Raw genomic sequence first — 57,671 nt, 5'->3', positions numbered from 1 at the left:
GACGTAGTCATCTCAAGAACTTCAGAATTAAAATTAGTAGATGCTAAAACAGGAATTGTTTTAAGTACTAACAATATACCATATGGTTCATTCATTAATGTGAAGCCAGGTGATAAACTGAAAAAAGGTGATGTTGTTTGTCAGTGGGATCCTTACAACGGTGTAATTATTTCTGAATTTGCTGGTCAAGTTCGTTATGAAAACATCGAGCAAGGGGTTACTTATCAAGTAGAAATTGATGAACAAACAGGTTTCCAAGAGAAAGTAATTTCAGAATCAAGAAATAAGAAGTTAATTCCTACCTTATTGATTGAAGATAAGAATGGTGAGACTATTCGTTCTTATAACTTACCTGTTGGCGCCCATATTATGGTCGACGATAGTGAGAAAGTTGATATCGGTAAGATTTTAGTTAAGATTCCTCGTAAATCTGCTAAGTCTGGTGATATTACTGGTGGTCTTCCACGTGTAACGGAATTATTCGAAGCACGTAACCCTTCTAATCCAGCTGTAGTTAGTGAGATTGATGGTGTGGTATCTTTCGGAAAAATCAAACGTGGTAACCGTGAAATTATCGTTGAGTCTAAGTTAGGTGAGGTTAAGAAATACTTAGTGAAGCTGTCTAATCAGATTCTTGTTCAAGAAAATGATTTCGTTAAAGCTGGTATGCCATTATCTGACGGTTCTATTACTCCTAATGATATCTTAAATATTAAAGGCCCTTCTGCGGTTCAGCAATATTTGGTGAACGAAGTACAAGAAGTATATCGTTTACAAGGTGTAAAGATTAACGATAAGCATTTCGAAGTAGTGGTAAGACAGATGATGCGTAAAGTTAGAATTATTGATTCTGGTGATACCATTTTCTTAGAAAACCAATTAGTTCATAAATCAGATTTCATCGAAGAAAACGATAAGATTTTCGGAATGAAGGTTGTTGAAGATCCAGGAGATTCTCAAAACTTGAAACCAGGTCAAATTGTATCTGTAAGAACATTAAGAGACGAAAACTCAAGTTTAAGAAGAGAAGATAAGAATCTTGTAACTGCAAGAGATGCTAGTTCTGCAACTGCAACTCCAATATTACAAGGTATTACTAGAGCTTCATTACAAACAAAATCGTTTATATCTGCGGCATCGTTCCAGGAAACTACAAAGGTTCTTAACGAAGCAGCTGTAAATGGTAAGATTGATACTCTTGAAGGACTTAAAGAAAATGTAATTGTAGGACATAGAATACCAGCAGGTACAGGTGTTAGAGAATACGAAAACATTATTGTAGGTTCTAAGCAAGAATTCAATGAAATGATGAAAGCTAAAGAAGAAATGAACTTTAATTAAATGAGACAAAGGTTTCATAAGCCGAAGGTGAAGTGAAAACCAGTAGTCAAATTTATCCTGAATTCTTTAGGATCTCAATAACTTGAGAATTATTATAGTATTAAAAAGCCTTCAAGCATTAATTTGCATGAAGGCTTTTTTAATTTAAAAATGGTCAAGGTTTTTTTTACCTTGCATGTAAATAAAAGTATTAATTATACTTCTTGATATGTAGAAGTTTAAACAACATTAAAATGTCAGACGAAAAAAAGAATCCTAAAAAAGGACAAATCAACATAGAATTAGATGAGAAAATTGCGGAAGGAACTTATTCAAACCTTGCAATTATTAATCATTCGGTTTCCGAGTTCGTGGTAGATTTTGTAAGTATTATGCCAGGAACACCAAAGAGCAAAGTAAAGTCTAGAATAATTCTAACACCACAACATGCTAAGCGTTTGTTAAAAGCCTTAGGCGATAATGTGAGTCGTTTTGAACAGGCACATGGAGAAATTAAAGATTACGAACAACCTCCAATTCCGTTAAATTTCGGTCCAACAGGACAAGCCTAATTTTATTTTTTGGGACTTAAATTAGTCGGGACGTAAAGGGTAGACTTTTTCATACCACTTCCAAAACGTCTCGATTATAATGGAAATAAAAAAAGCCTTTGAATTAATATTCAAAGGCTTTTTTTATGCTTTGCACGTAACATGCTAAGCAACATCTCTCTGATTCCTATGGTACTTTAAAGCACCTGAAGGACATTTTTTAATTTGATTAATAATCGCATCAGTTTGAGCACCTTCTAAATCTATCCAAGGAATCACTGAGCTTCTAAACACGTTTGACAATTGTTTTGCACAAAGTTCTGCATTACAACATCTGCGAGGTTCGTAGGTAACCGTAATTTCAGCATTGCTGAAAACATTAGCATTTATTTCCATAATAAGCAGATTAGTTTGGGGTTAATCGTATTTTGAAATTAGCGAATGGGTCTATTAAAAGAACGAATTCATCGTTAAAGTACGTAAAATACCGATTAAAATAACGCGTTACTCAGGTTTTTCGATGAAATGCTATGTCGATTTATTCAAACTCAGAAGTCATATGAAAGGTAATACTAGGATATTTTTGTTGAGACATTTGTAATGAAAACATAGAATCAGCTAAAAACACGAGTTGATTTCGTTTGTCTCTTGCTAAATAACGTTGCTTCACTCTTAAGAATTCTTTAAACTCTTCACTCTTTTCATCGTCTGTTTGAATCCAACAGGCTTTATGAACATTTAAATTTTCATAGGTACATTTCGCACCATATTCGTGTTCTAATCTATACTGAATCACTTCATACTGTAAAGCACCAACCGTACCGATTACTTTTCTGCCGTTAAAATCGAGCGTAAACAATTGTGCAACCCCTTCATCCATTAATTGATCAATACCTTTATAAAGTTGTTTAGACTTCATTGGATCAGCATTATTAATATATCTAAAGTGTTCCGGAGAGAAACTTGGGATGCCTTTGTAGTGGATTTTTTCTCCTTCAGTTAACGTATCACCTATTTTGAAATTTCCTGTGTCGTGCAGTCCTACAATGTCTCCAGGATATGAAATATCTACAATTTGCTTCTTTTCCGCAAAGAATGCATTTGGACTAGAAAATTTCATTTTTTTATTGTGTCTAACATGAAGATAGGGTGTGTTACGCTTAAATTCACCTGAAACAATTTTTATAAATGCTAAACGGTCCCTATGATTTGGATCCATATTAGCGTGAATTTTAAATACAAAACCGGTAAAGTCTTTCTCTTCAGGCTTCACTAATCGTTCCTCACTTTGTTTTGGTCTTGGTTTTGGAGCAATTTCAACGAAACAATCTAGAAGTTCTCTAACTCCGAAGTTGTTTAATGCAGATCCAAAAAATACAGGCTGTAATTTACCTGTTAAATAATCGTCTCTATCAAATGTTGGATAAATACCATTAACCAATTCTATTTCTTCACGTAAATTATCTGCAGCTTTATCACCAACTAATTTTGTCAGCACGTCGGAGTCTAAATCCTGAATTTCGGTGGTTTCTTCGATATTCTTACGGCTGTCACCACTGAAAAGGTTAACGTTCTTTTCCCAGATATTATAAATTCCTTTAAAATCATATCCCATTCCAATAGGGAAACTTAAAGGACATACGGTTAAACCAAGTTTTTGTTCAATTTCATCTAATAAATCAAAAGCATCCTTACCTTCTCTATCTAACTTGTTTACAAAAACAATCATGGGTATGTTACGCATTCTACATACCTCTACTAGTTTTTCAGTTTGCTCTTCAACACCTTTTGCAACGTCAACTACAACGATAACACTATCAACAGCCGTTAAAGTTCTATAGGTGTCTTCAGCAAAATCCTTATGACCAGGTGTATCAAGAATATTAATTTTTATCCCATTATATTCAAACGCAAGTACAGACGTAGCTACAGAAATTCCACGCTGACGTTCAATTTCCATAAAGTCACTCGTAGCTCCTTTTTTTATTTTATTGCTCTTTACAGCACCTGCTTCTTGGATGGCGCCACCATATAGAAGTAATTTTTCAGTTAAAGTGGTTTTTCCCGCATCGGGATGGGCAATAATACCAAAAGTACGACGTCTATTAATTTCTTTTAAAAAGCTCATAAGGTTGTATTGAAATCGAGTGCAAATATAGGAGTATATATAGAAAAAACAGGTGACCTCAATGATTATAAATGAGTAAGAGCCAGAAAAAGGGTGAGATTTTTAATGTAAATGACTAAAAAAATGAGGATTATATGTGGGATTAAGTTGGCATTCATCTCCTGAGTCAGTGAAAGCCTAATTTTTATGAATTCCTTCACTTTTATGTCATAATTAGATGTTAATTTAGCGCTATGACAGAAGAACTAGTCATCTTAGTAGATGGAAACGATAATAAGGTTGGTTTAATGCCAAAAATGGAGGCTCACGAAAAAGCATTATTGCATCGTGCGTTTTCTGTATTTGTATTTAATGATAAAAATGAGCTTATGCTTCAACAACGTGCGGAGCATAAATATCATACACCAGGTTTATGGACCAATACCTGTTGTAGTCACCAACGCGATGGAGAAACTAACCTACAAGCTGGAAAAAGACGATTACTGGAAGAAATGGGCTTTGTTACGGATTTAGAAGAAAAAACGTCTTTTATATATAAAGCACCATTTGATAATGGATTGACAGAGCATGAGTTCGATCATATCATGGTGGGGTATTATGATGCTGAACCAAATATTAATCCAGATGAAGTAGCCAATTGGAAGTGGATGTCCCTTGAAGATATAAAATCTGATATGGCCATAAATCCAGATATTTACACAGCTTGGTTTAAAATTATCTTTGAAAAGTTTTATGAATTTATAAACGTTAATCAATAATGAAGGTTACGGTACATAGAAAAGCACATTTTAATGCGGCTCACAGACTTCATAGAAAGGATTGGTCTGCTGAAAAAAATGAGGCTGTTTTTGGTTTGTGCAATAATCCAAATTATCATGGTCATAATTATGAATTGATAGCAAGTGTTACTGGTGAAATTGATCCGGAAACAGGTTATGTTATAGATATTAAAACTTTGAAAGACCTTATCAAATTAGAAGTTGAAGACGCTTTTGATCACAAGAATTTAAACCTTGAGGTTCCAGAATTTGAAAATTTGAACCCTACAGCAGAAAATATTGCAGTAATTATCTATAATAAATTAAAACCTAAACTAAAACCAGAATTTCAACTTGAAATCACACTTTACGAAACACCTCGTAATTTTGTAACCTATTCTGGCGATTAAATCTATGAATAATTCGTTGTATCCATTAAAGTTTGAGCCTATTCTAAAAGATAAAATTTGGGGTGGAGAGAAACTACATCAATTATTTAATAAAGCTTCTAAGTCTAAGAAGTTGGGAGAAAGTTGGGAAATTAGCGCTGTACCTGACAATATTTCGGTAGTTTCTAATGGTATATTAAAAGGGCAATCACTTCAAGATTTAGTTCTTAGATTTAAATCAAAATTATTAGGCGAAAAAAATTGGAAGCAATTTGGTGAAGAGTTTCCACTTCTCATAAAATTTATTGATGCTAAGGAGAATTTAAGTATTCAATTACATCCTAACGATGCTTTAGCAAAAGAAAGACATAATGCCTCTGGTAAGACAGAGATGTGGTACGTTATGCAAGCCGATGATGAGGCTAAAATAATTGTAGGTTTTAAAGAAAAAGTAGATAGAGAAATCTACTTAAGACATTTAGAAGATAAGACACTTACTGATATATTAAACGTAGATGACGTTAAGGAAGGCGATGCCTATTTTATTGAGTCGGGTAGAGTACATGCTATTGGAGCTGGTGTATTGTTAGCAGAAATACAACAGACCAGTGATGTGACCTATCGTGTCTACGATTGGGATCGGGTAGATTCTAATGGAAATAAACGTGAGTTGCATAATGATATTGCAATTGATGCTTTTGATTTTGAAATGGACGATAATTTCAGAATTTGCTATCATACGAACAAAAACCGAACTAATGAGATGGTCATTTGTCCATTTTTCACCACTAATTATATAGATTTAGATTCCGAAATAAAAAAACAGAACTCTTATGATTCTTTTATAATTTATATGTGCGTGGATGGTGATGTAGAAATCATTACTAATACGTCTAATGATATTATTGTTGTAGGAGAGACCATCTTAATTCCTGCAAGTATTAAAGAATTTACACTAAAATCTACAGGAGGAAAGTTACTAGAAGTGTACGTATAAAACTTAAATTAAAATTGAGCTAAATACTAAAAGGATTTAGTACTTTTGCAGTTATTAAAAACATAATATATTATGGCAAATAAAAGAGATTTAAAAAAGGATATTAACTACGTATTAGGAGATATTATTGAAGCAGTATATGTTTGGGAATTATCTCACTCTGAGAAACCAACAAAAGAAAGTAACGCTATTATTGATGAAGCTATTGCTACGTTTGATGGATTAATTGCTCGTGTTAACGACAGAAGTGCAGAAGATAAAAAAGCACATTTTAAAGCGATTAACAACGACCTTGAAACTAAAGGAAGAGAATTAATCGAAAAAATCAATAATTTAAAATAAATTGATTTGCAAATTTAAAAATCTATTTTAAATTTGCGCCTGTCTTTCGTCAAAGGAAGATAAGCTTACCAAAAAGGTAAGCGTTTTGCCGATGTAGCTCAGCTGGCTAGAGCAGCTGATTTGTAATCAGCAGGTCGTGGGTTCGAGTCCCTCCATCGGCTCTTAATTGAAGCTTCAAGCACTGTAAGGTGTTTGGAGCTTTTTTCTTTTATACAATGAATGGGAGAGAGTAGAATTTATGTTGAGTGGAGTCGTTGTAAGCCCTTACAGCGGTTTGTAGTTGTACTTTCAAGTTCTGTATGGTATATTAAGTTTTTATATTAAAATTCCTCCTGTTTTTAATAGTTCAAATTGAAACAACGTTGTTTTCTCTAATAAAAAAAATCCCAATCATTATTATGAATGGGATTTTTAGTTCAATAATATATTTCTAAAGTATGATTAGAAATTATAATTAGTCTTTAAGAACTTATTCTTCAGAGTTTCTATTAGCAATTAACTCACCAAGTTTTTTGCCATAAAGTGAATTCTTTATTTCGGGACTAAGTCCATTGTAAATAGAGTCGATATAGACAGGATTAGCATTTCTTACTTCATATAAAGCTAAATACGGGGCGATCTCGCTATCTCTATGATTCATTGCATATTGAATTGTGAAGGCGTATTTGCGTTTAATTAACTGGTTTGCAATTTGGTTCAACGAATCTATAGCTACACTATCTTTTTCTTGTTGAGCAATAAAGCTCGCTTCTATAACATCAAGATTTTTACCATTAAATTGCCCCATTATTTTTAAATACTCATCTAAAAGCTCTTGTTGTTTAGAGCCTTTTATTTTAGAGTCGAAATTAAAATTCTTTAATGTTGTATTTATTTCAGTAACGCCTTGATCAGCGAAAAATGGAATATAATGCTCAATACCATCATTCTTAAAAAGCTTCAAATATAGAATTTCAGGTTCCTTTAGATTTGTATGTAAGGTGAATTCTGGTTGACCAGTAATTACCATAGAATCTAAGTTTATGATATTAGAATTGTCCTCTTCTTTCTGAAGGTAGACAACTCCTTTTTTTAAACCTTTAATTGATCCTTTTAAAGTGAAGTTGGAATCATTGGATTTGCCACATGAGACTACAAGTACCGCAATAAATATGAGGCTTAGAGCTTTGTTTAATTTTGTCATGGTTTACTAAATAATTAGGTGCACAAATATCTTATAATAGTTTTAATATTACTAACTAACAGCTGCTAATTCCATTAAAATTGTACATCCAATAGCTGCGATAGTACCAACGGCGTAACCAAATACCGCGAGTAAAACGCCAACTGTAGCTAATGAAGGATGAAATGCGGAAGCAACAATAGGAGCAGAGGCAGCGCCACCAACATTGGCTTGACTTCCCACGGCTAAGAAGAAGTAAGGAGCTTTAATAAGTTTAGCAACTAAGATTAAAAGAATAGCATGAATAGTCATCCATACAATTCCGATAGCAATAAGTCCAACATTGTCAAATATCATGGTTAAATCCATTTTCATTCCGATACTTGCCACTAGGATGTAAATGAAAACACTTCCAAACTTACTAGCACCTGCACCTTCAAAGTTTTTAGCTTTTGTAAAGGATAATATTATGGCAATTAAAGTGGCAACACTTATCATCCAAAAGAATTTAGACCCTAAGAAGGTGAACATATTACGCGTAGTAGGGGATTCAATTTCGGCAACAACACCTTCAAAAAATGGAGCTAAATAGTTAGCTCCTAAATGAGCCATACTTACAGAGCCAAATGCAATTGCGCAAATTATCATTATATCAGAAAGAGAAGGATTACGCTTAACTTTTTCAGAAAAGGAAGATACTTTTTCTTTTAGTTCTTCAATAGAAGAGGTGTCAGCTTTCAACCATTTATTAATGCGGTCTCTTTTGCCAATACCTATAAGAATTATTGCCATCCAAATATTAGCGACTACAATATCTACGAATACCATTCCTCCATATAGCGCTTGATTATAGCCATATATTTCTAACATAGCAGTTTGGTTGGCTCCACCACCAATCCAGCTTCCTGCTAAGGTGGATAATCCTCTCCATACCGCATCAGCTCCGACCCCTCCAACAGTTTCTGGAGATACACTAGCAATCAATAAAATAGCGATTGGCCCACCAATTACAATTCCGATTGTTCCTGTAAAGAACATGACTAAAGCTTTCCATCCTAAGTTAAAAACCGCTTTTAAATCTATACTCAAAGTCATAAGAACTAATGCAGCAGGAAGTAAATATCTACTAGAAACGTAATATAAGTTCGTGCTATGTTCTGTAACTACACCTGTATCTGATACAGTCGTCCATTCTGGAGCAATTAAGCCTGTTGTCGTTAAAACCGCTGGTAGCATATAAGCCATAAATAAGCCTGGTACTATTTTGTAGAATTTAGGCCAAAAACCAGTTTTTATAGATTCTGTTACAAACACAAAACCTAAGGCAAGCATTAATAGTCCAAATATTATAGTATCATCAGTAAAAATAGGTGTGTTATCCATCTGTTGTTTAGTTTAGAGCGTGCAAAATACAAAAATTTAAAACTAAAAAAAGTGACCGTTTCGGATCACTTTTTATCTTTAAGGTTATCTTTTTTTCTGGGATGTCTATTATGTTCTTTTAAATACTGCATTAACATCCATTCTATCTGACCATTAGTACTCCGGAATTCATCCGAAGCCCATTTCTCAATAGCTTTTAGCATATCTTCATTAACTCGTAATGCAAAGGCTTTTTTCTTAGACATTGATTAATTTATTTTATCAGTTCTTATCTCGCTCAAATACAACCGAAGTCCAATTCACAGCGATTGATTTAACGGTCCAACCTTCACGAGCATACTGATTAAGTATATCTTCGAAGTTTTGAACACGATTTCTTAAACCTAATTTTGGTGTTACGACCTTATATTCTTTCATTTTATTAATGATTTAAAGTTCCTGCATTCAACACTGGTGAAGCATCTTTATCACCACAAAGCACAACCATAAGATTACTCACCATTGCTGCTTTTCGCTCGTCATCTAAATCGACAACTTGTTTTTTACTTAGTTGATCAATAGCCATTTCTACCATACTCACAGCACCTTCTACAATTTTATGTCTAGCAGCAACAATGGCTGTTGCTTGTTGACGTTTTAACATGGCATTTGCGATTTCCTGTGCATAGGCCAAGTAACCAATGCGAGCTTCTAAAACCTCAATGCCGGCAATTGACAATCGTTCATCGATTTCTTTCTCTAAAGCATTACTCACTTCATTAACGCTTGAACGTAAGGTGATATCTTCATCTACACCTTCATCTGCAAAATTATCATAAGGATACATACTTGCCAATTTACGAACGGCAGCATCGGTTTGAACGCGGACAAAATTTTCATAATTATCTACATCGAAAGCCGCTTTGTACGTGTTTTGAACTCGCCATACCAGGATAGTACTAATCATTATAGGGTTTCCTAGTTTATCATTTACTTTTAATCGTTCACTATCAAAATTACTGGCTCTAAGTGAAATCTTCTTTTTAGTATAAAAAGGATTTACCCAATAGAAGCCATTCTTTTTTACGGTTCCTACATATTTACCAAATAAGAGTAATACACGTGAGCCATTAGGTTGTACCATTAAAAATCCAACGGCTATAAATAAAGAAACTATAATACCAATTATAGCCCATCCCGTTTCAGTGATGAATATAGTGGCAATACTACCAAATAATAATACTACAAATAATAAGAGCATTAGGTAACCATTTGTAGGAATGATGATTTTTTCTTCTTTCATAAGTCTAAAGTTTAATTGATTGATTAATCGTTTATTCAATATGATATTATATTGATATCATAAAGATATGTAAAAAATAATTAATGCATAATATTAACTTTGGCACAAGAATTGTATAAGGTTGAATGTAATGAATATTATAGTTGCCATTTTGGTAACATTACTACAAATTAGTTTCATTATATTTGGTTGGTTAGTTAGAAAATGGCACCTCGTGGTTGGGGTGCTTTTTCATTTTAAATAATTCAAAAAAAGAAGCATCCGAACTAAAGAAGAAGTTGGGATGCCTATATAAAATTTAAGAATGCTGAGTTATTACTTTTGTTGATTAATAAATTCAGTAACACTACTAATCAACATTGGCGAAATTTCACGAAAGGATTCGTTATAAGATTTTGAATTTTCTAAATCGTCACCTTCTATTTCAAATAGAACATGGTTCATGTTTTCAATAATAACCAATTCAGCTTTATCATTCGCCTTCTTCAGCAACTCGGCTTCATTTACAGAAACTTGTAAGTCTTTAGTTCCATTAATAATAAGAACAGGCATATTTAGTTCTGTAATAAGTTCAGAAGGGTAGTATGACATCCAATTAATCATAAATGGTTGAAGATCTGTACTAAATATTGAACCTAGAGCCATAGGATATTCTGTTGTTGTTTTACCTTCTTTTAAATTAGCTATAACACGCTCTGTATCTTCAGAAAACATTGGTGCTGTTTTTCCAATTTGTTCTATTATTACATCTCCAATATTGTTTCCAGCGCCTGCTAAGGAAATAAATCCATTTACCTGATCTTTTGCAGCAAGCATACCAACCAAACTACCTTGACTATGACCAATTACATAAATGTTATTATAATTACTATTAGTTTTAAAGTAGTCCACGACATCTTTTGCATCTTGAACAAAGTCGTCGAACATGATGTCTTTGGATACGTTGTTTTGTAGAATTTGCTTTACTATACGTTTATCATAACGAAAAGTAGCAATTCCGTTGTTGGTTAGTCCTTCCGCTAATTTCTTTAACGAGTTATTTTTTAAAAAATTTTGATTTCCATTACGATTTGTTGGACCAGATCCGGCTATTATGATTGCTAAATTTGGCCGTTCATTATTATTCGGACTGAGTAAAGTTCCATCAATCCATTTACTAACAGAAACTTCTTCCTCCGTATAGGCTTTATCTTGGCTAAAACCAATAGAAAAGAACAAACTAAGAATTATGAACACATACATTTTCATGACACTAAAATTTTAGGTGTATAAAGTTAAATTTTAATTTAATGAATCTTAGCATTTAACTTATAATTAATATGATGTTCATATAATTACCTAATGTTTTTAGAGATGTAGTTTGTCTATTAAAAGCGATATTTCACCTACAATTGTTAAATTTTTATGCATTTTATCGATTAAATATGTTTTTCAACGCTATAAATAAAAATGAGTTATATATTTGAAGTGTACTAAAATTTTGGTTTTAGTTCAATGGATTAATTAATTAATATTTGCATTATGTTTTGTTGACTTAGAAATCCTGAATCTACTAACATATTTAAAAGCAAATTAGAAAAACCGAGATTGAGGGATCTCGGTTTTTTATTTTTATAATAATCCCAAAAATAAACTTCACCTTAATTGCTTTCGTTAATTAGCGTTCTAAATGTAAGATTGATTCTACTCTCAACAGTTTTTTTTGTTTTTGCAATTTGATGCTTCCAGTAATGTTGCATTTCACCTTTCATTATAAGTAAACTTCCGTGTTCTAAATTTATTTTGTGTCGTTCGTTTTTTAGTTGTTGATGTTTAAAATGAAATAGTCGTTCTGCTCCAAAACTGACAGAAGCTATAAAACGATTAATTCCTAATTCCTTTTCATTGTCGGCGTGCCAGCTATTACTATCGTTGCCATCTCTATATAAATTGATTAATACCGAATTAAATTCGTGGTTTGATATAGACTCAACACGATTCTTTATCTCTAGCAAAGTAGGACTGAACGGTAAAGCATCCATTGTAATATTTGAATATTTGTAAGACATCGTAGATGTAGCAAATAGCGCTGTTAATCGGGGTTGCTTATACGTTTTACCAAAAATGGTGATGTCATCGTGTTGCCAATTGGTTTCAGATTTAATACATTTGAAGAAAGCATCAGACTCTTGTTTAGAGAACAGGCGCGGAATGTAAATTAATTCTGCATTAGGAAGTTTTAAATGTCGTTTGTCTGTGAAAAACAAATCCATAGTCTATTTTTTATCTAAATTAGTACATTGATATGAATTATAAAATACTCCTATTTATTGGAAGCATAATGCTTTTAACAGTTGGATTTAAGCCAAAACAAGAACTGCCTGAGGGATTTGTTTATGCAAAATCAGTGATACCTGATTTAGATGTTGAGCTGCGTTATTTTTCTCAAAATAATTTTGTTGGAGATACAATCGATGGTTATAAAGCCAATCGATTAATTGTAACCAAAGGCACAGCGGAAAAGTTGAAATTAGTTCAAGAAGAACTTCAATCACAAAACTTATGTTTAAAAGTTTATGATGGTTATAGACCACAACGTGCTGTAAATCATTTTATACGTTGGGCTCGTGTGCTTGATGATACGCTTCAGAAGTCTGAGTTTTACCCAAGGGTGGAGAAGAAAAACTTGTTCAAATCGGGATATATAGCGTCTCGATCCGGGCATAGTAGAGGAAGCACGGTAGATTTAACCATTATTGATGGCCAAACAGGAGAAGCATTAGATATGGGAAGTCCTTATGATTTTTTTGGAAAAGAATCTTGGATTGAGCATGATGGTTTAACCGAAGAACAAAAACAGAACAGACAATTACTTCAAAAAGTAATGCTGAAACATAATTTTAGAAATTATCCAAAAGAGTGGTGGCACTTTACTTTACGTTGGGAACCATTTCCTAAGACCTATTTTGATTTCGAGGTGGAGTAATTTAAAAACTTTAATTCTAACCAACTTATATATACATCCAGGCCCAATACATCAATCCAAATTGTAAAGGCAAGCGTAAAATTAAAATCCATTTTGGTATTCCTGCCGAGGCTTTTTCCCCAGAAAGCATATAAAAGTGAACCAATAGGAATACGGAAAGCATGGCAATAATGCCATAAATTGATAGTGTTTTTAAAACAGGTATACATAAACCAATACCCAAAAGTATTTCAGCTAAGCCACTTAAATAGACGAGAGCTTTATGATTAGGTAAATACTTAGGCATAATTCGCATATACATTTTCGGTTTTATAAAATGTATGAGTCCTGCAACCATATACATTCCTGCCATGAGGTAAAGTCCAATGGGTTCATTCATCTTTATAAGTTTTATATACTAAGCCAATACCATAATTAAATAGATTTTTGTCTAACAAGCTCGACTTGAATTGATTTCCTCTGTCAAATTTTACCCAATTATTTCCGTTGATAAAAACTCGTTTTACAAAAGTGTTCTTGGTTTCAATTTCATCTGTAAATGGGAGTAGTGGTCTAAAGTTTGTTGGAATCTTTACAACCTCACCATTTCTAGATGTAATCTCTTTATATTTTTTATTAGGAAGCAATTTTCCCGCTTTGTTGGTATAGCCTAAAACTTGTAATGATACAAAAAAGCCCTCATCTGGTATGTAAATATCATAATCATCCACATTTAATTCATAAGCATCACCATCTTTTTCTGTGGCTCTAAAAACAATAGTTTCGTAGGTTAAAACTTTACCTGGCACTCCATTGTTATTTTGATAAAAATTGACTTTAAATAGGGTTGAGAATTTCTTTTTCTCGCTATTAGAACGTTTGCGTTTTTCCCAATCTTTCGATTCTAACGCAATAGGAAAAATCACAGATTTTAATTCTTGATCTTTTGAAGTAGTTTTAGGAAAGTAAACGGCAATTTCAGATTCTATAGTAGGTAGCCAAGATTTATAATAATCGTCGTCTAAGTATGGTTTAAGTTTTTCTTCTTTATATTTTCTTGTTGTACTTATTTTAATAAGCACCTCATCTAATTCTGAAACTTCAGGTGTCATGAGTAATTGATTCGGTAGATTTTTTGTAGCCATACGAAGGTCTTTAAATCCTAAAGCCGAAATATAGAGTGAATCAATATCTGGATATAGTTTTTTAGTGAAAAAGAACTTGCCTTCATCATCGGCAAAAATCCCGTTCCCGTTGCCAAATGAAATAGTGGCGTAACTTACAGGGTAGCTAGTTATACTATCTTTAATTGTGATTTGAGCAAAAGCAATCTGCCCAAGGAACAGAAATATGATTAAAATTTTAGACATGATAAAATCTGTGTTTAAAGAACTAAAGTCAACTTAGCGTCTTTTTAAAGACCTAAAAATAGATGTACTACACCATTTTCAGACATTAAAGATGATGAATTAAATACTTGGTCACAAAATATTATGCTTTTTATTTTCTTAAGACCAATAATCAATAAAAAAGCACTTGAGTTTATCAAGTGCTTTTTTTATTATCTAACGTCTAAAGCCTAACAACTGTACTAATACCATCGTTTCTTCTTCTTTTTAGAAGCTTCACTTTTACGACCTTTCTTATATTTACTACCTTTTTTCTTATGAACTATAGGTTTTGCTTTGGGATCTAAAGGGTAAGGGTGTTCAGTGGCAACAGGAATAGATACATTTATATAGTTCTCAATAGCTTTTACATAGCTTTTTTCGTCTGCCGAACACATAGAATAGGACTTTCCTGTATGGCCAGCACGTCCTGTTCTGCCAATTCTATGAACATAAGTTTCTGGAACATTAGGCATATCAAAATTAAGAACGTTATCTAATTCATTAATGTCAATTCCACGAGCAGCAACATCTGTGGCAATAAGCACTTTTACATAACCACTTTTAAATTTGTTTAGGGCCGTTTGTCGTTCACTCTGAGCTTTGTCACCATGAATGCTATTTACAGAGAATCCATTTTTAAGAAGCGTCTCTTCAAGCTTGTTGACACCAAATTTAGTACGTCTAAAAATTAGAACATTTCCTTCAATAGTGTTACGAATTAAATGTAAACACAATTCAATTTTATTGCGTTTGGGAACATAATACAAGAGTTGATCTACGTCTTTAGCTACAGATTTTGTTGGTGTAACATCTATACGTTCAGGATTTGTAAGAATGCTATTGGCTAATTCTTCAATCTTATTTGGAATGGTAGCCGAGAATAAAAGGGTTTGTTTATTTTCTGGGCAAAGGCGTTCTACCTTTTTAATGTCATCAATAAAGCCCATATCTAACATTAAATCGGCTTCATCTAATACAAAAGTTTCAACATAATCTAGATTGATATAATCTTGCTTATGTAAATCGAGTAGTCGACCAGGAGTTGCTACTAAAATATCAACGCCTTTTTTTAATCCATCGATTTGTGGTTCAATAGAGGCTCCTCCAAAAACTACTAATGTTGTTAGATTAGTGAACTCGGCATAGGATTTAAAATTTTGTTGAATTTGTAAGGCTAATTCACGTGTTGGACTCAGTATTACAGCTCTAATTTTCTTCCCTTTTTTTGGAGTATCTTGTTTGTCATAGAGTTTTTGCAATATTGGTAAGGCAAAAGCAGCAGTTTTACCTGTTCCAGTTTGAGCTGAGACTATAACATCTTTTCCTTCTAGTATTAGTGGAATCGAGCGTTGCTGAACCAAAGTAGGTTCTACGTAACCGGAAGCTTCAACGGCTTTTTGTAACGGTTTTATGAGGTTTAAGTCTTTAAATGACATCTGTATTATATTTGTTGCAAAGGTAGATGAAATGTTCTACCAACGTTCTTTTACCCAATCCTTTTGTTCTTGTTCTGTTAAAAATGTCCAAGCAATAAATCTACTTATCTTATGGCCCTGACCCATTTCTATAGTTTTTACAAATGTGGCATTCACCTTTTGTAAAATTTTATAAGTTGGTTTTAATGTGGTTTCTTTTGAAATCAAACTTGTAAACCATAAACATTGCTTAGAAAAATGTTTACTCTCGTAAATCATATCTTTTACAAAACGAGCTTCACCGCCTTTTGTCCATAATTCATTCTGCTGACCACCAAAATTTAAAACAGGTTTCACATCTGGTTGACCCTTTAAATTCTTAAGTTTTTTTAGACTGGCTTTTTTTGCATCTTCTAATGAGGCATGAAAAGGAGGGTTGCAAATAGTGAAATCCACACGTTCATCAGGATTTAATACACCTTTAAAAAAGGCATTAGCCTGTTCTTGACGTCGGATTTCAATATGAGATTTTAAGTTTGGGTTTTTAGTGACTATTGACTGTGCGGAACTAATGGCTTTTTCGTCTGTATCACTACCTATAAAAGACCAACCGTATTCGTGGTTTCCAATAATAGGATATATACAATTGGCACCAACACCAATATCTAAACCTTTTATGTGTTGACCTGTTGGGATTTCTGATTGATGCTCCTTTAATAAATCAGCGATATTATGTATATAATCTGCTCTTCCAGGAATTGGAGGACATAAATAATGCTGAGGTATATCCCAATATTCTAATCTGTAATGGTGTTTCAATAAAGCGGTGTTTAATGCTTTTACAGCATCAGGGTTGAAAAAGTTAATTGATTCATCGCCATATTTATTAGGTGCGACAAATGGGGCTAGATCTGGTGAACTTTTAATAAGTTCTTCGAAGTTATAGCGTTCTCTATGTCGACTTCTGGGATGAAGCTCTGATTTAACTTTAGGATGTGGTTTTTTTTTCTGCAAGGTGTGTATAGTTTGAAAATGCAAAGGTAATGGAAAAGCATTACAATGAGTTTCTAAGTTGTTATACACGAAACTCACTAATTAATGCAATACAATGAACGAAAGCTTAATTACAACTTCTGTTAAGCTACTGCGAAAATTAGTGAGAATTCGTGAACTTAGTATTAAAGCTTTACTCCATAGTTACTACTAAATCATCTTGTTTTACCATAGTACCTTCAGCTAAGCTAACCGATTTTATTTTTCCAGCTTTATGAGCGGTAACCGTAGTTTCCATTTTCATAGCTTCTATTACAAATAAAGGATCGTTTTCTTTAACCATTGTACCTTTTTTTACCAAAACCTTATATAAAGACCCTTGTAATGGTGCTCCAATCTGATTGGCATCCTCTCGATTTATTTTTTCGTTCTGAACTTTTTGAATATTTAATGAGGTATCAAAAACTTCAACAAATCGATTTTCACCATTCACCTTAAAGAATACGGTTCGAACGCCTTCATCATTAGGAATACCAACAGAAAGTAACTTTACAATAATGGTTTTTCCTGGTTCTAATGTTATAAAAGTTTCCTCTTGAAGCTTCATGCCAAAAAAGAAATCTTTGGTTGGAATAAGTGCTATATTTCCATATTTCTTGTAATTCTCATGTGCCGTTTCAAAGACTTTTGGATATAGCATATATGATAAAAAGTCTTCCATCTCTATTGGTCGAGTAAAACCTTGCTGAAATTTCTTCTTAAAGGCTGCAAATTCCTTAGTGAAATCTACAGGTTTTAAATGAGCATTTGGTCTGTCCGTATAAGCTTCTTTATTTCTTAAAATGATACTTTGAAGCTTTTTAGGAAATCCACCAACAGGCTGACCTAAATCGCCCTTAAAGAAATTGATCACTGATTCTGGAAATGAAATCGTTTCACCACGCTCCATCACATCTTCAGGAGTTAAATTGTTGGTCACCATAAAAATTGCCATATCACCAACTACTTTAGAACTTGGTGTTACTTTAATAAGGTTCCCAAACATGGTATTTACTTGGGCGTACATTTTCTTTACTTCGTCAAATCGATCCCCTAAACCTAAAGCAATGGCCTGTGGTCTAAGGTTGGAGTATTGGCCTCCTGGAATTTCATGTTGAAACACTTCGGCTGTACCGGCTTTTAAACCAGATTCGAAAGGATAATACATTTCTCGAGTGTCTTCCCAATAATTTGAAAACTGATTTAAGGTCTCCATATTAAAATCATGCTCGCGTTCTTGACCTTTCATCATTTCTATAACTGCATTGAAATTAGGCTGCGACGTTAAACCTGATAGTCCGCCAAGAGCCACATCAACGACATCAACACCAGCTTCAATAGCTTTTAAGTAGGTTGCTGTTTGTAATGATGAGGTGTCGTGAGTATGTAATTGAATAGGGATATTTACCGTGTCTTTTAATGCGCCTACTAATTCCGTAGCGGCATAAGGTTTTAATAAACCAGCCATATCTTTAATAGCTATCATATGCGCTCCTGCATTTTCTAAATCTTTTGCGAGTTGCGTATAATAGTTGAGGTTATATTTAGTTTGATTGGGATCTAAAATATCACCAGTATAACTAATCGCGGCTTGAGCAATACCACCTGTGTTTTTTCTAACAAAATTCATGCTTGGTTCCATAGCCTTCACCCAGTTTAGGGAGTCGAATATTCTAAAAATATCAACACCATTTTCCCAGGATTTCTCTACGAATTTCTCAATTAAATTATCGGGATAGGCTTTATATCCAACGGCATTAGAGCCACGCAACAACATTTGAAATAAAATATTAGGTACAGCTTTTCGTAATTCTCTTAAGCGTGTCCATGGACTTTCGTGTAAAAAGCGGTAACACACATCAAATGTAGCGCCTCCCCAAACTTCCATACTAAAGGTGTTTGGATGGTTTTTAGCAAAACTTTCCGCAACTTTAAGCATGTCGTAACTTCTCATACGAGTAGCTAAAAGAGATTGATGCGCATCACGCATTGTAGTGTCTGTATAATGAATTTTCTTTTCGTCTTTTAACCATTGGCAAAATGCTTCAGGACCAAGTTCTGTAAGTAAGTCTTTTGTTCCTTTTGGAAAAGCATCTGCACGTTTGTATTTAGGAACTTTCGCTGTTCTAAAAACCTTCGTTTTATCGATATTCTTTACATCAGAATTACCATTAACTACAACTTCAGCAAGGAAATTTATGGCTTTCGAAGTTCTATCTTGTGGTAATTTTATTTCGAATAATGATGGGGTGTTCTGAATGAAATTAACGGTCACTTTTCCTTCTCTAAAGGTATCATGCTGAATCACATTTTGTAAGAAGTGAATATTAGTTTTCACACCTCTAATTCTAAACTCCTTTAAGGCACGTGTCATTTTACGGATAGCTCCATCTAACGTTCTTCCTTGGGCTGAAACTTTTACTAACATGGAATCAAAGAATGGACTCACGTTATAACCTTGATAAATACTTCCTGCATCCAAGCGGATTCCCATTCCCGAAGCGCTTCTGTAGGTGGTTATATTTCCGTAATCTGGCGTGAAATTATTTTCTGGGTCTTCAGTCGTTAATCGGCATTGAAGGGCAAAACCATAGGTGGACAACGAGTCTTGTTCGTATATTTTTATTTGTTGATCAGATAGTTTGTAACCACCAGCAACGAAAATCTGGGTTTTTACTAAATCGACACCAGTGACCATTTCAGTTACGGTATGCTCAACTTGAATTCGTGGGTTAACCTCAATAAAGTAGATATTATCTTCTTGGTCCACTAAAAATTCAACCGTTCCAATATTATTATAGTTGACTTCAGCAGCGATTGAAACAGCGTAATCGTATAATTTTTGTTTTACTTCATCAGAAAGATTGTATGAAGGTGCAATCTCTACAACTTTTTGGTGACGACGCTGCACAGAACAATCACGTTCAAATAAATGTCGAATATTTCCATGTCTATCCGCTACTATTTGTACTTCGATATGTTTAGGATTTTCTACATACTTTTCTAAGAACATGGTATCATCACCAAAAGCATTTAATGCTTCATTTTTTGCCGAATCAAAATTGTGTTCTAAGTCTTCATTATTTCTAACAACACGCATTCCACGTCCACCACCACCAGAAGCAGCTTTAAGCATTAAAGGATAGCCAATGGAGTTAGCTTCAGAAATCGCAATATCTAAAGAGGTTAAATCTTTCTTATTGCTTTCAATGATTGGAACATTACATTTTACTGCAATTTTTTTAGCTGTGATTTTATCGCCTAAAGCATCCATAACATCTGGATCTGGACCGATAAATATGATATCATTTTCAGCACAACGTCTGGCAAATTCAGAGTTTTCAGATAAGAAGCCATAGCCTGGATGAATAGCATCTACATTTTTTTCTTTAGCTAAGGCTACAATTTCATCGATATCTAAATATGGTTTTAAAGGATCGTTGTCTTCGCCAATTTGATAAGACTCGTCAGCTTTATTTCTATGTTGCGAATAGCGGTCTTCATAGGTGTAAATCGCAACTGTAGCAATATTAAGTTCGGCACATGCCCTAAGAATACGGATGGCAATTTCACTACGGTTGGCAACAAGAATTTTTTTAATTTTCATGAGAAGTGGAATGTGTTGATTTTTATGTATTTAAGATTGTTTGTTGACCTGTTTTTTTCATGGATGTGTTCGTTTTTTTCTGTTAAAAAGATGAACTACAACGTTGTCGTGAAAGTTACATAAATTATTAGGAAGCGTCATTTCACATTAATAAAAAATACTAAAATGACTACATATTTTATATTATGAAATGAATAATCTTACAAATCATCAAAAAATAAGAGGGAAATGTGACTTCAGGTTTTAAAAGTTATCAGAAAGTTGGATTAAGGCGAGTATTTCTAATAAAATATAGTAGAACTATAAGAAATGACTTAAATTTTTTTGGTAGAAAATGGAATAAAAAAAGCACCAGTATATTAAACTCGTGCTTTTAGGGCTATTAATCTTAGGGAAAATGCTATTTACCTAGTAAGGTTTGACAAAAATAAATATTGTATTTTAAATAAAAATTGATGTATGTTAATAAAACTTAGTGTTTTGCAATTCTTTTCTAATTCTGCTTAAACTTTCTGTAGTAATACCTAAATAAGATGCAATATGGTAATTTTTAACCTTTTGTTCTATGTCAGGGTAGGCCGTTATAAAGTCAATATATTGTTCAGAAGCTGTTCGTGAAAGCTTAGCTAGAATTCGTTTTTGCATTATAGTATAGATTAATTCTAGCTTTGTATTAATATAATTTTGTATTTGTGGAATTTTTTGTGTTATTCTAAGCTTGTCTTTTGCTGCTAATCTGTAAATGGTAGCGTCATGTATAACTTCAATATTTAGCAGGGCTTTTGAGCCTGAAAAAAATGCAGTAAAATCTGATATCCATGAGTTTTCTACAGCAAACTGCATCGTATGCTCTTTACCATTTTCGTCTATATGATAAGTTCTCATACATCCACTATTTATATAATACATATGCTCTACAACATCACCTGCTTTAAGTAAGATTGTACCTTTCTTTACCTGCATTTTATGCAAAACGGATGCTATAAGATTAACCTCATTATCCGAAAGTTTAAGGTCATTGAATATTTTTTCAATTTGTGTACGTGTCGAATTCATCAGTAAAAAATAAGCTATTAAGATAATCCTAATTTTGCAATAACCCAACGAAAAGTGCATCTTTAAAATTCAAAAAAAACCACCTCAAATGAATGAGATGGTTTCTTTATTTAAGGTTTTTGTCTACAAAAAAATCTATTATTTTATCATATCGTAGCTACGCTTGATAAAGTTAGTTAACTCTTCACCTTTTAAAAGGCCTTGAGATAAACGTGCTAAATCTAAACTTTGCGAAATTAAACGCTCTTGTTTCTTTTTAGTCTTCGTATTTAAAATTTCACCAACTAAATCAGAGTTTGTGTTTACAACTAGGTTATACATTTCTAGCATATTACCCATTCCAAACATTCCACCGCCAACAGTAGCTTGCATTTCTTTCATTCTACGCATAAATTCTGGCTGCGTAATTATAAATGGAGAGGCATCACTATCCATTGCTTCTAACTGAACTGAAAATTTTTCAGCAGGGATTACCTCTTTTAGAAGGGTGTCTAATTCTGTTTGCTGTTCTTCAGTTAATTTAGAAATCGTGAAGTGGTCATCTTTATTCAATTTTAAGACGCCTAAATGCGTTAAAGAATTAAGTCCTTAATTCGGGAAAAATAAGTATTGGTTCAAACATATCTTCTGGCTCAACTTTTTCTGTACTATAAGAAGGTAATGTTATAATCGCGATAAATAAATAATTATTTTATAGGACTTCATATCTGAAATTTAAAGGTTAGACTCTGTAAAATAATAAGTTGTACCAGTATTCTTGTCCCTCTACTACTGTTTTAATTCTTAAAGAAACATTACGACCATTTGAAATATTTCCTTCAGAACTATAAGTGACATCATAAGTATTGAACCCTCTAAATTTACTATTAAAATTAAGCTCACCTCCGAAACCTGCTGGAGAATTGCGAGTTTCAATCCAATTACCACTTATGATTTCAAAATCTGTACAATCATTGTCATTATTGTAATCTGTAAATTCAAAAGTTTTATTAGATTTAAATTTAAGTGTACTCAATAATGCGCATCCAGTTGTTAAGTTTTCTACATGGGGAATATGACTAGTAGGTGTAACAACTGTCCAAGATTTGTTTATCTTAACTAATTCGTAGTTTCCATCAGCGGTTGATGGCCCTTGTCCAGGATGGTAGACGTCCTTTGGTTTAGAACAACTGCATGTTATAACTCCAAAGATTAATATGTAAATAAAGCTTTTAAGTGATGTTAGTTTAGTAATCATAGGACTAGGTTTTTAAGATAATAAATTTTCAAATATAGAAAAAAACCACTTTGAATAAACAAAGTGGTCATTTTCATAATGAGAATTCCGACGAAACAGAAGTTTGTTATTTTATCATATCATAGCTACGCTTGATAAAGTTAGTTAACTCTTCACCTTTTAAAAGGCCTTGAGATAAACGTGCTAAATCTAAACTTTGTGAAATTAAACGCTCTTGTTTCTTTTTAGTCTTCGTATTTAAAATTTCACCAACTAAATCAGAGTTTGTATTTACAACTAGGTTATACATTTCTGGCATATTACCCATTCCAAACATTCCACCGCCACCAGTAGCTTGCATTTCTTTCATTCTACGCATAAATTCTGGCTGCGTAATTATAAATGGAGATGCATCACTATCCATTGCTTCTAACTGAACTGAAAATTTTTCAGCAGGGATTACTTCTTTTAAAAGCGTGTCTAATTCTGTTTGCTGTTCTTCAGTTAATTTAGAAATCGTAGTGTCTTCTTTCTTAATTAAGTTATCGATATGATCACCATCTACACGTGCAAAAGATATGTTTTCTTTAGTAGACTCTAGTTTTTGAATTAAATGCGAAACAATTGGTGAGTCTAGCATTAATACCTCATAACCTTTTGCTTTTGCAGCCTCAATATAACTGTGTTGCGTATCTTTATTAGAGGCATAAAGTAATACTAGTTTACCATCTTTATCCGTTTGATTTGCTTTTGTTTTGTTGAAAAGCTCTTCGTATGTATAATATTTTTCATCAACGGTTGGATATAATGCGAAAGCATCTGCTTTTTCGAAAAACTTCTCTTCCGATAACATTCCGTATTCGATAACAATTTTGATGTCATCCCATTTCTTTTCGAAATCTTCTCTACTATTATTGAATAAAGATTTTAATTTATCAGCAACTTTACGAGTGATGTAAGATGAGATTTTCTTCACCGCTCCGTCAGCTTGTAAATAAGAACGCGATACGTTTAACGGAATGTCTGGTGAATCAATAACACCACGTAACATGGTTAAGAATTCAGGAACTATACCTTCCACATTGTCAGTTACAAAAACTTGATTTTGGTACAGTTGAATTTTATCCTTTTGAATGTTCATATCACTCGTCATCTTAGGGAAATACAAGATTCCTGTTAAGTTGAACGGATAATCTACATTCAAATGAATGTGGAATAGAGGTTCTTCAAATTGCATTGGATACAACTCTCTGTAGAAGTTTTTATAATCTTCATCCTCTAATTCAGTAGGTTGTTTTGTCCACGCTGGGTTAGGGTTGTTGATAATATCATCTACACTAATTTTTTTGTGTGGCTCTGTAGTTTCTTTGCCGTCTTTATCCTTAGTCGTCTTTGGTGTAAACTCAGGATCGTTTATTTCCTTAGTTCCAAACTTAATTGGAATAGGCATAAACTTATTGTATTTGTTCAATAACTCACGGATTCTAGATTCTTCTAGGAATTCGGTAGAATCTTCAGCAATATGAAGGATGATTTCCGTTCCTCTATCAGTTTTGTCATGAGCCTCTAAAGTAAACTCTGGGGAACCATCACAAGTCCAATGTGCTGCCGGTGCATCTGTATGAGATTTAGTGATGATCTCTACCTTTTCTGCAACCATAAAAGCAGAGTAGAAGCCAAGACCGAAATGACCAATAATACCTGAATCTTTAGCTGAATCTTTATATTTATCTAAGAATTCTTCAGCTCCAGAGAAGGCCACTTGGTTGATATACTTTTCTACCTCTTCAGCGGTCATACCTAAACCTTGATCGATGATATGAAGCTTCTTTCCTTCTTTATCAATCTTAACTTCAATCTGTGGATTTCCGTATTCAGATTTAGACTCGCCAATACTTGTTAAGTGTTTTAATTTTAGTGTCGCATCGGTTGCGTTACTAATAAGCTCACGTAAGAAGATTTCGTGATCGCTGTACAAGAATTTTTTAATTAACGGAAAGATATTCTCTACCGATACATTAATATTTCCCTTTGTCATAATTATAATTGTTTTTTGTCACTATAGGTTATTTGACCTTCGTCTCAACTCAAAATGACAGAATTAGTTATTTAATCGTTCAGCATTATAATAGTCAAATAAAATACCAAGACTAAAATTGTGACAAGATGACATAAAAAAAACCATTCGTTTTACGGAATGGTTTTTAATTATATAGGAATAAAAGCTTTGACTAATAATTAGTCCTCACTATCAGTGGTTTCTTCTTCTATCACACGATTTTTTACGTGTTTTTCTAGCCATTGGTCTTGTTCCCAAAGTGTGTGCATAATAGATTCTTTAGCTCTATAACCGTGACTTTCTTTTGGTAACATTACTAATCTAACTGGAGCGCCTAAACCTTTGAGTGCATTAAAATAACGCTCGCTTTGTAGCGGATAGGTTCCTGAGTTATTATCTGCAACACCATGTATTAATAATAAAGGGGTTTTCATTTTATCGGCATGCATAAAAGGAGACATATTATAATAGACTTCTGGAGCATCCCAGTAGCTTCGTTCTTCACTTTGGAATCCGAAAGGTGTAAGTGTTCTGTTGTATGCTCCACTTCTGGCAATTCCTGCGGCATACATATTAGAGTGAGATAATAAGTTTGCCGTCATAAATGCACCATAACTATGTCCTCCAACAGCAACTTTGTTTCTGTCAACTAAGCCTAGATTATCAACAGCATCAATAGCTGCTTTTCCATTGGCAACTAATTGAGTTCTAAACGAATCATTTGGCTCTTCGCTTCCCTCTCCTACAATTGGGAAAGCGGCGTCGTCTAAAACAACGTATCCTTTTGTCACCCAGTAAATAGGTGAACCCCAACTTGGATATACAAATTCATTTGGATTTGTTGTGCTTTGAGAGGCGCTTGATTTGTCTTTGTACTCACGAGGGTAAGCCCATAAAATCATTGGGTATTTTTTACCTTCTTCATAGTTTAAGGGTAAGTAAAGCGTTCCTTCTAAATCTAAACCATCATCTCTTTTATAATTGATGACACGCTTATTTACATTTTCTAAACTTTTAAATGGGTTTTCAAAAGCAGTGATTGCTTTTAAATCATTTTTCTTATTAATATTTCTAATATAGTAATTAGGATATTCTGATGGAGATTCAATTCTAACTAAAACCTCTCCTTTCTTCATGTCTAGAGCAGAGTTTAGGTTTTCTAACTTATCGGTGTATTTCGACTGATACAGACGCTTTGTTTTTCCCGATTTAACATTGTATTCATCAATAAAAGGAAACTGACCTTCTTTTGAATAACCGTCTCCCATTAGATATAATTTACTGCCGTTCATGGTTAAAGTATACTCACCAAATTCGTTTTTAGATCGTACAAAACTCCCTGGATCACTGTATACATCTTGATAGCTTCTATCGGTGATGATTTTTACATCTGAAGCATTGGATGGGTTAAATAGATAGGTTTTTGTGTTTCTTGTGTTCCACCAATAATCGTAAGCAATTGCCGTTTTATCATCTCCCCAACTGATGCCTCTAAAACGTTGTTTAGTTTTTAAGATCAATTTTGGAGTCGCTGTGAAAGGGGCTTTAACTTCATAAACAGCATCTCTATATTCGACTTCAATCTCAGGATCTCCTTGATCTAAAGCTTCAGCCCAAACTAAAGTTGATGGCTGATCGTCACGCCATGTCATATTTCGTTTTCCTGTACGAGTTGCCATAAAACCTTTTGGTCTTACTTCATCTAAAGGAACTTCATTTACCGTTTTAACTTTAGTGCCTTCCGTAGTGTAGATGGTACTTTCACTTGGGAACCTAGAGTAGGTCACTAAATAGGAAAAAGGTCTTTTAATAGTCGTAATCATGATAAAGTTTCCATTTGGCGAAATATTCACACCGCGATACATATCTGCCGGTAAAAATGATTCTACGGCTCCGTTGATGGATACTTTCTTAAGTTCTGAACGTGCTAATTGTTCAAAATTAAATTCGTCATTCGGAGTTTTTAGTAAATCTTGATAAGTTCTATTTTGTGCTTTTTCACCGTCACTTTCTGAAATGGTTGGTCCTGCTGGAACGGCTGTATCCGTGTCAATTAAAGGTTTTCTGTCACTTGGTAGCATTTTGACCAATAAATTTCTATTGTCTTTTAACCAGTTGAGTGAACTACCCATATTGGCATTAACCGTTGCATCAGTAAGCTTCTTAGCTTTGGCATTAGCAATGTCTAATACCCAAACTTCCACACCTTTTGAAGTGGTATTTAAAAAAGCGACCATGGTTTCATCTGGAGACCATCTGAAGCTTGAAAGTCGTGCGTCGTCAGGTAAACCAGATACTTGTGTGGCATCTTTGTCTTCGGTTTTCTTAACTTTAAGATTGGTGTAATATGTCGTTCTACTACCAATATTGGTAACAGGATTGATTCTTAGACCTGCTAACCTTAATTCGGTTTCTGAAAGCTCTGCAATGGACTTGTATTGGTTACGATAAATTAATATCATGTTTTCGCCCTTACTGTCAATTTGACCTCCAGGAGCTAACTCGACATCTGCTAATTCTAAAATTTCTTCTGAGGGTTGTTGGTACGTTAAATTTTGTTGCGCAAATACATTGGTAAGACAGAGAAATGCGAACAGTCTGAATAAACTTTTCATAGGTATGGTTTAGTTAAAAAATTAAAAGTTTGAAGTTAACCAAAATATCAAAGTCTAAATCTATACAACTTGTTAAAGTTAGAATTGAGAGCATAGGATAGAGTTCCGATTTAAAAATATTAAATTTGTACTATATTTAAATTTCAAATTATAATTATCAAGATCACCAAACAAATAAAGAATAGATGTATAACTCAAAAATAATAGGCTTAGGCAAATACGTGCCAGACAATATAGTTACTAATCACGATTTGTCTAAAATGATGGATACCAATGACGAATGGATCCAAGAAAGAACTGGAATTAAAGAACGTCGTTGGGTAAAGAAAGGTTCTGGTGATACGACGGCTACTATGGGAGTGAAAGCCGCTAAAATTGCAATTGAGCGTTCGGGAATTGATAAAGATGATATAGATTTTATTGTATTTGCAACCTTGAGTCCGGATATGTATTTCCCTGGTCCAGGTGTACAAGTTCAGCAAGCCTTAGATATTAAAACGATTGGTGCTTTAGACGTACGTAACCAATGTTCTGGATTCATTTATGCACTTTCTGTAGCTGATAATTTTATAAAAACTGGAATGTATAAGAACATTTTGGTGATTGGTAGTGAATTGCATTCGCACGGTTTGGATAAAACCACTAGGGGTAGAGGAGTCACTGTTATTTTTGGAGATGGCGCAGGTGCTGCAGTTTTAACTAGAGATGAAGATAACTCGAAAGGTGTATTGTCTACGCACTTACATTCACAAGGAGAGCATGCTGAAGAATTGGTATTGGTAGCTCCAGGAATGGGTAAGCGCTGGGTAAACGATATTTTAGAAGATAAAGATCCAAATGACGAAAGTTACTTCCCGCACATGAATGGACAGTTTGTATTTAAAAATGCAGTTGTTCGTTTTAGTGAAGTGATTATGGAAGGTTTGACGAAGAACAACTTGCAAGTTGGTGATATTAATATGCTGATTCCACATCAAGCTAATTTACGTATCTCACAATTTATTCAGAAAAAATTTCAATTAGGCGACGATCAAGTTTTTAATAATATTCAGAAATACGGAAATACAACGGCGGCATCGATACCTATTGCTTTAACTGAGGCTTGGGAAGAAGGTAAAATTAAAGAGGGTGATACGGTGGTATTGGCTGCGTTTGGTAGTGGATTTACTTGGGGAAGTGTGATTATGAAGTGGTAAATAAGTTCTTAAAATCAAAATTAAACATTTTAAAAATAGAAAAGCCCAAACATCTGTTTGGGCTTTTCAGCTATTAACCAACTTAACCAACACTATTATAAAAACTAATTTATAACGAATATTACTTAAAAACTTATATTACTATAGACGTAAAAACTTCAATTTTATTTCATCGTTTCTGGTAATTAACTTGTATTTAACACAAAACCCGAAACTTCTGTCTCGGGTTTTGTAAATTGAAAATGAATGGGTTATAAGAATATTCTTATTTTTTTTGATTGTGATAGTTGTGATTAGAATAAACCTCCACCTTCTTTAACATCATTGTCACGTTGTTTACGAGATTTAGCTCTGTATTTTCCACCACCAAAGCGGTAAGAAAGTTGTCCTGAGACTTGTTGACTTTCCCAGTTAAAACGACCTAATTGGGCGTATGGCCTTTCGCTAGTGAATTCCGCATACATGGTGTCAAAAATATCGTTATAGCTTAGGCTGAAACTCGCTCTTCCTTCCATAAAACTGTAACGTAAACCTAGATTCACCATGAGCATATCTTTCGAATCAAATTGGATGTTTTTACTTTTTGATCTGTACATCCCAAAAGCCGATAAACTTAAACTCTTGCTTACTTTAAAATTGTTAAAGATTCTTGTGCTCCAAGCTACATTATCAACTTCAACCGTGTTTAAAACAATCTCTTGATTTGTGTCAAATGATTCAGCTATACTTTTTTGCGTTTGTGAGTATAAATCAAAACTACCATTAATACTCCACCATTTTGTTGGTCGGTAATTAGATGATAACTCAACACCATATGCCGTACTATTGTCAAAGTTTAAATTTGTAAATATTAGACGGTTCGTGTCCGTTCTATCAATCAACATGGCTTGTTGAATTTCATCTTCAATAATTCTGTAAAATACACCACCAGTAATACTACCTTTTTCAAGTTGTCTTGTGTAATTCGCTTCGATAGAATTGGTGAATTGTGGACGTAACTCCTGATTTCCAAATTCAGAAACTAAAGGTGTGCTCCAGTTTGGTAATGGGTTAACTTGTCCTACACCAGGGCGATCTATTCTTCTACTATAACTAAAGTTATATGAGTTTTTTTCTGAAGGAGAGTAGGTTATGAAAGCCGATGGATACAATTCGAAATAGTCATTTTTAAAAGGTATAAAAAGCTCATCGTTAGAAGCCAAATCTTTTTTAAAGGCATCGGACTCTACAGCTACAGTTTCGGCTCTTACACCAAATTGGTAACTCCATTTGTCTAATTTTCTACCGTAAGTCGCGTAAGCAGAATAGATATCTCTCATATAATCGAATTGAGTCGTTGTTGGGATATACTCACCTATTTCATTTCTCTCTCTTCGATCAGATTCGTAATAAATGCTCGTGTCAAACAAACGTGCTTCTAGACCTAATTCAAGTTTTGCGGTTTCAGACAATGGATTTACATAATCTAAATTAATAGTGGTGCTGCTTCTGTCCGTATCCGTGTCTTCTCTGAAATTTGGACGTTGTGAACTGAAAAATATGTTGTCAGAATCACCAAAGCCATCATAAGTGTTATAATCTACTTCAAGCTCTATATTATGACCTTCGTCATTAAAATTGTGCTTATAGTTAAAGTTGTATTGTTGTGAATCGTTTTCACTATTACCAGCCATGGTTTGTGCTTGGTTTAGTGATATATTATTGAGGTAATTAATTTGGGTATTAACATTTGTTCTACCGTTAAAAAGATTTTGATTCGTAAAAACCGAAATAGTGTTTTTATCATCTAAATAGTAGTCAATTCCAACTTTAAACAAATGCGATTTGTTATTGCTTAGGATATTAAAGTTTTGCTCTATCTCTTGTTCTGTTCTCGTAATTTCACCTTCATGAGCACTTTTTCTGATGTTATTTCCGTAAGATCCATAAAAGTTAAATTTTCCATTACGGTAATTCGCATCAATCGAACTGTTGAATTTAGGTTCAATTTCATAGGCTAAACCGAAATTAATATTTCCATTAAAACCAATTTGTGTGTTTTTATGAAGAACTATATTAATAATTCCACTCATGCCTTCAGGATTGTACTTAGCTGAAGGGTTGGTAATTAATTCAATACTCTTAATAGATGTTGAAGGTATTTGCTTCAATAATTGGTCGGCAGGAATATTAGATAATTTTCCATCCACCATCACACGCACATTCTGGTTACCACGTAAACTAATAGAGCCTGTTTGTTGGTCGACACTCACAGATGGTAAGTTGTTCATAATCTCACTTGCAGTAGCTCCTGCAGTTTGTAAATCTTTACCAATAGTTATGACTTTTCTGTCTACTCTTTGCTGAATAGAAGACACGTCTGCAACTACTGTAACTTCATCTAAACCTGTAGAGGCTTCGTATAGTTTAACTTCACCAATATCAATTTTGTAATTCCCACTACCAATAATTACTTCTTTATTAATGGTTTCAAAACCTACGAATTGAATGGATACAATAACTTTTCCTTCTGGTATATTTTTGATAGTAAAAGTACCGTCATCATTTGTAATTCCACCTGTGATAATACTATTGTTAAGATCTTTAATTACAATATTTACATAAGGTAAAGGTTGATTTAGTTGTGCATCGATGACTCGTCCTGAAACTGAACCGTCTTTAACGTCCGAGTTAGATTTGGGTTGCGCACTTATAAAAGTTGAAGTAACTAATACAAGCATTAAGATTAAATGCCTCATTTTTTTTTGAATGGTTAATTTGATTGATTAAATTGTTCGTTAGAATTAAGACGACTATTTTTACCTTATGTTACCGTATAAAATAGTCTTAACACATATTTAACATTATGAGCAAAAAAACATTAGTCATAGGAGCATCTACAAAACCTGAACGGTATTCTAATATCGCTATCAATAGGTTAAGAAGTCATGGCCACGAAGTGAAAGCCTTCGGGTTACGATCTGGAGTGGTGGGTGATGTAACTATAGATACCAATATGATGGCCTATAAAGCTATTGATACCGTAACACTATACCTCAACCCGAAACGTCAAGAATTATATTATGACTATATCATAGGTTTAAAGCCAAAACGCGTCGTTTTTAATCCAGGCACAGAGAACCCTGAGTTTTATAATTTGCTAGAGCAAGAAGGAATTGATTACGAAGTGGCTTGTACCTTAGTATTGTTAAGTACTGGGCAATATTAAGCTTTCTTTCTAATCATCACTAGGCCTAAGTACATCAGTAGACCGTTGATAATTAAAATTTCAAACCCAATTTCGTAGCCATTAAATAATTCTTTAGAATATATATTTAAGAGATAAGAAAGGATTGGTGCTACAATGGCGATGATCCAAACGAATTTGTCTTTGATTTGTGATTTGGTAAATAAACCAAAAGCGAATAAACCTAATAATGGTCCGTAAGTATAGCCTGCTGCTTTAAATAATTCCCAAATAACAGAGATGTCTTTAAAGATGATATCAAACAACAATATCACTAACATTAGCACGATACTAAATCCAATATGAGTACGCTTTCTTATATTTTTTCTTCGTTCTTCAGGTTTGTTTTCAATATCTAGAATGTCGAAACAAAAAGAAGTGGTTAAAGATGTTAATGCCGAATCTGCACTAGAATAAGCTGCAGCAATTAAGCCTAATAAAAAGAAGGCTGAGGTTACAATACCAATTTCGGGAAGCATTGCAATGGTTGGGAATAAGTCATCTTTGGATGCTGTGATGCCATGTGTAGAAGCGTATTGTGTAAGCATCACACCAAGAATTAAGAATAACATATTCACAAAAAGCAACACTATACTAAAGGTAATCATGTTTTTCTGCGCATCTTTCAAATTACGACAGGTTAGATTTTTCTGCATCATATCCTGATCTAAACCAGTCATCGTAATTGTGATAAAAATCCCAGACAAGAAACTTTTCCAGAAATACTGAGGGTCGTTGCCATCTTCAAAAAAGAATATTTTACTAAGGCTACTTTCTTTAGTATATGTAATCACCTCACCAATACTGTTTAAATCTAATGCCGAAGCTAAAAACACAATAGTTACCACTACGGAAACTAACATAAATAGAGTTTGAAGGGTGTCTGTGAATATAATCGTTTTTATTCCGCCTTTAAAAGTGTAAAGCCATATTAGTCCGATGGTGATTATTACAGTAACGGCAAACGGAATATCAAAGAGGTCAAAAACCAATAACTGCAACACTTTAGCGACTAAGAATAAACGAAAAGCAGCTCCTACAGTTCTTGATATTAAAAAGGCTACCGAACCTGTTTTATAGGAAACTATACCAAAGCGATCCCTTAGGTAAGTATATATAGAGGTGAGATTTAGTCGGTAATAGAGTGGTAATAAAACGTAAGCGATAATCACATAGCCAAAAAAGTAACCAAAAACTACCTGCATGTACCCGAATTGTTTGGCTTCTACAGCACCAGGAACAGAAATAAATGTAACGCCAGATAAAGATGCGCCAATCATACCAAAGGCTACTAAATACCATGGTGCAGATTTGTTAGCCTTAAAAAAAGCAGCATTAGAATCTTCTTTACCTGTGAAATAGGAGATTAAAATTAGTAAGCCGAAGTAACAAGCAATTAATACTAATATAGACGTCGGTGACATGGGTTGAAGTTTTAAATAATTTTTTGTGAAAAGTAGTACATTTGAAAAAGAAGAAGAGCTCAAATTACAATTAATTGTAAACAACTTATCTACGAACTTACATTTTAGTAGTAAATAGACTTCTGCTCAAGCATCTTTTTATATCTAAAAATCTTTACCTTCGCAGTTATGGAATTTTCATCAAAACTCTTAGAAAACGCGGTCAACGAAATGTCGCAATTACCAGGTATTGGTAAACGTACGGCCTTGCGATTGGTATTGCATTTACTGCGTCAACCTGAAAGCCAAACCTTTCAGTTAGCAGACGCGCTTTCAAAAGTGAGAAAGGAAATAAACTTCTGTAAATCCTGTCATAATATTAGTGATAATATACTTTGTGAAATTTGCGAAAACCCGAATAGGAATACCGAATTGATTTGTGTAGTTGAAGATATTAGAGATGTTATGGCTGTTGAAAACACAAGTTCTTTTAAAGGCTTATATCATGTTTTAGGTGGTAAAATTTCTCCTATGGATGGCATTGGTCCTCAAGATTTGAACATTTCTACTTTGGTTGAAAAAGTAAAGGCAGGAAAAGTGAAGGAGTTAATATTTGCTATGAGTCCTACTATGGAAGGCGATACGACGAACTTCTACATTTTTAGACAACTACAGGGTTATAATGTGACCACGTCAACCATTGCAAGAGGTGTTGCTGCTGGTAATGAATTAGAATATACAGACGAAGTTACTTTAGGAAGAAGTATTATTGATCGTGTGCCATTTGAAGCATCACTAAAATCCTAATATTGAAACTATCGGTCATCATACTTAATTATAATGTGCGCTACTTTTTAGAATTATGTCTAAAAAGTGTTGAAGCCGCCATTACCGATTTAGACGCCGAAATTATAGTTGTAGACAACAATTCGCCTGACGATAGTTGCCAAATAGTGAAGCAACTTTTTCCTGACGTGAAGCTGATTGAAAATAAAGAAAACTCTGGATTTTCAAAAGGAAATAATATCGGAGTCGCTCAGGCTAAAGGAGAATATCTATGCATTCTCAATCCAGACACCGTCGTTTCTGAAGATACATTTACCAAACTTATAGCTTTCGCAGATTCTAAAAAGAACTTAGGCATCGTAGGCTGTCAACTTATTGATGGTAGAGGTCAATTTCTGCCTGAAAGTAAACGAAATGTTCCAACCCCAATAGTATCATTGAAAAAGGTGTTAGGTAATTCTAAAGATTACTACGCTAATCATGTTGAGGTTGAAAACACAGGAAAGGTTGATGTTTTAGTCGGAGCGTTTATGTGGCTCAAGAAAGAGTTGTATGAAAGTGTAGGTGGATTTGACGAAGAGTATTTTATGTATGGGGAAGATATCGATTTATCCTATAAAGTAATTAAAGCCGGGTACGATAACTATTATTTTGGAGATACTACAGTAATTCATTTCAAAGGAGAAAGTACTTTAAGAGATGCTAATTACGCAAGGCGCTTTTATGGTGCCATGCAAATTTTCTATAAAAAACATTTTAAACGTAATGTGCTACTAAATGGTATGGTTTGGTTAGGGATTAAAATGGCTTACCTCATGAGAAAAAATCCAGATGAGGTAAATTTGCAGCCTAATCAATCCTATTTATATGCAACTAATTATGATAAATCTGTAATAGAAAAACTACCAAATCCGGTGCATATTGAGACTATTATACAAGATAAGGTGGAAAATAATAGTATGATTATTTACGACCTTAAAGCATTGGCAGCTAGCGCTATGATTTCAGATATGAAAATAAAATCCAAACAAGAAAATATAGTTTTTAGATTTATTCCAAAAAATAGTAATTTTAGCCTCGGAAGTGACAGTGCTACAAGTAGAGGAGAAGTACTTCATTTTTGACAGGTTTTAGTTGAATAAAAATCAATAAACTATCTGTTTTTTTATTAATTTTGCACGCTAATTGCAAATAATGACCTTCAAATTATAAATATGGCAAATTTTGAACTTAAGTTACCTAAAATGGGAGAGAGTGTTGCGGAAGCAACAATAACCTCATGGCTTAAAGAAGTTGGTGATACTATTGAAGCTGATGAGGCTGTTTTAGAGATAGCAACAGATAAAGTTGATAGTGAAGTCCCGAGTGAAGTTGATGGCGTTTTAGTTGAAAAACTATTTAACGTTGATGATGTTGTTCAAGTCGGACAAACCATTGCGGTAATACAAACAGAAGGTGGCGACACAGTAGAGGTAAAAGCTCCTGCGGCAGAACCTACACCTGTTAAAGAAGTAGCAGCTCCAAAAGCAGCGGCGGAAGTGGCACAAACTGTTGTGGCAGCACAAGAGACAGTCGAACCTGTGGTTTCAACTGAAGGCCGATTTTATTCACCTTTAGTGAAAAATATAGCAAAACAAGAGGGTATTTCTCAATCAGAATTAGACGCAATTCCTGGTACAGGAAAAGATAATCGTGTGACTAAAAACGATATAAAAGCGTATTTAGAAACGCGTAGTACGGCTCCAAAAGCCGCGACTACAGTTGAAGCGCCTACCAAGGAACATGCACCTACTCAAACAAAAGCAGCAGCGCAGCCGGTGATTGTATCTGGTGGTGATGAAATTATTGAAATGAGTAGAATGGGGAAACTCATTGCAAAACATATGGTTGATTCTGTTCAGACTTCTGCTCACGTACAATCATTTATCGAAGCTGATGTGACGAAGATTTGGAACTGGAGAAAGAAAGTTAAAGATGCATTCATGAAGCGTGAAGGTGAAAACTTAACTTTTACACCAATATTCATGGAAGCTGTTACTAAAGCTTTAAAAGAATTCCCAATGATGAATATTTCTGTTCAAGGAGATAAAATCATCAAAAAGAAAGATATTAACCTAGGGATGGCTGCAGCATTACCAGATGGAAACTTAATTGTTCCGGTTATTAAAAATGCAGATCAACTTAATTTATTCGGAATGGCTAAGCGTGTTAACGATTTAGCAACAAGAGCAAGAGATAATAAATTGAGTCCAGATGATATTCAAGGTGGAACTTATACGGTTACTAACGTTGGAACATTTGGTAGTATCATGGGAACTCCAATTATTAATCAACCACAGGTAGGTATTTTAGCACTTGGTGCAATTAGAAAAGTACCTGCTGTTATTGAAGGACCAGAAGGAGACTATGTAGGTATCCGTTACAAAATGTTCTTATCTCACTCTTATGATCATAGAGTGGTTAATGGTGCATTAGGTGGTCAGTTCGTGAAGTTTGTAAAAGATTATTTAGAAGCTTGGGATCCTAATCAAGAAATTTAAGTTTGTAAGTCATTTATAGATTCCAAATATTTGTTGGCGATTTAGAATGTCTTGAAAAACAATAATAGTATTTATCTATAGAAAAAGAAAAAGCACAGTTTTTAACTGTGCTTTTTTATTGCAATACTATGATATCACTATTCTTGAATTATGCAGGGACACCTAGTGTTTCTTTAACTTTAGTTGGTTTTGGCGCTAATTCAAATTGATTAGCCGTGTTCTTCTCACCGCCAGCCTTTAAGGCTTTTTCTCCAGCAAAAAATGTTTTATGATCGTCCCCTAAATCTGAACCTGCCATTCGTTGGTGTTTTACACAGGCTACACCTTTTCTGATTTCTTGACGTTGAACTCCTTTGACATAAGCTAACATCCCTTCTTCGGCAAAGTAACCTTCGGTTAAATCATTCATATGAAGTGCTGTGGTATGGTACGTAGGTAGAGTGATTAGGTGATGGAAAATTCCAGCGTCTCTAGCGCCATCTTTTTGGAAGGTTCTGATCTTTTCGTCTGCAACCTTACAAAGCTCTGAATTATCATACTTCGCATCCATTAAATTATTTCTATCATAAGCCGTCATGTCTTTTCCTAATTCTAACATCTCGTCATAGGCTTGATTTCGGAAGTTTAATGTCCAATTAAATGAAGGAGAATTGTTATAAACCAATTTTGCGTTTGGAACAACTTCTCTTACTCTGTTTACCATATGTGCAATTTGCTTTACATTAGGCGTTGGTGTTTCAATCCATAGGAGGTCAGCTCCATTTTGTAGGCTGGTAACACAGTCTAAAACAACACGGTCGATATTAGAACCTTCTTTAAATTTGTATAAACCATTAGCTAATCGCACCGGACGAACTAACTTTCCATGTCTTTTTAGTAGTACGTCGTCTTCTTTGGCATCTGCAATATCTATTTCTTCAGCCTCAACAAATGCTAAGTACTGAGAAGCTAAATCTCCAGGCTCTTGACTCACGGGTAATTTTTGAGTTAAACCGGCGCCTTCAGAATCGGTACGGGCAACAATAACACCATCATCTACACCTAATTCTAAGAAGGCATATCTGATTGCGTTTAATTTAGCGACAAAATCTTCATGAGGAACTGTAACCTTTCCATCTTGGTGGCCACATTGTTTAGCGTCAGATACTTGATTTTCTATTTGAATCGCACAAGCACCTGCTTGAATCATTTGTTTTGCTAATAAATAGGTGGCTTCTTCATTTCCAAAACCGGCATCAATATCGGCAATAATTGGAACGATATGTGTTTCAAAATTATCAATCTGATTTTGCACGTCTTCGCCATTTTCTAAACGTCTAAATAAATCGTTTAACTCAATGGCATCTGCCTGACGTAAAAAGTCATAAATTTCTTTAATTAGAGATGAAACAACTGTTTTTTCATGCATAGATTGATCCGGTAATGGGCCAAATTCAGAACGTAATGCAGCGACCATCCAACCAGAAAGGTATAAGTACTTCTTATTAGTTGTTTTATGGTGCTTTTTAACCGCAATCATTTTTTGTTGTGCCACAAACCCGTGCCAGCAACCTAAGGATTGCGTGTATTGAGATGAATCAGCATCATACTCAGCCATATCTTTTCTCATGATCGCTGCAGTGTATTTAGCAATATCTAATCCAGTTTTAAATCGATTTTGAATTTTCATTCTAGCTGCACTTTCAGGTTGAATGGCATTCCAAGTGTCGCCATACTTTTCTTTGAGGTTTCTTACAGTTTGTAGGGCAGAGCGGTAATCGGTTTGTGAGAAATTTTTCATAATTTTGTCTTATGTTATTATTATTGATAATTAGATCCTGTTGACTGTTGCCGCAATCGCAGGATCGCTTTTTTTTAGATGTATTGGTATGCTGGAAGGGTTAAGAATTCTTCGAATTTTTCAGATTGTACGAGTTGATCAAAAAGTTCTACAGCTTGTTTTAATTTGCTGTCACTCACGGAATCCCCATTTTCTTTAATTATTTTTTCGACTTCATCATTAAATAAATCTTGATAAAGTTGTGGCGTAAAAGTCCTGCCGTCTTCTAATTTTACTTCGTTCTTTAGCCATTGCCACACTTGAGTTCTGGATATTTCAGCCGTTGCAGCATCTTCCATTAAATGGTAAAGAGCAACTGCGCCGTAGCCACGAAGCCAGGCTTCTGTATATAAAATTCCGACGTTAATATTTTTCCTAACGCCAGCTTCGGTAACTGTTCCTTTAGGGAGTTCTACTAAATCGGCCTCACTGATGTTTATGTCATCTCGTGTTATATGTAGTTGATTAGGGCTTGGCATATGTTTATTGAATTCATCCATGGCGACTTTCACAAGTGCAGGATGAGCCACCCAAGTACCGTCATGTCCGTTTTTGACCTCACGTTCTTTGTCTTTTCTGACTTTTTCTAAAGCGGCAGCATTGGCTTTTTCATCATTTTTAATTGGAATTTGAGCGGCCATTCCACCTATAGCTAAAATACCACGCTTATGACAACGTTGAATAACTAATTTTGAATAGGCGTCCATAAACGGTGTGGTCATTGTCACCTGATCGCGATTAGGAACTATAAAGTTGGGGTGGTTTCTAAATTTTTTGATATAAGAAAAAATATAATCCCAGCGACCACAATTCAATCCTACAATATAATCTTTAAGTTCGTATATTATTTCGTCCAATTGAAAGCTTGCGGTTATGGTCTCTATTAAAACGGTAGCTTTAAATGTTCCCTTGGGTACTTTGAGATAGGCTTGTGCAAATTCAAAAACCTCATTCCACCAACGTGCTTCTGTATAATGTTCTAATTTTGGGAGGTAGAAATAAGGTGCGGTTCCATTATTTAGCATTGTGGTTGTATTGTGAAATACATATAAACCAAAATCAACTAAACTCGCAGAGGCTTCTTCGTTATTTATCAGGAGATGTCTTTCGTTAAGGTGTAAGCCTCTTGGTCTAACTAAAAGTACTGCAGTTTCTTTATTAAGGGTGTAATTTTTTCCCCGTTGCGTATCTACTAAACCAATAGTCTTAGCATTGGCATCGATTAGGTTTTGCTGCCCTTCCATATTATTTTTCCAAGTAGGAGAGTTACTGTCTTCTAAATCGGCCATAAATGTTTTGGCACCAGAATTAAGGGCGTTGATGATCATTTTTCTATCAACCGGACCAGTGATTTCAACGCGTCGGTCTTGAAGATCTTTTGGAATAGAACCTGCGGTCCAGTTTGCTTCTCTAAGGGCTTTTGTTTCCTTAGGGAACTCTGGAAATTTTCCGCTATCAAAAACCTGTTGCTGTAACTCACGATTTGATAAAAGAGCTAATCGTTGCATGTTGAATTTTTCATGAAGCGCAGCGATAAACTCCAAAGCGTTTCCGGTTAAAATTTCTGGGTATTCATTTTGAATGTTATGGGCGAATTTAACTTTTGTTGGTTTTAATACTGTGTTTTTCATGGTCTTATTGTTTTGCAAGACAATATTATAACAATGTTTTTTAAAAAACAAGCGAACGTTCGCTAAATATTGAAATTCGCTAAATTTGTTTCATTCGCAAAAATGACTACATTTGTTTTTTAATGTATGGAACAAGAATATATAAGACTCATATTTGGCTTAAAACTTAAGCAAATACGGACTGAAAAGAATTTATCGTTGTTCGGTTTGTCTAAACTTTCGGGTTTATCTAAATCCTATCTCAATGAAATAGAAAAAGGGAAGAAGTACCCGAAACCAGATAAGATTATGGTGCTTTCAGAAAAATTGGATGTGCCTTATGATCAGATGGTGTCTTTAAAGCTTGATAAAAACTTGGCACCCATTGGTGAGTTATTGCAGTCAAAAATTTTCAAAGAGATTCCTTTGGAACTTTTTGGTATTAAGGAAAGTAACTTGATAGATATAGTTGCTAATGCTCCTGCAAAAGTAAATGCCTTTATAAGTACAGTCATAGAAATTGCTAAAAATTATAATTTTAGTCGTGAAAGTTTCTACCTAGCTTCTGTGCGCTCTTTTCAGCAAGCGAATAATAATTATTTCGACGATTTGGAGCATCAAGTTATAAAGTTTGCTAAAGCGTATCATGTCGATTTATCTCAATCTATAGTTTCAAAAGATCTAGAAGAAATTTTGATAGAGGAATATGGTTATAGTATTAATGAAAGTGAATTGCGTAAATATGAAGCCTTGGAAAACCTGCGTTCGGTATTTATGCCTAAAACCAAAACATTACTGCTTACAGATACGATAGACGAAGCGCAACGTACCTTTATATACGCTAAGGAGATCGCTTATAATTTTTTAGATATTAAAGATAGGTTGTATACGTTTCCTTGGATTAAGTTTGAAACCTTTGATCAGGTGTTGAATAATTTTTACGCCTCATATTTTGCTGGAGCGCTTGTAATTCCAAAAGATCAAATATCAAATCAACTAGAACAGTTGTTCGAAAAGGAAACCTTTGATGAGGGCTTGTTCTTGAGTTTGATAGATGGTTTTAATGCGTCACCTGAATCCTTTTATCAGCGATTAACTAATATTTTACCGAAGTCCTTTAATATTCAGAATTTGTTTTTTTTAAGGTTTACTTATAAAGAGGGAAGTGGAAGGTTTCACTTAAACAAAGAGCTTCATTTGTCACATCAACATTCACCTCGTGCTAATGAAACCAATGAACATTATTGCAGACGATGGGCAGCTTTGCGTGTTCTAGAAGATATTAGTGTCAGTAAAAAAGATCACGAATTTGATATTCAAATTTCTCATTTTAAAGAAGAAGATGCAAAGTATTTGATACTGTCTTCAGCAACAAAAGATCCTTTTAGAGATAATCAGTACAGAAGTGTGACGATAGGATTATTGTTAAATAAACAATTAGAACGCAAATTGAAGTTTTTAGACGATCAGGCAATTTTGCATCATGACGTTGGTGTGACTTGCGAGCATTGTCCGATTAAAGATTGTGAATTGAGGCAAGTACCAGCAATAGCCTTGGAGAAAATCGCTAAAAATGAAAAAATAGAATCAATTGTTGAAGAGTTGAAATCAAAATTTGAATCTTAATTGAAGCGATAGAGTGGTCTATTATAATAGGGTTAAGCTTTTTCAATTCAAACAAGCCTATTCTACATATTCTAATTACCTTTGATTTTTAAAATAAAAATGATGCAATTAAACCTTTCAAAACCTATCTGTTTTTTCGATTTAGAAACAACAGGAGTCAATATATCAAAAGATAGAATCGTAGAAATTTCAATTCTTAAAGTCTATCCAGACGGTAAGGAAGAAAATAAAACATGGTTGGTAAATCCTGAGATGCCAATTCCTGCTGAGGTAACAGCCATTCATGGTATTTCAGATGCTGATGTTGCAGATAAACCTACGTTTAAGGAATTGTCTAAGGAAATCCATAATATGATTAAGGATTCGGATTTGGGTGGCTTTAACTCCAACCGATTCGATATTCCGCTTCTAGCTGAAGAAATGTTAAGAGCTGAGATCGATTTTGATATGAAAGGAAGGCAATCTGTAGATGTGCAAACCATTTTTCATAAAATGGAACAACGTACATTAAGTGCTGCGTATAAATTCTACTGTGATAAAAACTTAGATGGTGCTCATAGTGCCGAAGCCGATACTAAAGCCACTTACGAAGTGTTGAAAGCACAATTGGCACGTTACGAAGAGTTAGAAAATGATACTAAGTTTTTAGCTGAATTTAGCTCGCGTAAGAAATTTGCTGATTTCGCTGGATTCTTAATTTTCAATAAAGAAGGTGAAGAGTGCTTTTCTTTTGGAAAACATAAAGGAAAACGTGTGGTAGATGTTTTAGAGCAGGAACCAGGTTATTTTGGGTGGTTACTGAATGCTGACTTTCCTCTATATACCAAGAAGGTGTTAACAGCAATCAAACTTAGACAATTCAATAATAAATTAAGCTAGCATAAGAGTTAGACTATGAAACTAATTTGCATAGGTCGAAATTATACAGACCATATTAAAGAATTGGAAAACGAAAAACCTGCAGAACCAGTTGTTTTTCTGAAGCCAGATACTTCGATTTTATTAAAAAAACAACCATTTTTCATCCCAGATTTTTCAGATGATGTGCATCATGAAGTTGAAGTTTTGGTAAAAATCAATAAGGTAGGAAAGTATATCGATAAAAAATTTGCACATAAGTATTATGACGAAATTGGCTTAGGTATCGACTTTACAGCGAGAGATCTTCAGTCGCAATTGAAAGCAAAAGGGTTGCCCTGGGAAAAGGCAAAAGCCTTTGATGGAGCTGCGGTTGTGGGTAAATGGTTACCTAAAACAAAATTTCAGAATATTAATAATATCAACTTCAGTTTAAAGAAAAATGATGAGGTCGTTCAAAAAGGAAATACAGAGCTAATGCTTTGGAAAATAGATGAACTTATCGAATATGTGTCAAAATATTTCACTTTAAAAATTGGAGATATTATATTTACGGGAACACCAGCAGGAGTTGGTAAGGTGTTTGTAGATGACCAACTGAAAGGATACCTTGAAGACGAAGAAATGTTTTCAATAAAAATTAAGTAAATGGCAAGACATTATAAATTAGATCGCGTTCGTGAAATGGCTGATGGAGATGAGGATTTTGTGGCAGCAATTGCGGCGGCATTCATAGAAGAAGTTCCAGAAGACGCTGAGCGTTTAAGAACAGCAGTTCCCAATAAAGATTATAAAGAAGTCTATCAAGCAGCTCATAAAATGAAACCGACAGTGGATTTATTTGATCTTGGAGTTTTAGATACTTTAATCGAAGTACAAGACTGGGGAAAGTTTGAACAGAAGGATAGAGATATTACAGAGCAACTTCAGGTAGTACTTACTGCCGTAGAAAATGCGACTAATGAAATTAAAGCCGATTTCGGTCTGTAATGCAAGCAGAGATTATCACCATTGGCGATGAGATTCTTATCGGTCAAATTGTCGATACGAACTCTGCATTTTTAGGAAAGGAGTTAAATAAAGTCGGTATTTCTGTTTACCAAATTACTTCTATCCAGGATGAAAAAGCTCATATTCTCAAAGCTTTAAAAGAAGCTGAGGAAAATGCGGATATTATCATTATAACAGGTGGTCTAGGGCCAACCAAAGACGATATAACCAAACATACCATCTGTGAATACTTTAATGACACCCTCATTGAAGATAGAGACGTTTTAGCAAACGTTGAGAAAATCTTTTCAAGCTATAATGCACCACTTTTAGAAGTTAATAAACAACAAGCGCTAGTGCCTTCTAAAGCAAAAGTGCTTATGAACTATAATGGTACCGCCCCAGGAATGTGGTTAGAGAAAAACGGAAAAGTGTTTGTCTCACTTCCAGGCGTGCCTTATGAAATGAAGGCCCTGATTCTCGATCAGGTGATACCGAAGTTAAGAGAGCAATTTAAGTTTCCTTATATAGAACATAAAACGATTTTAACTTACGGACTTGGTGAAAGCGCTTTAGCTGAACGAATTGCTTCTTGGGAAGATAATTTACCTTCATTTATAAAATTAGCCTATCTACCTAGTTTAGGTCGTGTGCGATTACGCTTATCAGGAAATGCTTATGATAAAGTATTGGTTCATATTGAAATTCAGAATCAAATCAATTTATTGCTGCCAAAAATTGAAGATGTTTTCGTCGGATATGAAGAAGATGAATCTATTGAAGCGTTAATTGGCAGACTACTCACGGAAAAAGGAAGAACATTAGCTCTTGCTGAAAGCTGTACAGGTGGCCGAATTGCTAAATCATTTACGGAAAATGCAGGGGCTTCAGCCTTTTTTAAAGGTGGTTTTGTGACTTATGCTACAGAAGCTAAGATAAATATTTTGAATGTTCCCAAAAGTTTAATAGACAAGTATTCTGTAGTTAGTAGAGAAGTGGCTGAGGCTATGGCAAAAAACGCAAGACTTCTGTATAACAGTGATTATGCCATAAGTACAACGGGTAATGCCGGACCGTCTAAAGGCGACTCAGATGCTGAAGTTGGAACGGTTTGGATTGCTATTGCGACTGCAGACAAAGTGTCTTCTGAAGTGTTTAATTTTGGAAATCATCGTCAAAAAGTAATTGTCAGAGCAACAAACAAAGCATTTGAAATGCTTAAAAAGCAAATTGAAGTCGGATAATTAGGCTGACATCTGAATTGCGATGTGAAAGTTTTTAATATATCTTTTTAAATTACTAGTTTTGCCAAGTGTAAAAAAAGCACCGTAAAACGGCGATATTAATACAATCTCAGGGGAATCTGAAAACTTTATTTAAGTTCCTGAAAAAAAGTATGTATTAATGTTTGTTGAAACGTAAAGTTTTATTAAATTTGCACCCTGTTTAAAATATCTATGTTCAGATATTAGATTTTTAATGTTATTGTCTTCGATGGAATTCCTTCTAAAACAATATTTAAAGTAAGAATCAGCAGAAAATCAATTATAGACCTAAAGAAAGAAAACAATGTCAAGAGTTTGTGAACTTACTGGGAAGAAAGCGATGGTTGGAAACAATGTTTCTCACGCTATGAATAAAACAAAACGCAAGTTTGATGCTAATTTAATCAAAAAGCGTTTTTACATTCCTGAAGAAGATAAGTGGGTAACATTAAAAGTTTCTACATCTGCATTAAAGACTATCAATAAAATTGGTATCGCAGCAGCATTAAAAGAAGCTAAAGCAAAAGGATTTTACAAATAATAGCGTAGCGCTTAAGTCAATTTACTATGGCAAAGAAAGGAAATAGAATACAAGTTATCTTAGAGTGCACAGAGCACAAAACTTCTGGTATGCCAGGAACATCAAGATATATTACAACGAAAAATAAAAAGAATACGCCAGACCGTATGGAGATTAAGAAATTTAATCCTATCCTTAAGCGTATGACAGTTCATAAAGAGATAAAATAAGAAACCATGGCAAAGAAATCAGTAGCGTCTTTACAGACAGGATCAAAACGTTTGACAAAAGCTATAAAAATGGTGAAATCACCAAAAACGGGATCATACCAGTTCGTAGAGCAGGTTATGGCACCAGAATTTGTCAATGACTTTTTAAACAAAAAATAATCTTTATTTCGATATAGATTTATAAAACTGCTTTCATTTGAAAGCAGTTTTTTTATGACTATATTTGAGAGAGATTTGGTATAATATGACAACTTAGCAGTTACTTATTAAAGGCAAGATTGTTGTATTGGGTTTATTGGATGACCTTCAATACCTACATGGCTTTACCAATCAATTTTGATATTTAAACCTTGTTTAAAAAGGTTAAGCCCAACAAGTAAACAACAAATGACTAAACATTAAAAATGAGTTTTTTTAAAAAAATATTCTCTTCCGAAAAGAAAGAAACCTTAGACAAGGGGTTGGAAAAATCCAAAACATCTTTCTTTACTAAATTAAATAAGGCCGTTGCCGGAAAATCTAAAGTTGATGATGATGTTTTAGATAATCTGGAAGAAATTCTTGTAACTAGTGATGTTGGTGTCAATACCACGTTAAAAGTTATTGAGCGTATTGAAGAACGTGTCGCAAAAGATAAATATTTAGGTACTTCAGAACTTAATAAAATTCTAAGAGAAGAAATTGCTGCTTTATTATCCGAAACCAAATCGGGAGAAGAAACTGAATACACTATTCCAAGTTTACCAAATCAGCCTGATGGCAAAAAGACACCTTACGTTCTTATGGTAGTTGGCGTGAATGGTGTTGGAAAAACAACCACCATTGGTAAATTAGCTTATCAGTTTAAAAAGAAAGGATTAAAAGTTGTTCTTGGTGCTGCAGATACCTTTAGAGCTGCGGCTATAGATCAGTTGCAAGTGTGGGCAGACCGTGTAGATGTTCCAATGATTCGTCAAGATATGGGTTCCGATCCTGCTTCTGTTGCTTTCGATGCAGTTAAAGCTGGAGTTAGTCAAGATGCCGATGTAATCATTATTGATACGGCAGGTCGTTTACATAATAAGATCAATTTAATGAACGAGTTGACCAAAGTAAAACGTGTGATGCAGAAAGTGATTGGTGATGCGCCTCATGATGTTTTATTGGTTTTAGATGGTTCTACAGGTCAAAATGCTTTTGAGCAAGCTAAACAATTTACGGCAGCAACTGAAGTGACTTCTTTAGCAGTAACTAAATTAGATGGAACTGCAAAAGGAGGCGTTGTAATAGGAATCAGCGATCAATTCCAAATTCCTGTAAAATATATTGGAGTAGGCGAAGGTATCGAAGACTTACAAGTCTTTAATAAATACGAATTCGTAGACTCTTTCTTTAAATAGAAGACATACCATAAACTAAACATTAAATATTAAAATTAGATTCTGTAAAATGAATCTCATTTTTGTTTTTTGGGAAGTATTAACCATTCAAATTTGATAGAAAGTGAATTCTCTATATTCACAAACCGCGAACCAAAAATCAATTATCACAAATCATTCCGTATCTTTGCAAACTGATTTTACAAAACTATGCGTACAAAAACTTTAAAGAAAAACAAGATCAACGTTATTACATTAGGCTGCAGTAAAAATGTTTACGATAGCGAAGTGTTAATGGGACAGCTAAAAGCAAGTGGAAAGGACGTAGTGCATGAGCAGGAAGGTAACGTTGTAGTAATTAATACTTGTGGCTTTATTAATAATGCCAAAGAGGAAAGTGTTAATACGATTCTTGAATATATGCAGAAGAAAGAGGATGGCGAAGTTGATAAAGTTTTTGTAACTGGATGCTTAAGCGAACGTTATAAGCCAGACTTAGAGAGAGAAATTCCTAATGTAGATCAGTATTTTGGTACTACTGAATTACCGAGCTTATTAAAAGCTTTAGGTGCAGATTATAAACATGAATTAATTGGGGAACGTTTAACAACCACACCTAAAAATTACGCTTATTTAAAAATTGCTGAAGGTTGTGATAGACCTTGTAGTTTCTGTGCTATTCCTTTAATGAGAGGAAAACACAAAAGTACACCTATTGAAGATTTGGTTACTGAGGCTGAAAAATTAGCAGCTAATGGCGTTAAAGAATTAATTCTTATTGCTCAAGATTTAACCTACTACGGGTTAGATTTATACAAAAAACGAAACTTAGCCGAGTTATTAGAAAACTTGGTGAAAGTTGAAGGTATCGAATGGATTCGACTACACTATGCATTTCCAACGGGTTTCCCAATGGATGTATTAGACGTTATGAAGCGTGAACCTAAAGTTTGTAATTATTTAGATATTCCATTACAGCATATTTCAGATTCAATTTTAAAGAGTATGCGTCGTGGAACTACAAAAGAGAAGACAACAAAATTATTACAAGATTTTAGAGCTAAAGTTCCTGAAATGACCATTAGAACAACCTTAATTGTTGGTTATCCAGATGAGACTCAAGAAGATTTCGAACTGCTTAGAGATTGGGTAAAAGAAATGCGTTTTGAACGCTTAGGTTGCTTTACCTATTCGCATGAAGAAAATACACATGCTTATAATCTTGAAGACGACGTTCCTGAAGAGGTAAAGATCCAACGTGCTAACGAAATCATGGAAATTCAGTCTCAGATTTCATGGGAACTGAATCAAGCTAAGATTGGTCAAGAGTTTAAAGTTGTTATCGATAGAAAAGAAGGTAATTATTTTGTAGGTCGTACCGAATATGATTCTCCTGATGTAGATAACGAAGTCTTAATTGATGCTACTACCACGTACTTAAAAACAGGGGAGTTCGCAACCATTAAAGTTATCGAAGCTGAAGATTTTGACCTTTATGGTGAGGTTGTAAATTAGAGCTTTAATGTCTTTGGTTATAACGTCTTATTCGTTTTATGAGATGATAGCGCATATCATCATAGAATAAACTCAGTATTAGAACGACGGCGGCAAAAACCAAAGTGTTTAATTGCCAGTTTAATGTTGAGTACATAAATCCACCAATTAAGCCTCCTGCGAAAAAGAACAATATTATATAGATTCTAAGCTTGATATTCGCTCTTAATTTCGTTCTTTCTGGATACATTTTAGGGAAAAATAAATGAGATATATCTATTCCTAAATCTGTAAATAAGCCGGTAAGATGGGTGGTTCTAACTACGGCGTCTGAGATTTTAGTTACAAAGGAGTTTTGAAGACCCATTGCAAAGAGCAATAAACAGATAATAAGATCCGGTGATTTTACCGCAACAATATTTGTTGTTAACCCAATAGCTAATAAAATCAGAGACTCAATAATTGTAGGTAATACAAAAATATTGAGTCGTTTATTCCCTTTAAAATTATCAATTAGGAAACTAGATAAAAAAGATCCTATAAGAAATGAAAAGATATAAAGGAAATAAACTAAGCCTCTCCAAAATTTTAAATCAGCGACATCATTAATAAACAAGGCAAAATGACCAGTCACGTTCGTGGTCAATTGTTTAAAAGCAAGGAATCCTGTAACATTTACAACGCCTGCAACTAACGATAATACCGTCGCGATCTGTAAATTGTGTTTTAAGGTCCTGCTTTTTCCTTGATGTCTAAACATGTAATAGACTTTTATTTATTGGTATTTTTATCGTCCTCTTTGTTTAGCAATATAGCTTCTCCAAATCCTAAATCTTTTAGTTTACTTAGTTGTGTTTCAGCATCTCCAACAATCACATAAATCATTTGGCTTGGTTTAATATATTTCTCAATTAGGGCTTTTATATCATCAACTGTCATATTCTTCACAATAGCTTGACGTTGCTTTGCATAATCATCGGCATAACCATAATTACTGATATTACTAAGCATGTTTAATTTGGCACCTAAGGTTTCAAATGCGCGTGCGCTACTTTTCAATGTATAACCTGTTGTGATTTCTAAATCTTCTTCGTTATAGTTCTTGCCATAACTCTCCAATATGTCTTTTATCAATGCGGCAGATTTGTAAGTAACATTTGTTCGAACGCTACTACTGATAGAGAATTCTCCTTTGTAATCTGTACCGTTAAACCCAGAACGAACACCATAAGTATAGCCTTTTCCTTCTCTCAACTCTTGAGTTAATTGTGAAGCGAAACCACCACCACCTAAACGATAATTCATTACTGAAGCTGGATAGTAATCGTCATCAGTAGCCTTTAAAGAAGGGTTGCCAAATGCAATAACGGATTGCTTTGCTCCAGGAACATCATAAAAATAAACCTTTGATGTTTCAGGGTAATTGGGTTCAGGTAATTCCGGAAAGTTAACATCTTTTACTTCCCAGTTCTTATTTATAGTTTCTAAAGCTGAAATTACCGATTGTTCGGAAACATCCCCAACTACATGTAGACTGGTTAACTTTGGGGTTAGTTTCGTGGCGTAATAATTTTTCAAATCTGAAATTGAAATTGTATTCACCGAAGTTTCTGTACCGCTGTTGTTATAAGCTAAAATATTATGCTCTCCATAGAGTTGTTTTGCAAAAGCATCGGATGCAATACTATTTGGATTCGCTTTTTGTCTTTGAATTCCACTAATTGTACTCTGCTTTAAAAGTTCAAATTCCTTTTCATCCCAACGCGGTTCTAAAAGCATTTCTGAAACCAAATCTATGGTTGCATTAAAATGCTTCGCTAATGTGGTTCCAGAAATGGTTACGCTATTTTCTGTAGCATAACTATTTATTCGTGCTCCTAAACTTTCAATAGCGTTTTCTAACTCTTCTGGTGATTTGTTTTTTGTGCCTTTGCTCAGCATTTTCGCCATAAGGTTAGACACGCCAACTTTATTGATATCTTCTAATAATAATCCACCTTTAATTTCCAATTCAAATTCCACTAAAGGCACTTCCGAATTTTCAATTCCGAAAACTTTTATACCAGATTCTAAGCTGCGTTTCCAAACCGTTGGGATAACTAAGTCAGGACTTTCGCCATAAGGAGGTTCTACAGATCTATCAAAACTACTTGGTGTTTTTTCATAAGTGGCAACTAAATTTGGATCAAACTCCTCTTCAGCACCTTCAACAATTTGTTCTTCAACAACATGAGCTAATTGAGAATTGTCTAATACCAAATTCATTTGGCCTTTGGGTACAAAACTTGTTGCGATATAAGGCTTGTCTTTAATATAAGTATTATAAACGCGCATTACATCATCAGGAGTAACGGCTAAGATGTTTTTTACATCTTGATTAATAAATCCAGGGTCACCAGCAAAAATTTCGTATTGTGCGAGTTGAAACCCTTTACCTAATACACTAGATAGATTTCTATAGAAGTTAGTTTCCTGTCCGGCTTTAATTCGGTTTAAATCTTCTTCAGAAATACCATTGTTTTCAAAATCTCTAAAACCTTCAGAAATCGCAGAGGCGACAGAATTTAAATTCATTTGATTAAAAGCTGTAACACTCAGAGCTAATTGACCAGCGACTTCCGCATTGTTTTGATAGAAGACAACATTGTCCGTTAGTTTTTGTTCTTCAATTAAAACCTTGTTGAGTGGAGCTTTTTTGCCTTTTGACAAATAATCGACTAAAACGCTAAGCGCGTATGAATCTTTATCATATTCTGGAACTCCTGGCCATGCCATGGTTAGTCTCGGAAGACGAGCAAAATTATCTTCGTAATATAAACGTTTTGAGGATTTTAAAATTGCTGGTTGCTTTTCCATTTTAGGAATATCTTCACCTCTAGGGATTTCATCAAAATACTTTTTAACCCAAGCTTTGGTTTGTTCTACATCAATATCTCCTGCTATGGTTAAAGTAACGTTGTTTGGAACATACCAGCGTTTGTAAAATTCCTTAACATCTTCCAAGGTTGCATTTTGTAAATCTTCTAAAGAACCAATTACCTCCCAACTGTAGGGGTGACCTTCAGGATAAAGATTGCTATTAATCACAGCAGAATTATGGCCATAAGGTTGGTTGTCTACGCGCTGACGCTTTTCATTTTTAACCACTTGTTTCTCCTTGGCCAAAACAGGTTCTGTAACCGTATTAATGAAGTAACCTAGTTTATCGGCTTCCGCCCAAATCATTTTTTCTAAAGCATCTTTCGGAACTGTTTGAAAATAGTTAGTACGGTCTCTACTCGTAGAACCATTAGCGCCAGAACCTCCAATACGAGCACTCATTTGATCTAAGCCACCTTTACCTAAATTCTCAGATTCTAAGAATAATAAATGTTCAAATAAATGAGCAAAGCCTGTTCTTCCTTCTTTTTCTCTTGCAGAACCCACATGAGCGGTTAAAGCCACCGCAACAACAGGGTCCGATTTATCGACGTGAAGAATGACTTGCAAGCCATTATCTAAAGTTAGTTTTTCATATTCAACTTTAAACTCTTGTTTGGTCTCTTTGGCTTCATTTTGTTTGCACGCCGAAAGTGTAGCTAAAACAAATAGAGCAATCAGTGCAGATTTGAAATGTTTCATATCTTGGTTGGTATTAATCGTATTCAATGTTAGTTGTAATAGTCGGTTTAAGATTTTTTGTCGAACAGCACTTCGACAATTTGTCTTGATTGTAGGTTAACTGTTATAGTTCGAAAGCATTATTGTTCACCATAAAAACAGAATTCACTAAGAATAGTTTTCCGTTTTCCCAAAAACTTCTGAACAAGGTATTATCTACTAGGTAGATAAAACTTCCGCTTCCCATAGGTTCTTCACCAAAAACTAAGGTTTGATCTAGTGCTTTTACTGCATTTTGTCCAGCAAAACCAGAATATACTTTAGTGTCGTTTAAATAAGCTACATTATAACCGTTCTCTAATAAATCGTAGGCGGTGCTTCCTAATTTTAATGTGAAATAATGGTCGTCATAACCAAAAGCCATAGGATGTGTATTATCTACCTTGGCACTGAAAATGGCACCTGTAATCAAGTTGTTACTATAATCACGTTCGCGATCTGCATACGCTGTGAGATTAGCTTTCTTTTCTTCATCGTCTTTCGACTCTTTGAATTTTAAACTGAAACCATCTTTACCAGCAAAACTTCGCAGTGCACCATCAATGGCAATGACTTTTCCACCAGAACGCACCCAATCTTTCAATTTATTTAAGTTATCCTCGTCTAAAACCTTGCCGTAATAACCGTTTGGAAGAATTAATACATTGTATTTATTCAGATTAGTTTTACTTAAATCATTAGTGTTAATTGAGGTTAGTGGATACTGTAATTGCTGTTCAAAGAAATGCCATACTTCTCCGTAGCTCAAAGACGAGGTGCCTTCTCCTGAAAGTACGGCTACTTTTTGTTTGTTCATTAACTTAATGTCTGGCGATCCAATATCTGGAGTCGTTTGAGAAAACCCAGATTGAATTTCTGAAAGTACTTGAGCATGCTCTTGAGCAAGAGTATTTAATTTGTCTACAAAATTCTTAATATGTTTATTGTCGCCTTTTGTTATGATTATTGATCCGCGTTCAAATTTTGTGTTATTAGAAGTAAATGGCTTTTCTGTAAATCGAACTCTAAAATCATTTTTTAATAATTCTGCTAAAAATTTCGCATCTTTCATAGAATTCCATTTACTCACATAACCATAAGCATCGTTTAATACTTGAAGAGCTGATTTCCCTAATAACTTTGCACTTGGAATTTTTGACGTACTTGCTACGGCTTCCAATCCGTAAGCATAAGGTAAAGACCAGGCTGTAATATCGTAGGTTAAAGAATCTGAAAGTTTTGCATTAGGTTCAAACATCACTTTTATCATTTTGCCTTTCGGCTGATTCGAGTGCACCACTAATGCTTCGCCATCAACATTCATATGACTTTGTTTTCCTGTTTTATAATTGTAACCAGAAACTTTTGAGTTTGTAGCATTTTCGAATTCAATATGATGTTTGTTTAAAAGCGTTTTTAAGCTATTTAACTTATCTGTATTACCTTTTAAAACATAACTTTTATAGGTTAGGTCTGAGTTTTTAAAGAATTTACCAAATTCAGTATTTAGTTTTTCAGCATTTTTTGAAGCGATTTCAACGGTTGAAAGTCCAGTCGTTGTATGATGTGTTAATCGTTCTAATAAGGTTAAGACATGGCCTTCATCATTAAGAATACCTAATCCAGCTCTTCCGTGACCCGCTTGTTCGTAGGTCATTCCAATCGCTCCCATATACGTCGGGTAGGTGTCGCCATAACTTGGATAAAATAAATCGAATCGTTCTCTCGTGAAAAACAACCAACCTTCTTTGTCAAAATACTTTGCGTGATTTTTACCAATGGCGGTTTGAAATTCACGCTGCCAATCGGTAATAATTTCGTGGAAAGGTTCTGCTGCAGGAGCGAAATAATAAGGTTCATTGATACCTTGTTCGTGGAAATCGACGTGCACATGTGGCATCCATTTATTATAAACTTCTAAACGTTGTTGTGTTTCTACTTGAGAAGCCCAAAGCCAGTCTCGGTTTAAATCAAAAAGGTAATGATTTGGTCTACCACTTGGCCAAGGTTCGTTATGTTCACTCGCTTGTCTGTCGATATCATGAGGTTGACTGGCAGTTTCATTATACCAGTTGACATATCTGTCACGACCATCAGGATTCATACTCGGATCAATAATCACCACTGTGTTTTCCAGTAAATCTTGTTTTTCGGTCAATAATTTATATAAGGTTAGCATGGAAGCTTCCGAACTAGAGGCTTCATTTCCATGAACGTTATAACTTATCCATACTATAGCAATATCAGACGCGCTTGGATTTCCTTCAATTAATCCAGCGTTTTTTAAATTATTTTGACGAATAGTTTCCAAGTTCTCTATATTAGCTTCACTCGAAACATAGGCTAAATATAAAGGTCGTCGCTCATTGGTTGTGCCGTATTGTTCTAATTTAACTTGCTTAGGAACTTTGGCTTGAACGGCTTTAAAATAGTCGATAACTTGGTGATTTCGACTAAATTGTGAACCAATTTTATAGCCTAAAATATCATCTGGAGATGGAATGTTTTGAGCAATTGAAGATCCTTGAAAGCTGAAAACAACTAAAAGAGTAATAAGGAGTTTTTGCATTGAAATAAGTTTAAGTAAGTAGTAAGTAAAGATACATAGCTCAAGCGAATTAACTAAAATTTAGTAATTAAAATAACCAAGAGCCTTATATTTATGCCATTATTAACATCTGGATTTAAAACGGTTTATCTAACCCTTCAAAAATTTAAATGAATTCAAGTCAAACCATTCACCATATACCTTATAGAAATACTAATTATTTCTCCGATTTTATCTGTAATTATTTAGATGAAAATGAGGAATTAAAGGACTTTTATCACCGTTTTCCAAAACTGGAAAATTTTAAAGCGCAGATTGAAGAAAAGCAATCAAATACAAAAGACACACAAAAGGAAAGTCGAAAAGTTTTGGTTGAGGTGCTGAAGTCACAGTATAAAAATCTTGAAACTTCAGAATTAACTACTGAGCATATTCAGAGCTTAGCTTCAGAAAACACATTCACAATTACGACGGGACATCAATTGAATTTATTCACAGGGCCATTATATTTCCTGTATAAAATCATCTCTACAATTAACTTAACGAAGCAACTCAGAGACACCTACCCGGCGTATAATTTTGTTCCAGTGTATTGGATGGCTTCGGAAGATCACGATTTTGAAGAGATTAATTATTTCAATTTTAAAGGAAAAAAAATCAAATGGACTTCTGAGCAAACTGGAGCCGTGGGTCATTTTAATACCGAAGGATTAGAGGCCGTTTTTGAAGTGATTTCCGCTGAATTTGGTCCAGGGAGAAATGCAGAACAATTAAAGTTATGGTTTAAAGAAGCTTATCTTAATCATGATAATTTGGCTGATGCAACACGTTATTTAGCAAACGAATTATTCGGGAAACATGGCTTAGTGATACTTGATGCAGACGATGAAAATTTGAAGCGATTGTTTATTCCGCAGATGTATAAAGAACTGTTGGAGCAAACGGCTTTTAAGCAGGTGTCAGAAACAAATAAAAAACTTGAAGAATTAGATTTAAAAATTCAAGTGAACCCAAGAGAGATTAATCTGTTCTATATAAAAGATGGCTTACGAGAACGGATTATTGAAAATGATGAGGTCTATTCTGTTTTAGACACAGATATCACTTGGACTAAAGAAGCCTTATTAAAACATTTGGATGAATTTCCACATAGATTCTCACCAAACGTGATTATGCGTCCCTTGTATCAAGAAGTAATTCTACCTAACCTCTGTTATATTGGTGGCGGAGGGGAAATGATTTATTGGTTGCAATTAAAATCGAATTTTGAAGCTCAAAATGTTACTTTTCCTATGCTATTGCTACGGAATTCAGCATTAGTAAAGTCTGAAAAACAAGCGACAAAACTTGAAAATCTACAGATATCTAATCAAGATTTATTTTTAGATAGACAGTCATTTATCAATAAAAAAGTGCGACAAATTTCGAATATAGAGATTGATTTTTCATCACAAGTTCAACATTTAAAAGAACAGTTCAAGAATTTATTCGACTTGGCAGAGCAAACCGATAAGTCTTTTATTGGTGCGGTGAAAGCCCAAGAGGTAAAGCAAATAAAGGGTTTAAAACATCTTGAAAAGCGTTTGCTTAACGCACAGAAAAAGAAACTAGCCGACCAAATAGCTCGCTGTACAGAACTACAAGAGCAATTATTTCCAAATCAAAGTTTACAAGAACGAAATACTAATTTTTCAGAATTGTACTTAGAGTATGGAGAGCAATTAATTCCAGAATTACTAAAAGCTTTAGAGCCTTTAAAAGGTGAGTTTTTAATTCTAACCTTAGACTAATTCATGCATAAAATTGATATAGAACTTATTGAAATGACACTCGATGTCATGAAATATGTTATAGGTAGAGTTTCCGCTACCGAACATCCTATAGGGAAGCCGAGAAAAGAAGAAGATTTAAAATTAGCCGTTGGTGAAACAGTAACGCCTAAAGGTGTTGGTGGTGAATATGCTTTTAATTTATGGAAAGAGCATTTGGCAAGTGCAAATGTGCCTGTAGACCATCCGCGTAATTTGGCTTTTGTGCCAGCATCGCCAACACGAGCAGCTATTATGTTCGATTTAATTACTTCGGCCTCTAGTATTCATGGTGCGTATTGGATGGAAGGCGCAGGTGGAATTTTTTGCGAAAATGAAGCGATGCGATGGATCGTATCTTTAACAGGTTTACCTGAAGGGGCTTTTGGAGTTTTTACGAGTGGTGGAACATCGGCAAATCTTTCGGCCATAGTTACAGCAAGGGAACATTGGAGAGAGAATCCAATTTATAAGCGAGAAAAAGGCTTGATTATCACGTCAATTGGAGCGCATTCTTCAATTAAAGCCATGGCAAAAGTGGCAGATGTGGATATGATTCTTGTCGATACAGAAGAACGCCTTACGGGAGAAGAACTACAGAAAACTATTGATGCTTTAGGTGAACATGAACGAAAGTGTTTGTTTGCAGTTGTAGCGACGGGAGGAACTACTAATGCTGGCATTATAGATGATTTAGAAAGTATCGCTAAAGTATGTGAGGCTGAAAACTTATGGTTTCATGTCGATGCTGCCTATGGAGGTGGTGCTTTGGTTGCCGATTCTGTACGCCATTTATTTACTGGTATTGAAAAGGCGGATAGTATTACTATAGATCCGCATAAATGGATGTTTTCACCTTACGATTGTGGCGCCGTCATTTATAAAAATATGGAATTGGCAAAAAACGCCCATTCACAACAAGGTTCTTATCTTGAAATATTTAAAGATGAAGGAGCTCATGGCTTTAATCCAACAGACTATCAAATCCAGTTAACGCGACGAGTAAGAGGCTTGGTGCATTCAAGGCCTTAACGCAACAAAAGTTGCTAATTGGTTATGGTACAATTTAATTTTTTCTTTCCAAAAAACCTAGATTTTTCGAAGGCAT

Annotated in this window: 48 protein-coding genes, 1 tRNA gene and 2 pseudogenes (1 of these 51 running past the window's edge); 25 read left to right on the top strand and 26 right to left on the bottom strand. The window is 34.3% G+C overall.

Annotation, left to right across the window (positions count from 1 at the left end):
- Both rpoC and DFQ11_RS12795 read left to right on the top strand, forming a co-directional pair.
- Nucleotides 1-1,341: the 3' end of a DNA-directed RNA polymerase subunit beta' gene (gene rpoC / locus DFQ11_RS12800; protein WP_110476280.1), read on the top strand. It extends 2,961 nt beyond the left edge of the window; 1,341 of the gene's 4,302 nt are visible here — the last part of the coding sequence; the start codon falls outside the window, past its left edge; the stop codon is at nucleotides 1,339-1,341.
- A 233-nt stretch (nucleotides 1,342-1,574) separates the two neighbouring features.
- A complete protein-coding gene (locus DFQ11_RS12795; protein ID WP_110476279.1) occupies nucleotides 1,575-1,892 on the top strand; it encodes a DUF3467 domain-containing protein in 318 nt (105 codons plus the stop codon).
- Nucleotides 1,893-2,036: 144 nt separating this feature from the next.
- On the opposite strand, the gene DFQ11_RS12790 is transcribed toward DFQ11_RS12795, so the two are convergent.
- Both DFQ11_RS12790 and DFQ11_RS12785 read right to left on the bottom strand, forming a co-directional pair.
- Nucleotides 2,037-2,267 (bottom strand): (4Fe-4S)-binding protein, encoded by a 231-nt coding sequence (locus DFQ11_RS12790; protein WP_110476278.1) that lies wholly within the window; start codon nucleotides 2,265-2,267, stop codon nucleotides 2,037-2,039.
- A 142-nt stretch (nucleotides 2,268-2,409) separates the two neighbouring features.
- Nucleotides 2,410-3,999: a peptide chain release factor 3 gene (locus DFQ11_RS12785; RefSeq protein WP_110476277.1), complete on the bottom strand. Its 1,590-nt coding sequence runs from the start codon at nucleotides 3,997-3,999 to the stop codon at nucleotides 2,410-2,412.
- A 233-nt stretch (nucleotides 4,000-4,232) separates the two neighbouring features.
- On the opposite strand from DFQ11_RS12785, the gene idi reads away from it, so the two are divergent.
- The 5 genes from idi to DFQ11_RS12760 all read left to right on the top strand — a co-directional run bounded on the left by idi (nucleotide 4,233) and on the right by DFQ11_RS12760 (nucleotide 6,646).
- Entirely contained in the window at nucleotides 4,233-4,757 is a 525-nt protein-coding gene (gene idi, locus DFQ11_RS12780) for an isopentenyl-diphosphate Delta-isomerase (RefSeq protein ID WP_110476276.1), read from the top strand.
- Complete coding sequence (locus tag DFQ11_RS12775) at nucleotides 4,757-5,167, top strand: 6-pyruvoyl trahydropterin synthase family protein (protein ID WP_110476275.1); 411 nt, start codon at nucleotides 4,757-4,759, stop codon at nucleotides 5,165-5,167. Before idi ends, DFQ11_RS12775 begins: the two co-directional genes overlap by 1 nt.
- 4 nt (nucleotides 5,168-5,171) lie before the next feature.
- Nucleotides 5,172-6,143 (top strand): type I phosphomannose isomerase catalytic subunit, encoded by a 972-nt coding sequence (locus tag DFQ11_RS12770; protein ID WP_110476274.1) that lies wholly within the window; start codon nucleotides 5,172-5,174, stop codon nucleotides 6,141-6,143.
- Nucleotides 6,144-6,215: 72 nt separating this feature from the next.
- Nucleotides 6,216-6,485 carry a hypothetical protein gene (locus DFQ11_RS12765; protein WP_110476273.1) on the top strand — a complete coding sequence of 90 codons (270 nt, stop codon included), beginning with the start codon at nucleotides 6,216-6,218 and terminating at the stop codon, nucleotides 6,483-6,485.
- 87 nt (nucleotides 6,486-6,572) lie between these two features.
- Nucleotides 6,573-6,646: transfer RNA gene (locus DFQ11_RS12760), tRNA-Thr, on the top strand.
- A gap of 308 nt (nucleotides 6,647-6,954) precedes the next feature.
- Here DFQ11_RS12760 and DFQ11_RS12755 read toward each other — a convergent pair.
- The 7 genes from DFQ11_RS12755 to DFQ11_RS12725 all read right to left on the bottom strand — a co-directional run bounded on the left by DFQ11_RS12755 (nucleotide 6,955) and on the right by DFQ11_RS12725 (nucleotide 12,564).
- Nucleotides 6,955-7,668 (bottom strand): DUF4369 domain-containing protein, encoded by a 714-nt coding sequence (locus tag DFQ11_RS12755; RefSeq protein WP_110476272.1) that lies wholly within the window; start codon nucleotides 7,666-7,668, stop codon nucleotides 6,955-6,957.
- A gap of 51 nt (nucleotides 7,669-7,719) precedes the next feature.
- Entirely contained in the window at nucleotides 7,720-9,030 is a 1,311-nt protein-coding gene (locus tag DFQ11_RS12750; protein WP_110476271.1) for a DUF819 family protein, read from the bottom strand.
- A 65-nt stretch (nucleotides 9,031-9,095) separates the two neighbouring features.
- On the bottom strand, nucleotides 9,096-9,275 hold the full coding sequence (locus tag DFQ11_RS12745) for an Arc family DNA binding domain-containing protein (RefSeq protein WP_110476270.1): 180 nt from the start codon (nucleotides 9,273-9,275) through the stop codon (nucleotides 9,096-9,098).
- Nucleotides 9,276-9,291: 16 nt separating this feature from the next.
- A complete protein-coding gene (locus tag DFQ11_RS12740; RefSeq protein WP_110476269.1) occupies nucleotides 9,292-9,447 on the bottom strand; it encodes a DUF4177 domain-containing protein in 156 nt (51 codons plus the stop codon).
- Between the two features lie 4 nt (nucleotides 9,448-9,451).
- A complete protein-coding gene (locus DFQ11_RS12735; protein WP_110476378.1) occupies nucleotides 9,452-10,312 on the bottom strand; it encodes an SPFH domain-containing protein in 861 nt (286 codons plus the stop codon).
- Nucleotides 10,313-10,627: 315 nt separating this feature from the next.
- On the bottom strand, nucleotides 10,628-11,560 hold the full coding sequence (locus tag DFQ11_RS12730) for an alpha/beta hydrolase (protein WP_110476268.1): 933 nt from the start codon (nucleotides 11,558-11,560) through the stop codon (nucleotides 10,628-10,630).
- A gap of 392 nt (nucleotides 11,561-11,952) precedes the next feature.
- Nucleotides 11,953-12,564, bottom strand: a complete 612-nt coding sequence (locus DFQ11_RS12725) for an alpha-ketoglutarate-dependent dioxygenase AlkB family protein (RefSeq protein WP_110476267.1) — start codon at nucleotides 12,562-12,564, stop codon at nucleotides 11,953-11,955.
- A 32-nt stretch (nucleotides 12,565-12,596) separates the two neighbouring features.
- Here DFQ11_RS12725 and DFQ11_RS12720 point away from each other — a divergent pair, with 32 nt between their 5' ends.
- Nucleotides 12,597-13,277: a M15 family metallopeptidase gene (locus tag DFQ11_RS12720; RefSeq protein ID WP_110476266.1), complete on the top strand. Its 681-nt coding sequence runs from the start codon at nucleotides 12,597-12,599 to the stop codon at nucleotides 13,275-13,277.
- A 25-nt stretch (nucleotides 13,278-13,302) separates the two neighbouring features.
- Here DFQ11_RS12720 and DFQ11_RS12715 read toward each other — a convergent pair whose 3' ends face one another.
- The 10 genes and pseudogenes from DFQ11_RS12715 to DFQ11_RS12670 all read right to left on the bottom strand — a co-directional run bounded on the left by DFQ11_RS12715 (nucleotide 13,303) and on the right by DFQ11_RS12670 (nucleotide 27,647).
- A complete protein-coding gene (locus DFQ11_RS12715) occupies nucleotides 13,303-13,656 on the bottom strand; it encodes a DoxX family protein (RefSeq protein WP_110476265.1) in 354 nt (117 codons plus the stop codon).
- Nucleotides 13,649-14,626, bottom strand: coding sequence for a hypothetical protein (locus tag DFQ11_RS12710; protein WP_110476264.1), 978 nt, complete (start codon nucleotides 14,624-14,626; stop codon nucleotides 13,649-13,651). The genes DFQ11_RS12715 and DFQ11_RS12710 overlap by 8 nt, the downstream gene beginning before the upstream one ends.
- 221 nt (nucleotides 14,627-14,847) lie before the next feature.
- On the bottom strand, nucleotides 14,848-16,083 hold the full coding sequence (locus DFQ11_RS12705) for a DEAD/DEAH box helicase (RefSeq protein ID WP_110476263.1): 1,236 nt from the start codon (nucleotides 16,081-16,083) through the stop codon (nucleotides 14,848-14,850).
- Between the two features lie 36 nt (nucleotides 16,084-16,119).
- The gene (rlmF, locus tag DFQ11_RS12700; RefSeq protein WP_308425357.1) at nucleotides 16,120-17,076 is read right to left on the bottom strand and encodes a 23S rRNA (adenine(1618)-N(6))-methyltransferase RlmF; all 957 of its coding nucleotides are present in this window, start codon (nucleotides 17,074-17,076) and stop codon (nucleotides 16,120-16,122) included.
- Nucleotides 17,077-17,248: 172 nt separating this feature from the next.
- Nucleotides 17,249-20,701, bottom strand: coding sequence for a pyruvate carboxylase (locus DFQ11_RS12695; RefSeq protein ID WP_110476262.1), 3,453 nt, complete (start codon nucleotides 20,699-20,701; stop codon nucleotides 17,249-17,251).
- Between the two features lie 462 nt (nucleotides 20,702-21,163).
- On the bottom strand, nucleotides 21,164-21,757 hold the full coding sequence (locus tag DFQ11_RS12690; protein WP_110476261.1) for a Crp/Fnr family transcriptional regulator: 594 nt from the start codon (nucleotides 21,755-21,757) through the stop codon (nucleotides 21,164-21,166).
- A 138-nt stretch (nucleotides 21,758-21,895) separates the two neighbouring features.
- Nucleotides 21,896-22,303: pseudogene (locus DFQ11_RS12685) on the bottom strand (molecular chaperone HtpG); the annotation flags it as partial.
- 175 nt (nucleotides 22,304-22,478) lie between these two features.
- On the bottom strand, nucleotides 22,479-22,994 hold the full coding sequence (locus tag DFQ11_RS12680) for a hypothetical protein (RefSeq protein WP_110476260.1): 516 nt from the start codon (nucleotides 22,992-22,994) through the stop codon (nucleotides 22,479-22,481).
- Nucleotides 22,995-23,100: 106 nt separating this feature from the next.
- Nucleotides 23,101-25,011, bottom strand: coding sequence for a molecular chaperone HtpG (gene htpG, locus DFQ11_RS12675; protein ID WP_110476259.1), 1,911 nt, complete (start codon nucleotides 25,009-25,011; stop codon nucleotides 23,101-23,103).
- Between the two features lie 200 nt (nucleotides 25,012-25,211).
- Nucleotides 25,212-27,647, bottom strand: coding sequence for an alpha/beta hydrolase family protein (locus DFQ11_RS12670; protein ID WP_110476258.1), 2,436 nt, complete (start codon nucleotides 27,645-27,647; stop codon nucleotides 25,212-25,214).
- 185 nt (nucleotides 27,648-27,832) lie between these two features.
- Between DFQ11_RS12670 and DFQ11_RS12665 the strand changes: the two genes are divergently transcribed.
- Complete coding sequence (locus DFQ11_RS12665) at nucleotides 27,833-28,843, top strand: 3-oxoacyl-ACP synthase III family protein (protein ID WP_110476257.1); 1,011 nt, start codon at nucleotides 27,833-27,835, stop codon at nucleotides 28,841-28,843.
- A 293-nt stretch (nucleotides 28,844-29,136) separates the two neighbouring features.
- Here the strand turns inward: DFQ11_RS12665 and DFQ11_RS12660 are convergent, their stop codons facing one another.
- Complete coding sequence (locus DFQ11_RS12660) at nucleotides 29,137-31,581, bottom strand: outer membrane beta-barrel family protein (protein ID WP_110476256.1); 2,445 nt, start codon at nucleotides 31,579-31,581, stop codon at nucleotides 29,137-29,139.
- Between the two features lie 107 nt (nucleotides 31,582-31,688).
- Between DFQ11_RS12660 and DFQ11_RS12655 the strand changes: the two genes are divergently transcribed.
- Complete coding sequence (locus DFQ11_RS12655; RefSeq protein WP_110476255.1) at nucleotides 31,689-32,051, top strand: CoA-binding protein; 363 nt, start codon at nucleotides 31,689-31,691, stop codon at nucleotides 32,049-32,051.
- Here the strand turns inward: DFQ11_RS12655 and DFQ11_RS12650 are convergent.
- Complete coding sequence (locus DFQ11_RS12650; RefSeq protein ID WP_110476254.1) at nucleotides 32,048-33,493, bottom strand: sodium:solute symporter; 1,446 nt, start codon at nucleotides 33,491-33,493, stop codon at nucleotides 32,048-32,050. The genes DFQ11_RS12655 and DFQ11_RS12650 overlap by 4 nt on opposite strands.
- A 168-nt stretch (nucleotides 33,494-33,661) precedes the next feature.
- Between DFQ11_RS12650 and recR the strand changes: the two genes are divergently transcribed.
- From recR to DFQ11_RS12635, 3 genes are all read left to right on the top strand, one after another.
- Nucleotides 33,662-34,279, top strand: coding sequence for a recombination mediator RecR (gene recR, locus DFQ11_RS12645; RefSeq protein ID WP_110476253.1), 618 nt, complete (start codon nucleotides 33,662-33,664; stop codon nucleotides 34,277-34,279).
- 2 nt (nucleotides 34,280-34,281) lie between these two features.
- Nucleotides 34,282-35,382 carry a glycosyltransferase family 2 protein gene (locus DFQ11_RS12640; protein WP_110476252.1) on the top strand — a complete coding sequence of 367 codons (1,101 nt, stop codon included), beginning with the start codon at nucleotides 34,282-34,284 and terminating at the stop codon, nucleotides 35,380-35,382.
- Between the two features lie 90 nt (nucleotides 35,383-35,472).
- Complete coding sequence (locus DFQ11_RS12635; protein WP_110476251.1) at nucleotides 35,473-36,798, top strand: dihydrolipoamide acetyltransferase family protein; 1,326 nt, start codon at nucleotides 35,473-35,475, stop codon at nucleotides 36,796-36,798.
- A 148-nt stretch (nucleotides 36,799-36,946) separates the two neighbouring features.
- Here DFQ11_RS12635 and DFQ11_RS12630 read toward each other — a convergent pair whose 3' ends face one another.
- Together DFQ11_RS12630 and aceB are read right to left on the bottom strand one after the other, a co-directional pair.
- The gene (locus DFQ11_RS12630; protein ID WP_110476250.1) at nucleotides 36,947-38,578 is read right to left on the bottom strand and encodes an isocitrate lyase; all 1,632 of its coding nucleotides are present in this window, start codon (nucleotides 38,576-38,578) and stop codon (nucleotides 36,947-36,949) included.
- Nucleotides 38,579-38,652: 74 nt separating this feature from the next.
- Nucleotides 38,653-40,248: a malate synthase A gene (gene aceB / locus DFQ11_RS12625; RefSeq protein ID WP_110476249.1), complete on the bottom strand. Its 1,596-nt coding sequence runs from the start codon at nucleotides 40,246-40,248 to the stop codon at nucleotides 38,653-38,655.
- Nucleotides 40,249-40,374: 126 nt separating this feature from the next.
- On the opposite strand from aceB, the gene DFQ11_RS12620 reads away from it, so the two are divergent.
- The 10 genes from DFQ11_RS12620 (at nucleotide 40,375) to rimO (ending at nucleotide 48,589) form a co-directional block, all read left to right on the top strand.
- Nucleotides 40,375-41,853 (top strand): helix-turn-helix domain-containing protein, encoded by a 1,479-nt coding sequence (locus DFQ11_RS12620; RefSeq protein WP_110476248.1) that lies wholly within the window; start codon nucleotides 40,375-40,377, stop codon nucleotides 41,851-41,853.
- Between the two features lie 102 nt (nucleotides 41,854-41,955).
- Complete coding sequence (locus tag DFQ11_RS12615) at nucleotides 41,956-42,732, top strand: 3'-5' exonuclease (RefSeq protein ID WP_110476376.1); 777 nt, start codon at nucleotides 41,956-41,958, stop codon at nucleotides 42,730-42,732.
- 15 nt (nucleotides 42,733-42,747) lie between these two features.
- Nucleotides 42,748-43,359 (top strand): fumarylacetoacetate hydrolase family protein, encoded by a 612-nt coding sequence (locus DFQ11_RS12610; RefSeq protein WP_110476247.1) that lies wholly within the window; start codon nucleotides 42,748-42,750, stop codon nucleotides 43,357-43,359.
- Entirely contained in the window at nucleotides 43,360-43,701 is a 342-nt protein-coding gene (locus DFQ11_RS12605) for an Hpt domain-containing protein (RefSeq protein WP_110476246.1), read from the top strand.
- Nucleotides 43,701-44,945, top strand: coding sequence for a competence/damage-inducible protein A (locus tag DFQ11_RS12600; protein ID WP_110476245.1), 1,245 nt, complete (start codon nucleotides 43,701-43,703; stop codon nucleotides 44,943-44,945). The genes DFQ11_RS12605 and DFQ11_RS12600 overlap by 1 nt, the downstream gene beginning before the upstream one ends.
- 325 nt (nucleotides 44,946-45,270) lie before the next feature.
- On the top strand, nucleotides 45,271-45,507 hold the full coding sequence (gene rpmB / locus DFQ11_RS12595) for a 50S ribosomal protein L28 (RefSeq protein WP_110476244.1): 237 nt from the start codon (nucleotides 45,271-45,273) through the stop codon (nucleotides 45,505-45,507).
- Nucleotides 45,508-45,533: 26 nt separating this feature from the next.
- Entirely contained in the window at nucleotides 45,534-45,716 is a 183-nt protein-coding gene (gene rpmG / locus DFQ11_RS12590) for a 50S ribosomal protein L33 (protein WP_008238128.1), read from the top strand.
- A 6-nt stretch (nucleotides 45,717-45,722) separates the two neighbouring features.
- Nucleotides 45,723-45,875 (top strand): DUF4295 domain-containing protein, encoded by a 153-nt coding sequence (locus tag DFQ11_RS12585; RefSeq protein WP_110476243.1) that lies wholly within the window; start codon nucleotides 45,723-45,725, stop codon nucleotides 45,873-45,875.
- A gap of 245 nt (nucleotides 45,876-46,120) precedes the next feature.
- Nucleotides 46,121-47,095, top strand: coding sequence for a signal recognition particle-docking protein FtsY (gene ftsY / locus DFQ11_RS12580; RefSeq protein WP_110476242.1), 975 nt, complete (start codon nucleotides 46,121-46,123; stop codon nucleotides 47,093-47,095).
- Nucleotides 47,096-47,284: 189 nt separating this feature from the next.
- Entirely contained in the window at nucleotides 47,285-48,589 is a 1,305-nt protein-coding gene (rimO, locus tag DFQ11_RS12575; RefSeq protein ID WP_110476241.1) for a 30S ribosomal protein S12 methylthiotransferase RimO, read from the top strand.
- A 4-nt stretch (nucleotides 48,590-48,593) separates the two neighbouring features.
- Here the strand turns inward: rimO and DFQ11_RS12570 are convergent, their stop codons facing one another.
- From DFQ11_RS12570 to DFQ11_RS12560, 3 genes are all read right to left on the bottom strand, one after another.
- Nucleotides 48,594-49,328 carry a YoaK family protein gene (locus tag DFQ11_RS12570; RefSeq protein ID WP_110476240.1) on the bottom strand — a complete coding sequence of 245 codons (735 nt, stop codon included), beginning with the start codon at nucleotides 49,326-49,328 and terminating at the stop codon, nucleotides 48,594-48,596.
- Between the two features lie 11 nt (nucleotides 49,329-49,339).
- Nucleotides 49,340-52,189, bottom strand: coding sequence for a M16 family metallopeptidase (locus DFQ11_RS12565; RefSeq protein WP_110476239.1), 2,850 nt, complete (start codon nucleotides 52,187-52,189; stop codon nucleotides 49,340-49,342).
- A 103-nt stretch (nucleotides 52,190-52,292) separates the two neighbouring features.
- The gene (locus DFQ11_RS12560; protein WP_110476238.1) at nucleotides 52,293-54,776 is read right to left on the bottom strand and encodes a M14 family metallopeptidase; all 2,484 of its coding nucleotides are present in this window, start codon (nucleotides 54,774-54,776) and stop codon (nucleotides 52,293-52,295) included.
- A 149-nt stretch (nucleotides 54,777-54,925) separates the two neighbouring features.
- Between DFQ11_RS12560 and bshC the strand changes: the two genes are divergently transcribed.
- Together bshC and DFQ11_RS12550 are read left to right on the top strand one after the other, a co-directional pair.
- The gene (gene bshC / locus DFQ11_RS12555; protein WP_110476237.1) at nucleotides 54,926-56,545 is read left to right on the top strand and encodes a bacillithiol biosynthesis cysteine-adding enzyme BshC; all 1,620 of its coding nucleotides are present in this window, start codon (nucleotides 54,926-54,928) and stop codon (nucleotides 56,543-56,545) included.
- A 3-nt stretch (nucleotides 56,546-56,548) separates the two neighbouring features.
- A pseudogene (locus tag DFQ11_RS12550) lies at nucleotides 56,549-57,577 on the top strand (pyridoxal phosphate-dependent decarboxylase family protein); the annotation flags it as partial.
- Nucleotides 57,578-57,671: the final 94 nt, after the last annotated feature.

It is taken from the genome of Winogradskyella epiphytica (assembly GCF_003217215.1).
GTDB lineage: Bacteria > Bacteroidota > Bacteroidia > Flavobacteriales > Flavobacteriaceae > Winogradskyella > Winogradskyella epiphytica.
Note: the sequence above shows the minus strand (reverse complement) of the source record. Positions and strands in the feature narration are given on the sequence as shown.

Coding starts and splice junctions, on each gene's coding strand:
- DFQ11_RS12795 (WP_110476279.1), top strand. CDS start 1,575: ATGTCAGACGAAAAAAAGAATCCTAAAAAAGGACAAATCAACATAGAA.
- DFQ11_RS12790 (WP_110476278.1), bottom strand. CDS start 2,267: ATGGAAATAAATGCTAATGTTTTCAGCAATGCTGAAATTACGGTTACC.
- DFQ11_RS12785 (WP_110476277.1), bottom strand. CDS start 3,999: ATGAGCTTTTTAAAAGAAATTAATAGACGTCGTACTTTTGGTATTATT.
- idi (WP_110476276.1), top strand. CDS start 4,233: ATGACAGAAGAACTAGTCATCTTAGTAGATGGAAACGATAATAAGGTT.
- DFQ11_RS12775 (WP_110476275.1), top strand. CDS start 4,757: ATGAAGGTTACGGTACATAGAAAAGCACATTTTAATGCGGCTCACAGA.
- DFQ11_RS12770 (WP_110476274.1), top strand. CDS start 5,172: ATGAATAATTCGTTGTATCCATTAAAGTTTGAGCCTATTCTAAAAGAT.
- DFQ11_RS12765 (WP_110476273.1), top strand. CDS start 6,216: ATGGCAAATAAAAGAGATTTAAAAAAGGATATTAACTACGTATTAGGA.
- DFQ11_RS12755 (WP_110476272.1), bottom strand. CDS start 7,668: ATGACAAAATTAAACAAAGCTCTAAGCCTCATATTTATTGCGGTACTT.
- DFQ11_RS12750 (WP_110476271.1), bottom strand. CDS start 9,030: ATGGATAACACACCTATTTTTACTGATGATACTATAATATTTGGACTA.
- DFQ11_RS12745 (WP_110476270.1), bottom strand. CDS start 9,275: ATGTCTAAGAAAAAAGCCTTTGCATTACGAGTTAATGAAGATATGCTA.
- DFQ11_RS12740 (WP_110476269.1), bottom strand. CDS start 9,447: ATGAAAGAATATAAGGTCGTAACACCAAAATTAGGTTTAAGAAATCGT.
- DFQ11_RS12735 (WP_110476378.1), bottom strand. CDS start 10,312: ATGAAAGAAGAAAAAATCATCATTCCTACAAATGGTTACCTAATGCTC.
- DFQ11_RS12730 (WP_110476268.1), bottom strand. CDS start 11,560: ATGAAAATGTATGTGTTCATAATTCTTAGTTTGTTCTTTTCTATTGGT.
- DFQ11_RS12725 (WP_110476267.1), bottom strand. CDS start 12,564: ATGGATTTGTTTTTCACAGACAAACGACATTTAAAACTTCCTAATGCA.
- DFQ11_RS12720 (WP_110476266.1), top strand. CDS start 12,597: ATGAATTATAAAATACTCCTATTTATTGGAAGCATAATGCTTTTAACA.
- DFQ11_RS12715 (WP_110476265.1), bottom strand. CDS start 13,656: ATGAATGAACCCATTGGACTTTACCTCATGGCAGGAATGTATATGGTT.
- DFQ11_RS12710 (WP_110476264.1), bottom strand. CDS start 14,626: ATGTCTAAAATTTTAATCATATTTCTGTTCCTTGGGCAGATTGCTTTT.
- DFQ11_RS12705 (WP_110476263.1), bottom strand. CDS start 16,083: ATGTCATTTAAAGACTTAAACCTCATAAAACCGTTACAAAAAGCCGTT.
- DFQ11_RS12695 (WP_110476262.1), bottom strand. CDS start 20,701: ATGAAAATTAAAAAAATTCTTGTTGCCAACCGTAGTGAAATTGCCATC.
- DFQ11_RS12690 (WP_110476261.1), bottom strand. CDS start 21,757: ATGAATTCGACACGTACACAAATTGAAAAAATATTCAATGACCTTAAA.
- DFQ11_RS12680 (WP_110476260.1), bottom strand. CDS start 22,994: ATGATTACTAAACTAACATCACTTAAAAGCTTTATTTACATATTAATC.
- htpG (WP_110476259.1), bottom strand. CDS start 25,011: ATGACAAAGGGAAATATTAATGTATCGGTAGAGAATATCTTTCCGTTA.
- DFQ11_RS12670 (WP_110476258.1), bottom strand. CDS start 27,647: ATGAAAAGTTTATTCAGACTGTTCGCATTTCTCTGTCTTACCAATGTA.
- DFQ11_RS12665 (WP_110476257.1), top strand. CDS start 27,833: ATGTATAACTCAAAAATAATAGGCTTAGGCAAATACGTGCCAGACAAT.
- DFQ11_RS12660 (WP_110476256.1), bottom strand. CDS start 31,581: ATGAGGCATTTAATCTTAATGCTTGTATTAGTTACTTCAACTTTTATA.
- DFQ11_RS12655 (WP_110476255.1), top strand. CDS start 31,689: ATGAGCAAAAAAACATTAGTCATAGGAGCATCTACAAAACCTGAACGG.
- DFQ11_RS12650 (WP_110476254.1), bottom strand. CDS start 33,493: ATGTCACCGACGTCTATATTAGTATTAATTGCTTGTTACTTCGGCTTA.
- recR (WP_110476253.1), top strand. CDS start 33,662: ATGGAATTTTCATCAAAACTCTTAGAAAACGCGGTCAACGAAATGTCG.
- DFQ11_RS12635 (WP_110476251.1), top strand. CDS start 35,473: ATGGCAAATTTTGAACTTAAGTTACCTAAAATGGGAGAGAGTGTTGCG.
- DFQ11_RS12630 (WP_110476250.1), bottom strand. CDS start 38,578: ATGAAAAATTTCTCACAAACCGATTACCGCTCTGCCCTACAAACTGTA.
- aceB (WP_110476249.1), bottom strand. CDS start 40,248: ATGAAAAACACAGTATTAAAACCAACAAAAGTTAAATTCGCCCATAAC.
- DFQ11_RS12620 (WP_110476248.1), top strand. CDS start 40,375: ATGGAACAAGAATATATAAGACTCATATTTGGCTTAAAACTTAAGCAA.
- DFQ11_RS12615 (WP_110476376.1), top strand. CDS start 41,956: ATGCAATTAAACCTTTCAAAACCTATCTGTTTTTTCGATTTAGAAACA.
- DFQ11_RS12610 (WP_110476247.1), top strand. CDS start 42,748: ATGAAACTAATTTGCATAGGTCGAAATTATACAGACCATATTAAAGAA.
- DFQ11_RS12605 (WP_110476246.1), top strand. CDS start 43,360: ATGGCAAGACATTATAAATTAGATCGCGTTCGTGAAATGGCTGATGGA.
- DFQ11_RS12600 (WP_110476245.1), top strand. CDS start 43,701: ATGCAAGCAGAGATTATCACCATTGGCGATGAGATTCTTATCGGTCAA.
- rpmB (WP_110476244.1), top strand. CDS start 45,271: ATGTCAAGAGTTTGTGAACTTACTGGGAAGAAAGCGATGGTTGGAAAC.
- rpmG (WP_008238128.1), top strand. CDS start 45,534: ATGGCAAAGAAAGGAAATAGAATACAAGTTATCTTAGAGTGCACAGAG.
- DFQ11_RS12585 (WP_110476243.1), top strand. CDS start 45,723: ATGGCAAAGAAATCAGTAGCGTCTTTACAGACAGGATCAAAACGTTTG.
- ftsY (WP_110476242.1), top strand. CDS start 46,121: ATGAGTTTTTTTAAAAAAATATTCTCTTCCGAAAAGAAAGAAACCTTA.
- rimO (WP_110476241.1), top strand. CDS start 47,285: ATGCGTACAAAAACTTTAAAGAAAAACAAGATCAACGTTATTACATTA.
- DFQ11_RS12570 (WP_110476240.1), bottom strand. CDS start 49,328: ATGTTTAGACATCAAGGAAAAAGCAGGACCTTAAAACACAATTTACAG.
- DFQ11_RS12565 (WP_110476239.1), bottom strand. CDS start 52,189: ATGAAACATTTCAAATCTGCACTGATTGCTCTATTTGTTTTAGCTACA.
- DFQ11_RS12560 (WP_110476238.1), bottom strand. CDS start 54,776: ATGCAAAAACTCCTTATTACTCTTTTAGTTGTTTTCAGCTTTCAAGGA.
- bshC (WP_110476237.1), top strand. CDS start 54,926: ATGAATTCAAGTCAAACCATTCACCATATACCTTATAGAAATACTAAT.